We start from the raw sequence: 53,773 nt of genomic DNA, 5'->3' as shown, positions 1-53,773 counted from the left end.
GCCTTGCTCCAACCTTTGTTAACCTTAAATCTAATACTATGAAAAACACATTGCAAAGATACGGACTTCTGCGAACTTTGCAAATTATCCAAGAAAAATAGTATGTTTTATAACATTGATTAAGAATTTGAATTCTCGATTCTATTTTTATTAAGAGATTTCCTGATCTTATCTCTTGTTCCTAGTGAGTAGCTGCATACCATGCTGTTTCTTCTTTTTTTGAGGCCAGCGAGTGCGTACTGGGATCGGAGATTGTAATACCGGAGAAGGTATTGATTTTCACTTCTCCTCTGCTCATCGAATAGAAATATTCTGTATTTCTTTTGAATGGCACCGTACGATTGAGCTGTTCGTTGAATCGTGCCACTAGAGTTTCATCAGGGCATAATTTTGAAACATAGTCACCATAGTCAAAGAAGATAACCGGATAATATCCGTCCAGTCTCTGTAAAGAACTGGTTAGTGAAGGATCAAAAGTATATCGATGATTAATTTCTTTCATAATAGTTGCCAGGTTATCAAGTTCTGAGCAATCAGTGATAGCGATTGTTCCGCAGGGTGTGCTATAAGTGGAATAAAAAGAGTAAAAACCGTCACAGATACCGGCATAATCTACTTTCCCAATTAGATACTGACCTATCTCGGCGTATGGCATACCATACGCCATCACTTCACTTGTAGATCCTATCAGATAATCAGTCACATCTTTGAGAGCGTAGGCTACTTCAATGCTTGACATATAGCAGTCGTCAAAGAGTATATATTCCATTTTAAGTCCGGCATTGGATATTCCTTTGGCAAGTGTGGTTATATCAGTCTGATATTGGGCATTTAATCCTCCGAAGTAGCGTGTCATTGGTACATTTTCGTATTCCCAGTGCATTTTGGTACGAAGACCGCTACGTGATTTAGAATTTGATACGGGTATCCATCCCATGCCATGACAGCCGATAACCATCGAATAGCGTTTGGTGGGAGAGTAGCGTTGCACATCATTTAGGATGGATGTGATACCTTCTGCTGTGGTATATGCAGGATCTGTATAGTTCTTTAGAGTTTTATGCACACTCTTGCCATTCTCATAAGCGAGTTCAAAAAGAGTGGCTTTCGTTGCTGTGGTACACATGAAAATGATTATCCGTTCATCCTTCAAGATATTCTTTTCAACTACACTTTCAAGGTCGCTGATGTTCTGATAGAAATTGGATGTGAGATTATCAGACCAGGGGAGATACATGAATACCGTTTGTTCTGTAGGTACCGGAACTGGCTCTTCCTTTTCGCACGAAGTCATGCCAAAAGAAAGGAATAGTACGATGATAACTGATTTAATCAAATGGTGATATTTCCGCTCTGTCTTCATTGTTTTGTCAGGATTAAAGTTACTTCTTGATATATAACGTAAAAAGAGCACTTTTTGATTTATATATTCAGAATATAATCTGAATGTATCCTTTTCAAGTGTTACTGCAAATCTACTGAAAAATAATGTAATTCTACTATATACGAAAGTCCAATAGCTCACGTATGGACATAAAAAAAGGAGCAACGCCTTGCTCCAACCTTTGTTAACCTTAAATCTAATACTATGAAAAACACATTGCAAAGATACGGACTTCTGTGAACTTTGCAAATTATCCAAGAAAAATAGTATGTTTTATAACATTGATTAAGAATTTGAATTCTTAATTCTATTTTTATTAAGAGAAAAGTCAGTTAGGCATCTTGAAATCATTCGGCAAACAACCGGTGATCTTCTTAAACAGGCGGCTGAAATATTGCGGATTCCGGAAACCGAGTTCCTGCGCTATCTGGCTGAGTGTTTTATCTGTATTTATCAACCACTCTTTAGCTATCTCGAAACGCTTGAACTGAAGATATTCTTTGTACGATTTCCCCGTTTCATATTCCAGCAAATCATTGAAATATGCGGGAGAAAGACGAAGTACTCTGACGCACTCCTCAATAGTGGGAAGATCGGAGGACTGACTTTGTATAGTATTGAAATGATCATCCAAAAGACGGTCAAACCGTTCGATAATCTTTTTGTTAGCCTCATTGCGTGTGATGAACTGGCGTTCGTAGAAGCGTTCGCAATAATCAAGCAGTAGTTCGATGTATTTGGAAATGATCTTCTGACTATAGCAGTCGATACAGCGTTGCAATTCTTCATTTATTTTATCCAGAAGTTCTAGTATGACCTGCTTTTCACGTAATGAAACATGCAGTGCTTCTTCGGGACGATAAGAGAAGAAAGTATAGTCACGAATGTTCGCTCCAAGCACAGTGCCGCAGATCAAGTCGGGATGAAACGCCAGTATCCATCCTTTGGAAGGACATGTGTTGTCACTATCCTTCATACTGATTGACTCGCCGGGAGTCAGACAGAGAAGTGTCCCGTCCGAGAAGTCGTAGTATTGATGTCCGTATCTGTAGGCTTCACATTTGCATTCGCTCAACAGAATCGTGTAAAATCCGAATTTGAAATCCGTATGGGAGGATAAATCGGCTTTTGAAAGGTCGATGACACTGACCAGAGGGTGCAGCGTCTTACTCCCCATGCAGCAATTACATTGATGCACACTTCCTATCTTAAGTACTTTATCTCCCATGACGTAACTAATATCCTGATTAGTGGAGCTGTTTTTAGTTCTGTTGCTTATATTCGTTTGGCGTACATCCGACATTCTTTTTGAACAACCGGCTGAAATGCTGCGGATACTGGAACCCCAGTTCATACGCAATCTGGCTGACCGTCTGGCTGCCTTCTAATATCCGTTCCTTGGCAAGTTCTATGATCCGGTGCTGGATATATTCCTGTGCCGTTTTTCCTGTTTCTTTCTTGATCAGGTCTCCGAAGTAATTGGAAGAAAGGCAGACTTTGTCCGCAAAGTATTTTACAGAAGGAAGTCCTTCGGTAAGTGCAGTCTGATTCTGAAAATACTCGTCCAATAACTGTTCGAACTTCACGATGATATCTTTATTCGCCTGATTACGGGTGATGAATTGCCGTTCGTAGAAGCGCATGCAATAGTCGAGCAATAGTTCTATATTGCGGACAATGAGCTGCTTGCTGTGTTTGTCGATGGCATGTTCCAGTTCGATTTGTATTTTGTGGATACAGTCGGTCACGATTTCCCTTTCCTGTTCGGAGAGATGCAGTGCTTCATTCACTTCGTAAGAGAAGAAATTATAGTGTTTGATGTTCTGCCCTAAAGAAGTTCCCCGGATTAAATCGGGATGAAATAAAAGACCGATAGATTTTGTACGAATTGGTGTCTGCTTGCGGTTATCTATCCCGATAACCTGTCCCGGAGCCATGCAGACAACGGTTCCTTCCTGATAGTCATAATACTTCCGTCCATATCTGAGATCGCCACATTTTGCGTCTTTCAGAAACAGAGAGTAGAATCCGATATTCATACGATAGTAGTCTACCGTCTTTGTCGCTTTCGAAAAGTCGATCACGTTTACCAGCGGGTGCAAGGTCTCTAGTCCGAACAGTTGGTCATACTGGTCAATGCTTTCAATTTTTGTTATTTCTTCCATACGGCTTACAGTTTTGATCTGTCACAAAGATAAAGCTTTTAAATGTATCTTTCTCATTCCGGATTTGCAAAACAGTAATTTGGGTATAAGATTCAGTAATTTGTATACAATGCTGGCGGGCAGTAGGAGGCAAACTCACTTTTTCCAGCTAAATATCAGCGTGTCGGAAACAAAAAAACGGGATAATCAAGGGATGTGAATAGTAGAATTAATATATTTGTTCCTGCGAATTTAAAAAGACTTGTTTTATGAAAGCATTATTCATTGGAGGAACCGGTACGATTAGTACCGATGTAGTAGAATTGGCTCAACAGAGAGGGTGGGAGATAACATTGCTTAACCGGGGCTCAAAAAAACTGCCGGAAGGTGTGGGCAGTATCATTGCCGACATTCACGATGAGGAAGCTGTGGCGAAAGCTATTGCAGATGAAAGTTATGATGTCGTAGCTCAGTTCATCGCTTACACAGCAGAAGATGTAGAACGTGATATCCGTCTGTTCCGTAATAAGACGAAACAATATATTTTTATCAGCAGTGCATCCGCCTACCAAAAACCGTTGGCTGATTACCGTATTACGGAAAGTACCCCTTTAGTGAATCCTTACTGGCAATATTCACGGCATAAGATTGCCGCCGAAGAAGTGTTGATGACAGCATACCGTACCAGCGGTTTCCCGATTACGATTGTCCGTCCCAGCCATACGTATAATGGAACGAAACCTCCTGTAAGCCTGCATGGAAATAAGGGGAACTGGCAGATACTTAAACGTATCCTTGACGGGAAACCGGTTATTATCCCCGGTGACGGAAGTTCCTTGTGGACACTGACACATTCCAAAGATTTTGCCAAAGGATATGTAGGACTGATGGCTAACCCTCATGCCATCGGGAATGCCTTCCATATCACCACAGATGAGAGTATGACTTGGAATCAGATTTATCAAACCATTGCCGATGCGCTGGGGAAACCTCTGAACGCACTTCATGTGGCTTCCGATTTTCTTGCGAGACATGGCGGGAACTATGACTTTCGGGGCGAACTGTTGGGGGATAAAGCCGCAACGGTAGTCTTTGATAATTCGAAAATAAAACGCCTTGTGCCGGACTTTATCTGTACAACTTCGATGGCGGATGGTTTAAGGCAGTCAGTGCAATATATGCTTTCGCACCCCGAAACACAGACTCCTGATCCGGAGTTCGATTCATGGTGCGACCGTGTAGCCGATGCGATGGCTGCGGCAGACAGAGCTTTTGAAGCAGAATAAACGTTAGCTGAATAAGTGGCTCATCTTGTTATTGATGATTGAAATATCCTATTAGCATATCCTGATTAGCTATTAGCTAATCGGATTATGCTAATAGCTAATCAGAATATGCTAATAGCCGAAACAAGTCGATCATAATGAGTAGCGTAGTTAATAAAGACCGTTCCGTCCCTGCTGAACCTCGATCCGGATACCGAAATTACCATTGGAGGACTTCAGTTCGAATGCTCCCCGGAAATTATTCTTCTCCCAAGGCATGGCACTACGGTTGGGCACTTTCCATCCGTCTTTGTCATAGTCTCCGTATGTATTGATTTTCCATCCGTTTTTCAGTTTGAAGGTACCCATCTGCATGAACTGCGGTGAAGACGACAATCCCCAGCCATACCCATATCCGAAACCGGAGAAAGGGGAAGAAAATGCGTCGGTGAATCCCTGCGTATAGGTCGCGTCTGTATTCAGACGGAATATCTGATTATAGTCTTTACTTACATCCGGTACATCGAGACTGAATTTCGGAAGTTTGGGAGGGGCCACATTCATTAATCCCATATCGAGCAGGAAGCCACCGAATTCCTTTATATTGCTCGACGGAGCACGACGAATACTATCGGAAGGAACTTCCGACTGTGCGGATGCAAAACCGACCGATAATATCAGCGAAAGAAATAGAATCAGTTTTCTCATCTTCGTAAAGGTTGATTGATGACAAAGATAGAGATTTTTAGTCTGACTGCCTGCTTCCGTTATGTTTTCTTAGAGAAAAATCCTTTAAAAAGGAGTGTGCCACTGTCTCGTCGGGATGGTGTCACTATCCCACTAAGATAGTGTAAGTATCCTGTGGGGATAGTGACACTATACCAGTAGGATAGTGACACTATTTTAGAGCTTAGTTTGCAATGAGTTTATAGCCGATTCCCCGCACATTGACGATACGTATTTGCTCATCCTGCGACAACTTATGCCGCAGTTTCGTGATGAACACATGCAGACTCCGGGAATTGAAGAAACTGTCATCTCCCCAAAGTTCCAGCAGAACGTCCTGCGTATTGACCACCTGATTCCGGTTCTCACAAAGCCGTTTCAGTATTTCCGACTCGCGGTGGGAGAGTTCCTGTCTCACTCCGGCATGCAGCAATGTCTGCGCGACCGGATCGAACAGATAACTTCCTATCTCAAAACGGCTGGATACCTTTGTCTCCGTGAAGCTGAACGCTTTTCCCATCAGCGCCTTGATACGTATGATCAGTTCCTGCATGCCGAAAGGTTTTTTCAGATAATCGTTTGCTCCGAGTTCGAATCCTTCTACTACATCGTTGATGGCCGAACGGGCAGTCAGAAACAGTACAGGTGTCTGCTTGTCCGTCTGCCGGATGCGGCGTACCATTTCGAAGCCGTCCATTTTGGGCATCATCACATCGGCCACCAGCACGTCCGGTCGAAGTTCAAAGAAAAGATGCAATCCTTCTTCGCCGTCGGAGGCGGTATGGATGGTAAAACCGTTTTCCTCGAGCGTATCTTTGATAATCATGGCGAGTGTCAGTTCGTCTTCCACCAACAATACTGTAATGTCGTTTTTGCTCATGTTTTTGATGTTTTAGATAGTAATGGTAAATGTACTTCCTTTGCCGGATTCACTTTTGACGGTGATGGTGCCTCCATGTTTTTCGACCATGCTTTTGACATAGAAAAGTCCTAAGCCGTATCCTTTCACGTTATGAAGATTTCCGGTCGGAACGCGATAGAATTTGTCGAATATATGTTTCTGCTTGTCAAGCGGAATACCTATTCCATGATCGGAGACGGTGATAGTCACTGTTTCCCCCGTTTGGCGGCACTGAATCATAATCTCTGCTTCTTGTTTCGAATATTTCACGGCATTGTCTATCAGGTTACTGATGATATTGCTGAAATGAGTGCGGTCGGCTACTATCGTCAGTGCTTCCGGTTCTGTTTCCAGTGTTATGTGTACGGGGATATCCGCTTTTAGCTGGTGCTGCTCTATTAAAGAAGTAATCAGTTCTTTCAGACAAATCTCTTCGGGGTGCAGTCTGAACGTCTTGCGGCTTTCCATGCTCATGGAAAGAATCTGTTCGACGAGTCCGCTCAAGCGCTGTAGCTGTTCTTGGCTGATGCGCAGATATTGGTCACGTTTGCTCTTTTCTTCCGCCTGGTTGAAATTCAGCAGTGCATCGTTGGCGGCATACGCCACGGCAATCGGGGTCTTTAACTCATGCGTGATGTTGTTCGTAAAGTTGCTCTTCATTTCTTCCAGCGTCTTTTGTTTCAGCAGTGTGCGGATGAGGAACCAGAAGGAAAATCCGAGGATGAGGAAGATGACAAATGAAGTGACCAGGATGCCGGTCATTTGTTTCCATACCAGTGAGGTGATGGGTTCCATTATCAGTTGGTAGCGTTGACTGTGATGCCTGTTGAATTCGTAATCGTAGCGGATGGCTTTCGGGCTGGGGATATAGGTGCTGTCTCCTGCGATGCCCAGTGTATCTATGAATGTCTGGGATGAATCCTGAGTGGCTCCGCTGTATATATATAAGGTGTGGTGAGGTACATCTATGTTGTGTGCTTTCAGTACATCGGTCAGTAGACTGTCATATTTTTGCAGGTTGATGTCGATGTAGGTGTCCACGCCGGAGTGCATACCCTGTTGGACGCTGAGTATGAGTTCTTTCATCGAGTCCTGTCTCTTTAATAATACATCGAGTCCGCTTTCGCTGGAGGCAACGGCGCTGGCATCCGGATCATTGTCATTGACGGCCAGGGTATCTACTGCTGTTTCCGTGCGTGTATGCAGGGTGTCTTTGTAGGTACTGTCTGTATAAGAGACAGTCTGGCTTGTCACCAGCGACTTGCCGTCTGCACCATATCCGGCGGAAACGGTGACCGAACCATGTTCCACATTATCCTTTTGCAGTTCGTTGACGCGAAGCACGATTTCATTAAAGTCGCTCGTACGCATGGCGTCTTTTATATTATTGTTCATTTCCTGCTTCATCGTGCGGTAAAGCCCTGTCAGCCAATATGTCTGGTAAACAAAGATGCCTGTCAGCGAGCAGATGACAAGGATAATGATATGTTTCAACGGTAGTTTCATACGGACAAAGATAGTATGAAACTGTTATTTTTCTTCTCTTTGATAAGACTAAATAACACTAGATAAGCCGGCGATAACGTAAAGTTTCGTTTTTTCTCCCGTATTTTGCAGCATACTCAAAAATAAATGCGATATGAAACGAACTTATTTACTGCTTTTGTTACTTTTCATGTATTGGATGTACGCTTCTGCACAGCAGGTACAGACAGCGCAGGAACCTGCCGACAGCGTAAAAAATGTAGCCTATATAGACAGCCTGTATCGGGAACTTCCCGAAGTCATGATCACCGGCGAACGTCCGGTAGTAAAAGCCGAACAGGGGAAACTGGTATACGACGTTCCGAGACTGGTCGGCAGCCTGCCGGTAGACAATGCCTATGATGCGGTAAAGAACCTGCCGGGAGTTGTCTCCATGAATGATGCCCTGACGTTGGGAGGGCAACCGGTCACTGTGGTTATCAACGGAAAAGTGACCACCCTCTCTGTAGAGCAATTAAGCACCCTGCTGAAATCAATGCCCGTCAGTCGGATTGAAAAGGCGGAAGTGATGTATTCCGCTCCGGCACGTTATCAGGTGCGCGGACCGATGATCAATTTGATACTGACTTCGGGCATAGGAAAAGAACCTTCTCTTCAGGGAGAACTATATACTGCCTACAGCCAATTACACTACGAATCTCTGGCAGAGCGTGCGAGCCTTCTATACTCCGGACGCAAATTTTCTGCTGATCTTCTCTACTCTTACTCTTACAGCCGCGAACGGAGGGAGACAGACAAGGAAGCGCTTCACACGCTCGCCGACGGTTCGGTGCATCCGATGAATATGTATGATATCACTACTTCCCGCCACAACAATCACCAGATACGCCTTGGGATGGACTATGCCTTTACCGACAAGCATTTGCTGAGCTTGGTTTATACCACTGCTTTCACCGATGTCAAACCTTACGCCACAGTCACCGGTGCGCAGAACTCGGTCACCGATTCGCACTCGGAAGGACAGCTTCATAATGCCAAACTCGACTATCAGACTCCTTTCGGACTGAAAGCCGGAGCGGAATTTACCTATTATCATGCTCCCGGCAGTCAGCTGCTTTACAGCACACTGGGAGAAGAAACACTGAACTTCCTGAGCAAAGATAACCAACGGATCAACCAATGGCGTTTCTATGCCGGACAAGAACATACTTTGGGCGCAGACTGGGGATTGAATTATGGTATTGCTTATACGACCGCATTGGACAATAGTTATCAAATGTATTTCGATCCCGAAACGGAAACTTTACTGCCGGACAACAACATGCAATCCCGTCGTCGCGAGCAGACGCTGAACTTTTATGCCGGACTCAGCAAGAGCTTCGGTGAGAAACTTTCGGCGGACGTCTCTCTGGCTGCCGAGCAATATCATACGGATATGTGGAACGAATGGAGCCTGTATCCGGTTGCCAACCTGACTTATTTGCCTGCTCCGGGACATATCCTGCAATTTTCATTGAGCAGCGACAAAGAATATCCGGAATACTGGAGTATGCAGAACTCCACTTCCTACATGGGCGCTTATTCCGAGATTCAGGGAAATCCCTTCCTCAAACCGGCAACCAACTACGAAGCTAACATTAGCTATATATTAAAAGGTAAATATGTGCTGACCGCCTATTACAGCCGCACGAAAAACAAGGAAATGCAGACGCTTTACCAGTCTCCGGAACGTCTGGTCGAGATCTATAAATGCTTTAACTTCGACTTCTCGGAACAGGCGGGCTTGGTAATGGTAGTTCCCTTTAAAGTGAAGAAATGGCTGGACTCCCGCATCACGGCAATCGGCTTTCGTTACCGTCAGAAAGACAGTGATTTCTGGGATATCCCGTTCGACCGCAAACTATATACGTTTGTATTGACAATGAACAATACCTTCACTCTCTCCACCAAACCCGATTTGAAGTTTACCCTAAGCGGATTTTATCAGAACAAAGCGATACAAGGCATTTTCGACCTTCCCCGTTCGGGAAATCTGGATGCGGCCCTGCGCTATACTTTCGCAAAGGGAAAAGCACAACTGACCTTGAAATGCGACGACATATTTAATACTTCCACCATTTCGACTAATGTCCGTTTCGGACAACAGAATGTGAAGAATCACTATATGAAGACTACCCGTGCCTTCGGTATTTCCTTCAACTACAAATTCGGAGGATACAAGGAGAAAAAGCGGGAAGAGGTGGATACTTCCCGCTTTAAATAATAAGTATTATCTATTTTTTGCATACTCATCCAGTACGCGCTTGATGCTTTGTCCTATTTTTACGTAATCGGCTTCGTTCAGATTGGCGAGCGAAACACGGACACTCCATTTCGGTCCGGCAAATCCGCCGCCGTTCAGCAGGACGAGCGAAGTCTCGTTGGCAAGGCGGAAAACAACGTCGAGCGGATTGTAGGTCTTTTGCAGATAGTCTACAAATTCGTCACCGTAGAATTTCTTCGCCCATACCAGCATGTCGATTTCCGAATAATATCCGGCACGCAGCGGGTCTTCTATCAGCGTAAAGCCGGTGTTGTCCCAGAGTGCATGCAGGCGACGGTGGATGATTTCCTGCATCTTTGCCTTGTACCGGTCTTCCTTGTCGAGAAGGGAGAAGGCGGCGAACAGGCTCATCTGCATTTGCTGAGGCAGCGAGAGTCCTGCGGTATGGTTCAGCGCAATCTGCCGGCTGTCGGCCACCATGCGGTCAATAAACTTCATCTTCTCGGGATGTAAACTGAGGCTTGCATAACGCTTGTTTAAGATTGCTGTTTGCTCCTCCGACAGGCGGGCAATCATTTTGTCGTAGATGTTGTCTTCGTGTAGGGCTATCACTGCATTTCTCCATCCTGTGGCTCCGAAATACTTGGAGAAGGAGTAGACGCAGAGTGTATTATGCGGCAACTCCGCCATCAACGAACGGAAGTGAGGTATGAATGTTCCGTACACATCGTCCGTAATGATCATCAGATTCGGATTGTCATTCTTTACGATGTTGACAATACGTGCGGCAGTCTCCGGGCTCAGCGCGTAACTGGGCGGATTGCTCGGATTGGTGATGAACAACGCTTTTATCTGCGGATTCTTCAGCTTATCGATATCTTCATCTTTATATTGCCAGGTGTGCAGCCCGTCCGGTGTCATCTGATCGGCAGATATTTCGGTAACATCGAACTGATAGCGGCGTAATTCCGGAATCTCGATGTAGGGCGTGAAGACAGGAATCATCAAGGCGATGGAATCCCCTTGATTCAACAGAAAGTTTTCCTGCAATGAATCGAATACATAGCACATGGCAGCCGTTCCGCCTTCGGTAGCGAAAAGGTCGAATGTGCCTTTAGGGGGACGGCGGTCGCACATTTCCTGTGCCAGATAATCCTGTACGATCAGTTCGGTGAAGTGCAGGATACGGTCGGGGACAGGATACTGGTCGCCGATGACCGATTCCGCCCATTCATGAACCAGTCTGTCCGGATCGGCTGCGTGCTCCATCAGCATATAATTATAGGTTTCTTTCAGTAACCTGGCTCCGGATTCTTTCTCGTTCTCTTTGAGGAAAGCCTCGAAGCGGGCGGCTATTCCTTCCTGTTGTGGGATGCCTGCAATTCCTTCTTCCAGGGATTGGACACGGCGACATTCGCAAAGTCCGAATTTTCCTAACAGGAAGAATGCTTCACGCGGTTCGGTCGCAATCCAGTTCGGGTTGCCTCGTCCTGCGTTCAGCATGGTATGGGCCATTTTCTTGATACTCTCGTCAGCCATTTCGATGAGCTTGTTTTTAAGTTCGAAAGGGCTGATCGTTTCCATCTTTTTGGCAAAGTTCTTGGTGATAGCTGTGCCAGTTGTTTTCTTTTCCATAATGGTTCTTATTGTTTTGATACTTAATTTTGATTTCCTATACATTCATTATACTGACATTTACATGAGCAATACGATGGCTACTCCCCAGATAATCAGTAGTGTATTACCGACTGCATACGTCACGGTGTATCCTAACGCGGGAGTGTCGCTTCCTAGTGCGTCCTGAATAGCTCCCAGTGCGGCGGTTGTGGTACGTGCTCCGGCTGTACATCCCAGTGTGAGGGCAGGGTGGAACTTGAACAGATATCTTCCCATCAGCAGTCCGCTGAGAAGAGGGATGGCGGTTGCCAGTGCACCGACGATAAACAGGCTGAATCCTACTTCCTTGAAACCGGTCACGAAACTAGGTCCGGCAGCGATGCCGACAACAGCGATAAACATATTCAATCCCACATTATTCAATACCCACAACGAAGGTTCGGGGATACCGCCAAAGGTCGGATGTTTGCTGCGCAGCCAGCCGAATACGAGTCCTGCGATCAAGGCACCTCCACTGGTGGACAGGCTGATCGGGATACCTCCCAGGTGAATGGCAAGTGCGCCGACCAGACCACCGAGCAGGATACCCAGTCCCACGAAGATCATATCTGTCTGGTTGGTGGGGCGATCGATATAGCCCATCTGTTTGGCGGCAGTTTCTACTTCGAGTTTTGTTCCGGTCAGTTCGAGGATATCGCCGGAGTCGATCACTGTCTGAGCGAGTACCGGAACATTGATGCCTGCTCGCTTGATACTGCGGATACTGACTCCGTGCATGAATTTCAGCGCACGGATCGTGGAGACCTTTTCGCCTGCGAATGTGCGGTGGGTGACCATTACCGGAAGCGTCTCTGCCGGAAAGTCGAGCAGTTGGGCGTCGATCACTTCCGGACCGATCCAGTCTTCTTCGCCGATTGCATATTCACGGCGGCCGCTTAATACGACTTCATCGCCCGGTTGTAGAAGCATATCCGGGGTGACTTCTTCTATGACGCCCTTTTGCCGTACGCGTTCTACAAACAGCCGTTTATCGTTTTCCACCAGATAGTTCTCCAGTTCGCTGACTGTTTTTCCTTTGCCGAACCATTCGTTATCTATTTTATAAGCACGGAATACGACGGGGCGGAGGGCGGTGTAAAATCCGGGTTCATCTGCTTCGGAAGTTCCCATTTTGGCTTCCAGCTCTTTGCAGTCCGCTTTCACCTTCTCCAGTCCGCCCAGCATTTTGGGACCGAGTGAAGCCAGAATCCATGCGGAACCTGCCGTACCGAAAATATAAGTCACAGCGTATGCTACGGGGATGGCATTGATAAATGTCGCTTTCTGCGCATCGCTGATGCTTAATTGATTGATCGTGTCGCTTGCCACACCGATTACTGCGGAAATGGTCTGTGAGCCTGCCAGCAATCCGGCAGCCTCGCCTACATGGTAGCCCATGATTTTGGCAAGTATCCATGGGGCGATGAGGCTGACAATGCACATCAGGACGGCAAATCCTACTTGCGGCAATCCGTCTTTCTTCAATCCGCGAAAGAATTGCGGACCTACCTTATAGCCCACAGCGAATAAAAACAGGAGGAAAAAGACAGCTTTCATCGGGCCGTCTACACTAATGTTTAATTGTCCTACCAGTACTCCGACCAGTAGCACGCTGGTTACTGTTCCCAACGAAAATTTTCCTATTTTGAATCTGCCCAGCCAGAAGCCGGCGAATAAAGTGAGGAAAATGGCAAGTTCGGGATGATCCCTGAGTTGATTAATAATCCATTCCATATATGTTGTTCTTGTTTAGGTTATGTTCATAACAACAGTTCTTGTGCAAAAAGAGTTTAGTGGGTTAAGTACGTTATCGTCATAGTTTCTAAAAATATAAATTAATTGTGCGGAAGTCCCGGGTAAACGAGAGAGCGTCTTAAATTTCTCAGTTTCGCTTTTTTGTTATACTTTTGTCACTTCAAATAAAACTAATCATATTCTGTATGAAATCAGACATAGAAATAGCTCGCAGTGTCGAGTTGAAAAAGATCAAGCAAGTTGCCGAAAGCATCGGAATCCCTCGTGAAGAAGTCGAAAATTATGGTCGCTACATCGCGAAGATTCCCGAACAACTGATCGACGAGGAGAAAGTGAAGAAAAGTAACCTTGTCCTGGTAACTGCCATCACAGCGACAAAGGCGGGTATCGGCAAAACTACAGTATCTATCGGTCTCGCCCTGGGACTGAACAAAATCGGAAAGAAGGCGATTGTCGCTTTGCGCGAGCCGTCTCTCGGTCCTTGCTTCGGTATGAAGGGAGGAGCAGCGGGTGGGGGATATGCACAGGTGCTTCCGATGGAGAAGATCAACCTTCATTTTACGGGAGACTTTCATGCGATTACTTCCGCGCATAACATGATTTCTGCTTTGCTCGATAATTATCTTTATCAGAATCAGGCGAAAGGTTTCGGATTGAAAGAAATTCTCTGGCGTCGGGTGCTCGACGTGAACGACCGTTCGTTGCGCAGCATCGTAGTCGGACTCGGACCCAAGTCGAACGGCATCACGCAGGAGTCAGGCTTCGATATTACTCCGGCTTCGGAAATTATGGCCATTCTCTGCCTTTCCAAAGATGTGGAAGACTTGCGCCGCCGCATTGAAAATATTCTGCTTGGTTTTACATATGATGACCAGCCTTTTACGGTGAAAGATCTCGGAGTGGCGGGAGCTATCACGGTATTGCTGAAAGACGCCATCCATCCGAATCTGGTGCAGACGACCGAAGGTACCGCCGCTTTCGTACACGGCGGACCGTTTGCCAATATCGCTCATGGCTGTAACTCTATTCTTGCCACCAAACTGGCAATGTCATTCGGTGACTATGTGATTACGGAAGCCGGATTCGGCGCAGACCTCGGTGCTGAAAAGTTCTATAACATCAAATGCCGCAAAAGCGGACTCCAGCCCAAACTGACTGTGATTGTCGCTACGGCGCAAGGACTGAAGATGCACGGTGGTGTCAGTCTCGACCGCATCAAGGAACCGAACATGGAAGGACTGAAAGAAGGATTGCGCAATCTGGATAAACATATTCGTAATCTTCGCTCCTTCGGACAGACGGTAGTGGTTGCTTTCAATAAGTTTGCCACCGACACGGACGAGGAAATGGAAATGCTGCGCGAGCACTGCGAACAGTTGGGGGTAGGTTACGCCATCAATAATGCGTTCAGCGAAGGTGGTGATGGAGCGGTAGATATGGCCCGCCTCGTAGTTGATACGATAGAAAATAATCCGTCCGAACCTTTGCGTTATACGTATAAAGAAGAAGACAGCATACAGCAGAAGATTGAGAAGGTGGCTACCAACCTTTATGGAGCCAGCGTCATTACGTACAGCAGCATCGCCCGCAACCGCATCAAGCTGATTGAGAAAATGGGAATCACTCATTATCCGGTTTGCATTGCCAAGACACAATACTCTTTTTCTGCCGATCCGAAGATTTATGGTGCCGTGAATAATTTCGAGTTCCATATCAAGGATATAGTGATTAATAACGGTGCCGAAATGATTGTAGCGATTGCAGGAGAAATCCTTCGTATGCCGGGACTGCCCAAAGAACCGCAAGCGTTGCATATCGACATTGTAGATGGTGAAATTGAAGGACTGAGCTGATTTTTACTATTTCATTTAGTATATTTCTGTACTCAATCATCCAATATAAATCCCCGTCTTTCCACTTCTGATAGTTTGGGAAGACGGGGATGATTGTATATAGAGTCCAGTGTACCGGTATGTTGACCTTGTCTGATACACTGTACGATTGAAGTCGCTGCTTTCCGGAAGAGTATAGTGCGTATTTCAATTTCTCTTTTTGTAGTAAGAAAACATCTTTTCGAGCAGATAGTTTGTCTGATTCTGTTAATAAATAAAAAAGAAAAGCCTGTTTTCTTCACAGAAAGCAGGCTTATAAAATTCAAAAGAAATTCTTTATGAAATGTTGAACACAAATGCTGCTAATTCACATTACCGGCATTTGGTTACTCAAAGAAAGAAATCTTAATCAGCAAAAAGAGGATATTTCTTCATTGTCTCATTGACACGTGCACGTACTTGTGCGATCACCTCTTCATTTTCCACGTTAGACAGAACAGTTTCGATCATTTCGGCAATTTCGATCATCAGGTCTTCTTTCGCACCACGGGTTGTGATGGCAGGAGTACCCAGACGGATACCGGAAGTTTGGAAAGCAGAACGGCTGTCAAACGGAACCATGTTCTTATTCACGGTAATGTCAGCAGAAACTAATGCTTTTTCTGCTACCTTACCTGTCAGATCAGGGTATTTGCTACGCAGGTCAACCAGCATGGAGTGATTGTCCGTACCACCGGAAACGATTGTAAAACCACGGTCTATCAAAGCCTGTGCCAGTACGGCAGCATTCTTCTGAACCTGTTTTGCATATTCCTTGTATTCCGGTTGCAGGATTTCGCCGAAAGCTACGGCTTTGGCAGCGATTACGTGTTCCAACGGTCCGCCCTGTACACCTGGGAATACAGCTGAATCCAGTAATTGAGACATCATTTTGATTTCACCCTTCGGAGTTTTCTTTCCCCAAGGATTAGGGAAATCTTTTCCCATCATGATGACCCCACCACGAGGTCCGCGAAGTGTTTTATGTGTAGTCGAAGTGACGATGTGTGCATATTTAACCGGGTTCTCCAACAGTCCGGCAGCGATCAGACCCGCAGGGTGAGCCATGTCGATCATCAGGATAGCGCCTACTTTATCTGCGATTTCACGCATACGTTTGTAGTCCCATTCGCGGGAATAAGCAGAGCCGCCGCCGATAATCATTTTCGGCTTTTCGCGCAAGGCTATTTCTTCCATCTGGTCGTAGTCTACACGGCCGGTTTCCTGATTCAGATTGTATTCGCAAGGAGTGTAGATAATGCCGGAAGTGTTTACTAATGAACCGTGAGAAAGGTGTCCGCCGTGTGCGAGGTTTAATCCCATAAACTTGTCGCCCGGATTCAAAACAGCCAGAAATACGGCTGCATTGGCTTGTGCTCCTGAATGCGGTTGTACGTTTGCCCATTCGGCACCGAAGATTTCTTTCAGGCGGTCGATAGCGATTTGTTCGCTTTGGTCAACTACTTCACAACCTCCGTAGTAACGTTTGCCCGGATAACCTTCTGCGTACTTGTTAGTCAGGCAAGAACCCATTGCCTGCATTACCTGGTCACTTACAAAGTTTTCAGATGCAATCAGCTCGATACCTTTCAGCTGACGTTGGTGCTCTTTTTCGATGATGTCGAAAATTAAGTCGTCTCTTTTCATTCTTTTTATAAGTAAGATTAAATTTTTAATTCGAGATACCTATTTTAAGCGCACAAAGTTAGTGAAAATAAATAAAGAACGAAGGAACTATAAGAAAAATGTTAGTAAATGGAGGAAATTAATAGATAATGGATAATTTATCGTACGGAATGAATAGGAGGTGTCTGTTTTTGCCGGTTGCCGACTATCAAAAGTTCATCAGCCGGCTGTCGGATGTTCTTTAAAGAATGAATCCGAACGAGAAACTTAATGCGCTGTCGCGGCGGCGGAAAATGATAGGGCTGACTCCCGTGCTGCCGTCTGAATTGATATTGTCATAAACGATGGATTTGGAGATATTTCCTATCCCCTGTTCGTAGCGGAAGTCGAAAAAGATGCGGGAGATATTGACGCCGACACCGATCACGACGCTGACATTGAGCGGATACAGCTTTTCATGAATCCCTTTCTGGTCGAAGTTTGTGAAAGTGATTTCGTTCTGCTTTCCCCATAGATACCGGAGTTTTGGACCGGCAAAGATAGACATTCCGTATGGTCCTTTTTTCACTACGTTATATCCGTAGAGAATAGGGAAGTCGATACTGTGAAGTACGGACTGTACCGAAGCATAATCGGGTTCGATGGCAGGGTGTTGCGAACCAAGTTTGTCAAAGGTGATCTCGCCTTTGCTGACATTATAGGATGCTTCCGGCTGAATGAAATGCTTCTTTATATTAAAGCGCATGAAGATCGCGCCAAAATAGCCGATCTTATAATTATTTTGTACTTCGTCGATCGTTACGTCTTTGATTTTCAATTCGGATACCATAAACATGGAAGAATTAAATCCGGCTTTGATACCAAAGTTGATTTTCTTTGTGTTGGGACGTTCCACTTTATCTGCGTTACGATCTTGGGCGAAAGCTGTGCAAGCTATCGCCATCCAACCGAAAAGAATTATGTTGCGCAGTATATTCATGGCAGTACTTTTTTCTTTATTTCTTCTTTTCTACACTCCAGCCGAATTTCCCTATTTTTTCTCCCAGGTCGTAATATCCTCCGTGCACATATACCAGCGGGTTCGCTTCCGCCAGTTCGAACTTGCCGGTTTCGGGATTCAGGTTCCGGTCGTCTGCACGGACGTTTACCACATCGGCGATAAACATATCATGCGAACCGAGCGAAACAATTTCCTTCACGCGACATTCGATGCAGAGGGGAGACTCTTCGATCAGCGGTGCGCTGACTACGGTGCAGCGTCCCGGAGTGAGTTTCATCTCTTCGAATTTACGATAATTCCGTCCCGAACGTACTCCGCACCAGTCGGTGGGGAACGCCATATCTTTAGTTGTCAGATTGATGACGAACTCCATATTTTTCTTGATGATGTCGTAGGAGTGTCGTTCCGGTCGTACGGATATATAGCACATGGGCGGGTTTGTGCAAATCGTACCCGTCCATGCTACTGTTATAATATTATATTCACTTTCATCTTTTCCGCAACTCACCAATACGGCAGGCAGCGGATAGATCATCGTTCCCGGTTTCCAGTCTTGTTTCAATTTAATAAAAAATTAAGAATGAGGAATGGAGAAACTAGAGGATGGTGATTTCCTCGCGTTTCTGTTCTTTCTCGCAATAATGGCACTTCACGATGCAATTATCCTTGTCTATCACATGAAATAACGTAGGCATAGGTTCATTGTTCGTGATACATTTCGGATTGGCGCATTTTACGATGCCGTGCAGTTCGTCCGGCATTCTGACTTCTTTCTTTTCAACGACTTCATAGTCGCGGATAATGTTCAGTTTTACGTAAGGTGCTACTACCGATATGCGGTTGATTTCTTCGTCGCAGAAAAACTTGTCGGCGATTTTGATAATGCCTTTTTTCCCTAGCTTTTTGCTGTCGAGGTTGAAGCCGATGGTGATGTTACATTTCATTTGCTCCACGCCCAGTAGCTGTACGACAGTAAAGAGTTTTTCTGATGGGATATGGTCAATCACTGTCCCGTTTTTCAGGGCAGCTACTTGCAATGCTTGTTTATTTTCGCTCATAATAAAATATCGTTTTTAACGTCCTCTAATGTGATACCTAATACGTCGCAAAGGATGGCTTCACGGGCATACAGACCGTTTTGCGCCTGTTGGAAATAATATGCTTTCGGGTTGTTGTCCACGTCGTAAGCAATCTCGTTGACACGGGGCAGCGGGTGCAGAATGCGGAGGTTCGGACGGGTGTTCTCCAGCATCTTGTTGCGCAGGATATATACATTTTTCACTCGTTCGTATTCCATCAGGTCGGTGAAGCGTTCGCGTTGCACACGGGTCATGTACAGGATGTCGGCATCAGCGATAATTTCTTCGGTAAATTCGGTATGTTCAATGTATTTGATCTGATGCTCTTTGCAGTATAGCTTATATTCTTCCGGCATTTTCAGTTCATCGGGGGCGATGAAGTGGAATGTAGGATTGAAGTGACGCATAGCCATCAGTAGTGAGTGGACGGTGCGTCCGTATTTCAAGTCTCCCACCAGAAAGATGTTCAGGTTTTCCAGTGTTCCCTGAGTTTTGTAGATGGAGTAGAGGTCGAGCATCGTTTGTGACGGGTGCTGGTTGGCTCCGTCTCCTGCATTGACGATGGGTACGGGTGCTACTTCGCTGGCATATCGGGCAGCTCCTTCGAGATAGTGTCGCATGACGATGATATCCGCATAGCTGCTAACCATCATGATCGTGTCTTTGAGTGTTTCTCCTTTTGAGGAGCTGGTTGCTTTCGGATCAGTAAATCCGATGACGCGTGCGCCGAGGCGATTGGCTGCTGTTTCGAAACTCAAACGGGTACGGGTGGAAGGTTCGAAGAACAGGGTTGCTACTACCTTACCTTGCAATAACCGGCGGTTGGGGTTCATTTCAAACTGCTTCGCCATTTCGAGCATGTAGAGGATTTTTTCTTTAGAATGTTCGGCAATGGTTACTAAACTTCTGTTTTCCATTTTGTTATCTTTTATGTGGATAGAACTTGTTTTACCGGAGTGTAAAGGTACGAAGAAAATGTAAAATACAAACTTTTTTTCTCTTTTTATTCGTTTTTCGGTTGGTTTTAAAATATCAAATAAATCAAAAACTCGTTTGCTGTATGCTATATTTTATCTACCTTTGCGGCTTAATTATAAGCATCTTTTTTAAGCTAGAAGAAACATGATTCGAAAAATAATAAACGCTCTTTGGGTATTGTTGGCAGTTGCTTTAATAGCTATCGTAGTTGTTTTTGTGTCTATCTCTAAGGGCTGGATAGGCTATATGCCTCCTGTGGAAGAACTGGAAAATCCCAATTATAAATTTGCAACTGAGGTATTCTCGGAAGACGGGAAAGTACTGGGTACCTTCTCAATGGAAAAAAACAATCGTGTATACAGCAGCTATGCCGATCTTTCTCCCAACATCATTCATGCGCTGATTGCGACGGAGGATGTTCGCTTTGCCGAACATTCCGGTATTGATGCGAAGGCACTTTTCCGTGCCATCGTCAAGCGTGGATTATTGTTGCAGAAAAGTGCGGGTGGAGGTAGTACGATCTCACAACAGTTGGCAAAACAGTTGTTTACGGAAAAGGTGGCAAGCAATACTATGCAGCGTCTGTTGCAGAAACCGATCGAATGGGTGATTGCCGTAAAACTGGAACGTTACTATACGAAAGAAGAGATTCTGACAATGTATCTTAATAAGTTCGACTTCCTGAATAATGCTGTCGGTATAAAGACAGCCGCGTCTACTTATTTCGGCTGTGAACCCAAAGATTTGAAAATAGAGCAGGCAGCGATGTTGGTGGGAATGTGTCAGAATCCGTCCCGTTATAATCCGGTATCCCGAAATCCGAAAATCCGTGAGAATGCATTGGGACGTCGTAACGTCGTACTGCGTCAGATGGAAAAAGCCGGTTACATCTCGGATGCGGAATGTGATTCTTTGCAGGCACTTCCGCTGAAACTTGCATATACCCGTGTAGACCATAAAGAAGGTCTGGCAACCTATTTCCGCGAATATCTTCGTGGTGTGATGACTGCCAAGAAACCGGTTAAGAGCGAGTACCGCGGCTGGCAGATGCAGAAGTATTATGAAGATTCACTTTCATGGGAAACAAATCCGCTGTACGGCTGGTGCGCCAAAAATAAAAAGAAAGACGGCTCGAATTATAATATCTACACGGATGGTCTGAAGATTTATACCACCATCAATTCGCATATGCAGCAATACGCTGAGGATGCTATCAAAGAACATTTAGGCGACTTCTTGCAACCTCTGTTCTTTAAAGAAAAACAAGGAAGTAAGAACGCCCCGTATGCAAGGGCATTGCCGCAGGCGCGGGTGGAAGAATTGCTGACCAGAGCCATGAAACAAACCGAACGTTATAATGTAATGAAGTCAGCGGGTGCTTCTGAACAGGAGATTCGCAAAGCATTCGATACTCCTCAGGAAATGTCTGTTTTCACCTGGGCAGGTGAGAAGGATACGATTATGACTCCGATGGACTCTATTCGCTATTACAAACACTTCCTGCGTACAGGATTCATGTCGATGGACCCGATGACCGGATATGTGAAGGCGTATGTTGGAGGACCGAATTATACATATTTCCAATATGACATGGCAATGGTGGGACGCCGTCAGGTAGGTTCTACTATCAAGCCGTATCTGTATACACTGGCGATGGAGAACGGATTTTCACCTTGTGATCAGGTGCGTCATGTAGAACAAACGCTGATTACCGAAACAGGAGAGGCATGGACTCCCCGAAACGCCAATAATAAACGTTATGGTGAAATGGTGACTCTGAAATGGGGACTGGCCAATTCGGATAACTGGATTTCGGCTTACCTGATGGGTAAACTGAATCCTTATAACCTTGTAAGGCTGATTCATAGTTTTGGTGTACGAAACAAGGCGATCGACCCTGTTGTTTCACTTTGTTTGGGTCCCTGCGAAATTTCTGTCGGTGAAATGGTAAGCGCATATACAGCTTTTGCCAATAAGGGGATTCGGGTAGCTCCGTTATTCGTCACCCGCATTGAAGATAGTGACGGCAATGTGCTTTCTACGTTTGCACCGCAGATGGAAGAAGTTATCAGTGTTTCGAGCGCATACAAGATGTTGGTAATGCTTCGTTCCGTTATCAATGAAGGAACAGGCGGACGTGTTCGCCGTTACGGAATTACGGCCGATATGGGCGGTAAAACAGGTACGACCAATGATAACTCGGATAGCTGGTTTATGGGCTTTACTCCATCATTGGTGTCCGGTTGCTGGGTAGGAGGTGATGAACGTGACATCCACTTTGGTACAATGACTTATGGACAAGGGGCTGCCGCCGCATTGCCTATCTGGGCAACTTATATGAAGAAAGTCTACGATGACCCGACTTTGGGATACAGCCAGACGGAAACGTTTAAACTGCCCGAAGGTTTTGACCCTTGTGCCGGTTCGGAAACACCGGACGGAGAAGTCTTCGAAGAAACGGGACTGGACGATTTGTTTAATTAAACCTCTCATCGTGCATAAATGTATCATTTGTATCGGAAGTAACTACAACCGGAAAGAGAATCTTCTTCTGGCTCGCAGGAGACTGGTGGATTTGTTTCCTACCATCCGCTTTACGTCTGAACAGGAGACACGCCCTTTGTTTTTCAGAAGTCCGGCATTGTTCTCCAATCAGGTGGCGATGTTCTTCTCGGAAGCGGAGGAGGAAAGAGTGCGCAAGGAGCTGAAAGCTATCGAGCAGTCCGCCGGGCGTCGTCCGGAGGATAAGAAGGAAGAAAAAGTCAGTCTGGATATTGATTTGCTCTCTTTCGATGACCGGGTGTTGAAGCCGGAAGACCTGAAAAGAGAGTATGTTGTGAAAGGATTAGAAGAATTAAAATACAATCAGATATGAAATTTCTGGGAATAATACCTGCCCGCTACGCATCCACCCGTTTCCCTGCGAAACCATTGGCTATGCTGGGGGGGAAGACGGTGATACAGCGTGTATACGAACAAGTAGCGGGCATCTTGGATGATGCTTATGTGGCTACCGATGACGAACGTATTGAAGCTGCCGTAAAAGCATTCGGAGGAAAAGTAGTCATGACTTCCATTGATCATAAAAGTGGTACCGACCGCTGCTATGAGGCGTGCACAAAGATCGGGGGCGACTTTGATGTGGTAGTCAATATACAGGGGGACGAACCTTTCATCCAGCCTTCCCAGCTGAATGCTGTAAAGGCTTGTTTCGAAGACCCTACCACGCAGATTGCTACGTTGGTGAAGCCTTTCACAGCCGATGAACCGTTTGCCGTACTGGAGAATGTCAACTCCCCGAAAGTGGTGCTCAACAAGAATTGGAACGCACTTTATTTCAGCCGTTCCATCATACCTTTTCAGCGCAATGCCGATAAGGAAGACTGGCTGAAGGGACATACCTATTACAAACATATCGGTCTGTACGCTTATCGCACGGAAGTATTGAAGGAGATCACCGCTCTACCGCAATCCTCTCTGGAGTTGGCAGAATCACTCGAACAGTTGCGCTGGCTGGAGAATGGATATAAAATAAAGGTAGGCATCAGTGACGTGGAAACGATCGGTATCGACACACCGCAGGATCTGAAACATGCAGAAGAATTTTTGAAGAACAGAAGCTGATTTATGGATCGTACGATACAACCTGAAATACAAGCCCTGAAAAATTTCCATATCCTTTCTCCCGTCCGGACTACTTTGCCGAACGGTGTCCCGTTGACGGTTGTCAATGCCGGTGAACAGGAGGTGGTCCGTATGGATATTCTTTTTGCCGGAGGGCGCTGGCAACAGTCGCAGAAGTTGCAGGCGCTGTTTACAAACCGGATGCTGCGTGAAGGCACGCAGAAGTATACGGCGGCAACCATTGCAGAGAAACTGGATTATTATGGTTCATGGCTCGAACTGTCCAGTTCGTCGGAGTATGCTTATATCACTGTCTACTCGTTGAACAAGTATCTGGCAAAAACGCTGGAAGTCGTGGAATCCATGATTAAGGAACCTGTGTTTCCGGAGAAAGAACTGCATACCATCCTGGATACGAATATCCAGCAATATCTGGTCAATACTTCTAAAGTAGACTTCCTTGCACACCGTGGCCTGTTACAGGCGCTTTACGGGACACAGCATCCATGTGGGCAAATTGTAGTGGAGGAGGATTATCATGCCATTACACCGGAAGTACTCCGTGACTTCTACGGACGGCATTATCATTCGGGCAACTGTTCCATTTTCCTGTCGGGTAAGGTGACGGAAGATATCATCCGCCGGGTGACCGGTGCTTTCGGGACTCCTTTCGGACAATATCAGCTGAAAGCATCAAAACCGATATTTTCATTCGTTGCCGTTCCCGAAAAACGAATATTCATAGAGCGTGAAGACGCTTTGCAAAGTGCGGTGAAGATGGGATGTACCACCATTACCCGTCAGAATCCTGACTATCTGAAATTACGCGTACTGATGACGCTGTTCGGAGGATACTTTGGCAGCCGTCTGATGTCTAATATCCGTGAAGAGAAAGGATATACTTATGGGATTTCTGCCGGAATTATGTTCTATCCGGATAGTGGTTTGCTGGGAATCTCGACCGAAACGGATAATGAATACGTGGAACCGCTGATACAGGAAGTATATAATGAGATAGACAAACTACACCGGGAGCCTGTTCCTATGGAAGAACTGACGATGGTGCGCAACTATATGCTGGGTGAAATGTGCCGGAGCTACGAATCGCCTTTCTCGCTGGCGGATGCGTGGATTTTTATTGCTACTTCGGGGCTGGATGACCAGTATTTCTCCCGTTCTTTGCAGGCTGTAAATGAGGTGACACCTCAGGAAATACAGGAATTGGCACAGCGCTATTTGTGCAAAGAGACATTAAAAGAGGTCATTGCTGGTAAAAAGTTGTCATAATTTGCTTTCCGGTATGGCACTTTTTGGGAGAGAAGTTGTATCTTTGTCCAAACTGTAATTTTAATGAGTAACGAGTAAAACTAATGAGGAAATATCTATATACTACACTTTTTTTGACTCTTCTTGCACAGGGAGGAGTGATGGCACAAGATAATAATACCAGCAAAGGTGGGTTCTTCGGAAAGTTGAAAGACACATTCTCTACAGAAATAAAAATCGGAAATTATACTTTCAAAGATGGTAGCGTCTATACAGGAGAGATGAAAGGACGCAAACCGAACGGAAAAGGGAAAACGGTCTTTAAAAATGGGGATGTCTACGAAGGGGAATATATCAAAGGAAAACGTGAAGGCTACGGAATCTATTCTTTTCCGGATGGAGAGAAGTACGAAGGTCAGTGGTTCCAGGATCAGCAACACGGAAAAGGAATCTATTATTTTATGAATAATAACCGTTATGACGGTATGTGGTTCCAGGATTATCAGCATGGTGCCGGAACGATGTATTATCATAATGGCGACTTATACGTGGGCAACTGGGCGAACGACAAGCGTGAGGGCGAAGGTACTTATACGTGGGCGAATGGTGCTAAATACAGCGGTCACTGGAAGAATGACAAGAAGAACGGCAAAGGCACCATGAACTGGGACGATGGCTGCAAGTACGACGGTGACTGGAAAGATGATGTACGTCACGGAAAAGGCGTATTCGAATATACTAACGGAGATAAGTACGATGGTGACTGGGCAGATGACATCCAGCACGGAAAAGGTACTTATTTTTTCCATACGGGAGATCGCTACGAAGGTTCTTATCTTTTGGGAGAACGTACCGGAGAAGGCGTTTACTATCATGCCAATGGAGATAAATATGTAGGAAATTTCAAAGACGGTATGCAGGATGGAAAAGGTACCTTCACGTGGGCAAACGGTGCTGTGTATGAAGGTGACTGGAAAAACAATAAACGCGAAGGCAAAGGTATCTATAAATGGAGTAACGGGGATGTTTACGAAGGAGACTGGAAAAATAATCGTCCTCACGGTCAGGGCTCTCTGAAAACCGTTGCCGGTATGCAATATAAAGGTGGTTTCGTAGACGGACTGGAAGACGGACAAGGCGTTCAGATCGACAAAGACGGTAACCGCTTCGAAGGCTTCTTCAAACAAGGAAAGAAAGATGGCCCTTTTGTGGAAACAGATAAAGACGGAAAGGTGATCAAAAAAGGAACCTATAAAATGGGAAGACTTCTTTAAAAGAAAGAATTATAGATAAATAAGAAAGCCGGCTAAATTCAAGTTTAGCCGGCTTTCTTTATCTTATCCTTTACTCATCATTCTTCATTTAGATGATATATTGTGAACTGATGGACTCGTTATTCATTACCCGCTTGATTGTTTCTGCAAACATATCAGCGATGCTCAGTTGTTTCACTTTCGCGCATTTCTTAGCGTAAGGGATACTGTCTGTAAATACCATTTCAGTCAATCCGGATTCCTGCACACGGAAAGAAGCAGGGTCAGACATTACACAGTGGCTGGCAATAGCGCGTACGGATTTGGCTCCGGCTTCCATCATGATATTGGCAGCTTTGGTGATGGTGCCTGCTGTATCTACGATGTCATCGATCAATACTACGTTTTTGTCTTTCACATCACCGATGATTTGCATGGAAGCTACTTCATTGGCTTTTTCACGTGACTTGTTGCAGAGTACCAAAGGTACACCAAGGTATTTGGAGAAAGTGCTGGCGCGTTTTGAACCACCTACGTCCGGTGTAGCAATCACCAGGTCTTCCAGTTTCAATGACTGGATATAGGGGAGGAATACGGCTGATGCATACAGGTGATCTACGGGGATATTGAAGAATCCCTGAATCTGGTCTGCATGCAAATCCATGGTAATCAGTCGGTCGATACCTGCTACTGAAAGCAGGTCGGCTACCAATTTAGCTCCGATAGATACACGAGGTTTGTCTTTTCTGTCCTGACGTGCCCATCCGAAATAGGGGATAACAGCTACGACGCTCTTTGCAGATGCACGTTTGGCGGCGTCGATCATCAGGAGAAGTTCCATTAAGTTGTCTGAGTTAGGGAAAGTAGACTGCACAAGGAATACATGTGCGCCACGAATTGATTCTTCGTAAGAAACGGCAAACTCACCATCTGCAAAGTGGGTGATGTTCATGTTTCCCAGAGGACAATTGAGACTTGCGCAGATTTTCTCTGCAAGATATCTCGAGTTAGTTCCCGAGAATACCATAAAGGGTGCTTTTTCGCTCATTTTGTAATAGATGTTACCTATTTGTTAATTTGCCTGCAAAGGTAGGAATTTCTCTTATTATTTAGAAAGACTTATTGTAGAAAAAATAATTTTCTCTCCAACTTATCGGAAATATTTGTAGATTTGCAAGTAAGAACGAAGAACTGAGAATGAAGAATGAAGAATTATGGACGAAAAACAGAAAATGAAGAGCGAAGAATGAAAGATAGTTATCGCCTGTCTTTTTATTCTCCATTTTCCATTTTCCATTCTCCATTATATATAATAGGAGTATTGTTGCTTTCCTCCCTTTTTTCGTGTACCGACATGGTGCCCACAAAAGAAGTGAGGCTTATCGACTCGCTGAATGGAAAAGCGTATGCTTATCGTTACCGTAATCTGGACTCTTCCTACAAATACGCCTATAAAGCATATCGGCAAGTAAACCTGTATAAGTCGGGGAAAGCGGAAGCTTCCAATAATCTGGGGTTCTGTGCTTTCATGAATATGGATTTCGACCGTGCCGAGGCGTATCATAAAGAGGTATACAAACTGACTAAAAATGAGCTTGAGCTGTTGATTGCAGACATCGGACTGATGAAAATCTGCCAGCGGACAGCGCTCAACAAAGAATTTTATGATTACCGGAACAGTGCCCTCCGACGGATGAAGCGTATCCGTGAAGAGAGCGACCTCTTTGCCGACCGTCACGAAGCGCTTCGGCTGGATTACGCATTTACCGAATTTTTTCTCGTTTCCTCCATTTACTATTACTATCTCCAGCAACGGCAGGAAGCGATAACCTCTATCGATAATATTCAGGAAGACGAAGCGTTGAGCGATACCAATCAGCTTCTTTATTATCATTATCTCAAAGGATCGGCTTCTTTGGTCGCAGCGAATACTCCGGAAGAACGGAAACTCCGCGAGTTTGACGAACTTTATTTCACTTGGCGGACAGCCGTGAAGAGCAAGCATCCGTATTTTGAGGGGAATGGAATGCAGGGGCTTGCCAATCTGATGGCATCCCCGTCTAATTTTGAGTTTTTCAAGACAAGGCGTACACATGCGTTGGATCAGTTTGATTTTCCGGTAGATTCTTTGTTCCCTTTGCGTTTGGCCCAACTGGCACTGGAGAAATTTCGCGAATATAATGACTTGTATCAGATTGCCGGAGCTTATGTATCTATCGGCAAATACCTGAATGCGCACGGACGTTATCAGGAAGCTTTGGATACATTATCAAAAGCATTGAACTGCGTAAACCATCATCACATGCTTTATTATCATAATGAAGTGGATACGCTGGATAAATTATATACGTTTGCCGAGGGAGATACTACTTATACCGGAGTTCCATGGATTGGACAGGAGAAGGTGAAGACCGTTCCCGAATGGATCTCACGGATAAGGGAGCAGTTGAGCGTTTCATATGCCGGGCTGGGGATGAAGGATGCTTCTGATTATAACCGGAATATCTATCTGGATATTTTGAACTTTACCCGTCAGGATAAGGAGTTGGAAAGCCGTTATTTGTCTTTGGAAGCAGGATCGCGACAGATGACGGTCGTTCTTTTTCTGGTTATTGTCGGCTTAGTACTGGTGATCATCCTTTGGTGGTTCTTCAACAAACGTTCCAAGATCAGGAATCAGGTGGATGTGGAACGTCTGCAACGGATTCTCTCTCTTTGTCGGGATATCACTTCTTCCATACCGATGAACGTACCTCTGATTCAGCAAGGCATTGACCAGTTGTTTGGGAAAGGACGTCTGACGCTGGAAATTCCGGAAGAAGGAAAAGCTGCACTGGTACCTTCTTCCCATCGACTGAACCGGGACGAGAAGGCATTGGTGCATGTAGTGGAACCTTATATCGTATGGGCTGCTGAAAATGAACAAATGGTGGCTACGTTGAGCGACGAGCGAAATCAGCTGGAGAAACAGCGGTATATCTACGAGCAGCATATTGCAGGAAACAAACGTCAGAATCTGATAAAGAAGGCTTGTATGGCCATCGTGAACGGGATTAATCCTTATATCGACCGGATTCTGAACGAAGTACATAAGTTGACGGAAAAAGGATATATTGATGACGCCAGGATAAAGAAAGAGAAATACCAGTACATTGATGAACTGGTGACTACCATCAACGAATATAATGATATTCTGGCACTTTGGATCAAGATGAAGCAAGGTACGCTTAGTCTGAACATCGAGACATTCAGTCTGAATGAACTGTTTGATTTGCTGGGAAAAGGACGGCGTGCTTTTGAAATGAAAAAGCAAAAGCTGGAAATCGAACCGACCACCCTGATGGTAAAGGCCGATCGCGCATTGACCTTGTTTATGATTAATACACTGGCTGAAAATGCCCGTAAGTATACGCCCGAGGGGGGAACGGTTAAAGTATATGCGCATGCTACCGACGCGTATGTGGAAATCTCCGTAGAAGATAATGGGAGAGGACTTTCAGCAGAAGATATCGCGCATATTATTGGTGAAAAGGTATATGATTCGCGTGCTATCGGCATGAAAGACGCGGCAGATCCGGAAGAACTGAAAGAGAATAAGGGAAGCGGTTTTGGTTTGATGAACTGCAAGGGAATCATAGAGAAATATAAGAAAACGAATGAACTGTTCCGGGTATGCGTATTCGATATAGAAAGCGAACCGGGAAAGGGAAGCCGTTTTTATTTCCGCTTGCCTTCAGGAGTACGTAAAGTGATTGGCGTGTTGCTCTGCCTGTTGCTTCCGTTGGGAATGGCTTCTTGTCTGCATGAACCCCTTCCGTCGATATTGCAGGATAGTGACTCCATTGCGATTACTACAGATTCTACTTATGAAGATCTGCTTGATGCAGCCTCTGATTATGCCAATGCCGCTTATTTTGCCAATGTGGATGAGAACTACGAAATAGCATTGCAGTATATAGATTCGGCAATGATGTCGCTGAATGAGCATTATAAGAAATATACGCGTACCCCTAAGCCGCATCGATACATGAAACTGGTGGGAAAAGGAACCCCTGCTGAACTGTTTTGGTGGAATGAACTTTTTGATTCAGACTATCATGTGATTTTGGATATCAGAAATGAAGCGGCGGTAGCATTCCTTGCTTTGAAACAAATTGATGCCTACAGTTATAATAATTCGGCTTTTACGGATTTATATAAGGTACAGGGAGAAGACCAGACTCTGGAAGGATATTGTAGGCAGTTGGAACGATCCAACACGAATAAGACGGTTGGTATCATCCTCTGTTTCGTCTTGCTGATCGTTTCTCTGATCGGCTATTATCTCTTGTATATGAGGAAGATGTTGCAGAACCGTTTGAACCTGGAACAGGTGCTTGAGATAAATCAGAAAGTTTTTGCCGCCTCTTTGGTCAGACCTCAGACTCAGGAGAACGAGGAAGCTCTTCAGAGGGAGGAAAATACGCTTAAAGAGATTCCGCAGCGCATCGTGAATGAGGCTTTTGGCTCAGTAAATGAGTTGCTGACAATCAGCCTGATGGGCATTGCGGTTTATAATGAGACTACGCATCGGCTGGAATATGCTTCCTGTCCCGGACAGGAAATGCCGGAGATGGTGCAGCAATGTTTTGAAACGGGTGAATATCTCTCAGAACAGAATTTGCAGGCGATTCCGTTGATGGTGGAAGCCGGAGGTGAGCATCAATGTGTAGGCGTGCTTTATCTGGAACGCAGGGAAGGGACGCAACAGGAAACGGATCATCTTCTTTTTGAGCTGGTAGCACGTTATGTATCGATTGTGGTGTTCAATGCAGTGGTAAAGCTTGCCACGCAATACCGGGATATTGAGTCGGCACACGAGGAAACACGCCGTGCTTCGTGGGAAGACAGTATGCTCCATGTGCAGAACATGGTGCTCGATAACTGCCTTTCGACTATTAAGCATGAGACGATTTATTATCCAAACAAGATTAAACAGATTATCGGTCGGTTGAATACGCAGAACCTTCCGGAAAAGGATGAACGGGAAGCTGTGGAGACGATTACGGAACTGATTGAATACTATAAAGGGATCTTTACGATTCTGAGTTCATGCGCTGCCCGACAGCTGGAGGAGGTTACTTTCCGCCGGAATACGATTCCGGTACAGGAGCTTTTTGATGCTGCTGGAAAATACTTCAGGAAGGTCATGAAAAACCGGACGGAAAAGGTAGAACTAATCATAGAACCGATGGAAGCCAAAGTGATCGGCGACGTGAATCAGTTGCGTTTCCTGTTTGAGAATCTGATTGATGAAGCATTGGCGGTTCGTGAAGAAGGAGTGATACGCTTGCAGGCTCGTAAGGACAACGAATATATCCGTTTCCTCTTTACGGATACCAGGCGCGAGAAGAGTGTGACGGAGCTGAACCAGTTGTTCTATCCGAACCTGGCTCGTATGACTTCCGGCAAAAAAGGGGAGTTGAGGGGAACGGAATATCTGATATGCAAGCAGATTATTCGTGACCATGATGAATTTGCGGGGCGCAGAGGATGCCGTATCAATGCCGAACCGGCAGAAGGGGGAGGATTTACGGTTTACTTCACCATCCCGCGCAGATAAGAAAGAAGACACATAAAAGTTATTAGATAAATAAAATGGAAGAACAGAAGTTTAAAGTTATTATTGTAGAGGACGTAAAACTGGAATTGAAAGGCACAGAAGAAATTTTCCGTCATGAGATACCCAACGCAGAAGTGATCGGCACGGCAATGACAGAAAGCGAGTTCTGGCCGTTGATGGAAGCGCAGCTTCCCGATCTGGTTTTGCTGGATTTGGGACTGGGAGGTTCTACGACGATTGGCGTTGATATCTGCCGGAATATTTTCAAACGTTACAAGGGGGTTCGTGTATTGATCTTTACGGGGGAAATACTGAATGAAAAACTGTGGGTGGATGTGCTGAATGCAGGAGCGGACGGCATTATTCTTAAAACAGGAGAATTGCTGACCAAGACAGACGTACAAGCTGTAATGGACGGCAAGAAGCTGGTATTCAACTATCCGATTCTGGAGAAGATCGTAGATCGTTTCAAAAAGTCGGTAGCGAATGATGCCAAGCGTCAGGAAGCGGTAATCAACTATGATATTGATGAATATGACGAGCGTTTTCTTCGCCATCTGGCATTAGGCTACACCAAAGATATGATTGCCAACCTGAAAGGGATGCCATTCGGCGTGAAATCATTGGAGAAACGACAGAATGACCTGATCGGACGTCTCTTCCCGAATGGAGAACGGGTGGGAGTGAACGCGACCCGTCTGGCTGTCCGTGCATTGGAATTACGCATTATCGATCTGGATAATCTGGAAGCTGATGAAGAGTAAATGGCGTATGCCGCATCCCGCTACGATGTTCCTGCTGCTGACAATGGCGGTGGTCTTTCTTTCGTGGATATGTGATATCTACGGACTGAAAGTAACGCTGCCGCAATCAGGGGAGGATATTCGGGTGCAAAGCCTGCTGAGTCCTGAGGGAATCCGCTGGTGGTTGCGGAATGCTATCAAGAATTTTACCGGTTTTGCTCCGCTTGGCATGGTGATTATCGCCATGTTCGGACTGGGGGTGGCCCAACATTCCGGATTTATCGATGCGTGCATCCGTCTGGGAGTGGGAAACCGGAAAGAGAAAAGAAAAGTTATTCTGTGGGTGATTGTCCTCGGATTGCTGTCGAACGTCATTGGTGACGGCGGTTATATTATTCTGCTTCCCATTGCCGCCATGCTGTTTCAGTGGGTGGGACTTCATCCGATAGCGGGGATTGTGACGGCTTACGTTTCCGTGGCCTGCGGATATAGTGCCAATATCGTATTGAGTACGATGGACCCGCTCTTGGCGCATACCACTCAGGAAGCCGCACTCACACTGATGGGATATCAGGGAAACACGGAGCCGCTGTGCAACTACTTCTTTATGAGCGCTTCGACAGTGGTAATTACAGGGATTGTTTATTGGGTGACTCAGAAATGGCTTCTCCCGAACTTAGGAAAATATGAGGGAAGTGTGAAAGTCGAAGCCTACCGCCCTTTGTCACGGAAAGAACGTCGTGCGCTGATGGTGGCTGTTACAGTGGCAGGGATATACGTTGCCCTTATTTTGTGGCTTACTTTCTCTTCCTATGGTATCCTGCGTGGCGTTAACGGAGGTTTGATGCACTCGCCCTTCATAGCCGGTATCCTGTTTCTGCTATCTCTGGGCGCAGGCTTTACGGGGATGGCCTACGGATTCAGCTCCGGTCGTTATCGCAGCGATAATGATGTGATCGAAGGACTTACCCAGCCGATTAAACTGCTGGGTGTGTATTTCGTTATTGCTTTCTTCGCTGCCCAGATGTTTGCCTGTTTCGAGTATTCTCATCTGGACAAGTGTCTTGCGATTATGGGAGCGGACCTGCTCTCTTCTTTTGAGCCGGCTCCCTTGTCCGCACTCATCTTGTTTATCCTGTTTACGGCGTTTATCAATCTGATTATGGTATCCGCCACTTCCAAATGGGCATTTATGTCTTTCATCTTCATTCCGATGTTTGCGCAGATGGGGATTTCGCCGGACGTCACGCAGTGTGCTTTCCGTATCGGAGACAGTTCGACGAATGCCATTACTCCTTTCTTATTCTATATGCCGCTGGTGTTGACGTATATGCGGCAATATGACAAACAGATCACATACGGATCGTTGCTGAAATATACATGGAGGTACTCCTTGTGCATTCTGGCAGCATGGACGTTACTGTTTATCGTCTGGTATCTGTTGAAGATACCGATGGGACTATAATTCACGATTCAAAGTTCCGGTTTTAACAACCGGAATTTTGAGTTTCTGAATTAATCGCTATATTTGCACCCGTCCCTTAAAGAAAAAGAACGAATGAATTTACCAGAAGTCTCTGAAAAACTAATCGAACAACTGAATCACGGTAGCACCAAAGCATTTGATAAAATTTATCATACGTACTATTTATACCTGTGTGCGATAGCTGTTTACTACGTACATGACAAGAGAGTCGCCGGTGAAATAGTCAATGATGTCTTCGTTTCTTTCTGGCAGAATCGCCACCATATCACTTATCCTGCCCTTCCGTATCTTCGTCGGGCTATTCAGAATGCAAGTATCAGTTATTTGCGGTCTTCCGCTTTTAATGAGCGTATGATGACCGAGCAGATGGAGGAAATATGGGCTTTTCTTGAAAATCATATTCTTTCTTCCGACAATCCGTTACAGGCATTGGAAAGCAGCGAAATGAACGAGATCATTCTGCGGAAAGTAGAGGAGCTCCCTGCCAAATGCCGTGCTGTTTTTAAGGCAAGCCTGTATGAAGGCAAGTCGTACAGTGAGATTGCGGAAGAGCAGAATATTAATGTCGCTACCGTCAGGGTGCAGATGAAAATTGCGCTGACTAAATTGCGCGAATCCCTTGGTACTCCCTATATGATAGCTATTTTGATGTTTCTCTAAAAAAAACGGTTTTCTTTTAAACGTTTCTTTTTTTATTGCGTATCTAGTTATATACACCCATAGAAAAAGAACGGTTTATGATAGAATATTACGATAAAGAAGAACTGGAATTACAGATTAGTAATTATTTGTCGGGCAATAGCACCGATGAAGAAAAAGAAACGTTGCTTGCCTTTCTGGCTTCCAATGAAGAAGCTGCCCGGACTTTCCGGGAAATGTCTGCCGTATGGGCACTTTCTTCCGTGCCGTCGTTTGCAGAAATAGAAAATTCCAATTTAGTGCAGATAAAGGAGAGAATGACTGCTCCTGTCTCTTCGAAGCCTGTCCGGAAACTGATACCTGTCTGGCTGAAAGTGGCTGCCGCCGTTATTCTGCTGATCGGCTGCAACTATTTCTGGTATACGTATACGGAAAATCTGACGGAAGTATATACCAACGCCGATTCTCCTTACGAAATCAAGGTTCCTGCCGGATCAAGAACGAATATCGTTCTTCCTGACGGGACGGAGGTTTCTCTGAATGCAGGTTCTGTATTGCGCTATCACCGTGGTTTTGGTATCCGCGAACGTAATGTGACGTTGGATGGCGAAGGATACTTTAAAGTTGCGAAAAATGCAGAGGTTCCCTTCTTCGTGAAGACGAACGATGTGCAGGTGCAGGTAGTCGGCACGGTATTCAATGTCCGTGCTTATGATGACGATAATTATGTGATGGTGTCTCTGCTGGAAGGCAGGGTGAATTTATCGGCGTCTGCTAATTCCGTAATGAAATTATTCCCTAATGAGCAGGCACTGTATAACAAGAACACCGGACGCATGGAAAAGCTGAAGACCAATGCAAGTAAAGCCTGCGACTGGCTGGACGGCGGACTGACCTTCGAGAACGCTTCGTTCGCTGATATTGCCCATCGTCTGGAACGTAAATTCCAGGTGAAGATCAGCATAGAAAGCGAGCGTCTGAAGGCCGAACACTTCTCCGGTTCCTTCGACAGCAATCAGAATATTCATGATATATTACGCGAAATCAACGTTGAGAAACAATACACGTGGAAAGTCAGTGGTGACACCATCTTTATTACCGATAAAAGAAAGGGGGTAAGATAAAAGAAAGAAGAAAAAACATGGACACAGCCGATAGATATACCGGCAGTCCGCAGCTACGATAAATAACTATATGTTAACCTTTAATAGTGAAAAAAATGAGATTGATAATAAGAAAAACATTATTGATGTTTCTGCTTTTGTCCCTAAGTAATGTCTTGACAGGTTTTCAACTTTCAGCGCAGGAACAAAACAAGAAGTTCAGTGTCAAAGCAGATAACGTTACTTTGAAAGAAGCCATTGAAGTAGTCAGGAAGCAGGGAAATTATTCTTTTCTGATTCGCAATAACGACATTGACCTGAATAAGAAAGTCTCTGTGAACGTGGACAAGGGTACAATTAATGACGTGATGGCCCAACTGCTGACTGGTACGGGGATCAGTTATGAAGTGAACGGAAACCGGGTGGTCATATTCCATGCCGCAGTGCCTGAAAAGGAACAGGGAAAAGCGTTTGTCCTGAAAGGCAAAGTGACCGATCCTTCGGGTGAAGGAGTGATTGGTGCCAATGTGAAAGTGCTGAATTCTACGGAAGGTACGATTACGGATATGGATGGAAACTTTTCTCTGTCGGTGACTCCGAATGCACGATTATCCGTGTCTTATATCGGATATGCTACGCAGGAAGTCGTTGTCAAAAATCAGACTCCTTTGCACATTGCTCTGAAAGAAGACAGCCGTCTGATTGACGAAGTGGTGGTAGTAGGCTACGGTGTACAGAAGAAAGCGAATCTGACCGGTGCGGTAAGCAGCGTGAAGATGGATGAAGTATTGGGAGACCGTCCGGTAGTGTCGGTCAGCGATGCCTTGAAAGGCGCGATGCCCGGTTTGCAGATTACGGGTAACTCCGGTAGACCTGGAGAGGAAATGAGTTTCAATATCCGTGGTGTCAACAGTCTGGATAAGAATGGCAAACCGTTGGTTCTGGTGGATAACGTAGAAATGGATATCAATATGCTCGATCCGAATGATATTGAATCAGTAACGGTCTTGAAAGATGCTGCTTCTTCGGCTATCTACGGGGCACGTGCCGCATTTGGCGTCATTCTGATTACGACAAAGAAAGGATCGGATTCAACCAGGCTTTCTATTAATTATTCTAACAATTTCTCATTTAGCAGACCTGCCAATATGCCTCGTAAGGCAACACCGCTTCAGACGGTGCAGGCTTATAAAGACATGGGAACCATCAACTATCAGAGTGGACAGAATGTGGATACGTGGCTGGATTTATTGAAAGAATACAATGCCAATCCTTCGGCTTATCCCGATGGGTATGCAATGGTGGACGGATTGCGCTATAGTCTGGCAGAAACCAATCTGTTTGATGATATGATGGAGACCGGTTTCCAGCAGACGCACAATCTTTCTGTAGGTGGCGGCACGAAAGATATATCTTATCGTTTCTCTTTCGGTATGGTCGATGAGAATGGAGTGCTGGCCTCGGACAAGGATGCGTATAAACGTTACAATGTGTCTTCTTATATCCGTTCGGACGTATTCTCATGGATTACTCCGGAACTGGATATCAAATACACGAACTCGAAATCAGAATTGCCGGAGACTTCGGGAGGATATGGAATCTGGGGAGCAGCCGTTGCCTTCCCGTCTTATTTCCCTACCGGAACAATGAATATCGACGGAGAAGAACTACCGATTAATACTCCCCGGAATCTGATTAATCTTGCTTATCCGACGACTATCCAGAAAAACAATATCCGTATCTTCGGAAAGGTGACGATTACTCCTTTGAAGAACGTCAAACTGGTGGGTGAATATACATACAACCATCTGAGTAATGAAAAGACCAAGTTTGAAAAGAAGTTCTATTATGCCCACGGAGGTAACTTTGTGAAAGAGACTTCGACGGCAAACTCTAAGTATGAAAACTCCAACGGCATTACCGATTATAATGCCCTGAACTTCTACGGAAACTACAATAACACATGGGGCAAGCATGAAGTCACCGTGATGGGAGGTTTCAATCAGGAGAGCAGTGACTATCGCTATGCGGAAATGTCGCGTATGAACATGATTAACGAAGACCTTCCTTCTATATCGCAGGCTACAGGAGATTATTTCGCTAAAGATAAATTCGAACGCTATACAGTAAGAGGATTATTCTATCGTATCAACTACTCCTTTGCCGGCAAATATCTGATTGAAACGAACGGACGCTATGACGGCTCTTCCAAATTTCCGAAAGACAGTCGCTTCGGTTTCTTTCCTTCTGTCTCTGCCGGATGGCGTGTGAGCGAAGAAGCGTTTATGAAACCGTTGACATCCGTATTGTCTAACTTAAAATTGCGTGCTTCGTGGGGTAATATCGGCAATCAGAGTATCACTCCATACGCTTATATTCCGGGTATGGATGCCGAGCAGGCTTACTGGACCGTTTCGGGTATCAAGGTAACCACCCTTAAACCTGCCGCATTGGTCAGTAACAGTTTTACCTGGGAGAAAGTGACGACTGTCGATGTCGGTTTTGATCTGGGTTTATTGAACAACAGGCTGAATCTTGTATTCGACTGGTATCGTCGTGATACGAAAGGTATGCTCGCTCCGGGAGCGGAATTACCGGCTGTGCTGGGTGCAAGTGCTCCTTTGCAGAATACTGCCGATCTTCGTTCCAAAGGATGGGAGATCACTGTAGACTGGAATGATCAGATCGGAAAAGTGAAATACAATCTGGGCTTCAACCTTTATGATGCTAAAACCAAGATTACCAAGTATAATAACGAGACAGGTCTCTTCGGCAAGGATAAGAACGATAAAGATACTTACCGTGTAGGTATGGAACTGGGTGAGATCTGGGGGTATGTTACCGACCGCCTGTATACTGTTGATGATTTCGATGCCGATGGCAAGCTGAAAGCAGGCATTCCAAAAGTGGAAGGCTACAATCCGAATTCGGGTGATATCCTGTATAAAGATCTGGATGACAACGATATTATCAACGGAGGCACAAGTACGACAAAAGATCCGGGCGACCGTAAGATCATCGGTAATAGTACCCGTCGTTATCAGTATGGCATCCACGGTGGTGCAAGCTGGAAGGGGTTCTCTTTATCTTTCCTGTTGCAGGGAGTAGGCAAACGTGATTTGTGGATTATGAATGACTTGTTCTATCCGCATTATGACGCATGGACGACGGTATATGACACACAACTGAATTACTGGACGCCGGAACGCACAGACAGCTATTTCCCCCGTCTGTATGAGAAAGCTGCCGGAAATACAGCTGCCAATACACGTATTCAGACCCGTTATCTGCAGGATGGTTCCTACCTGAGTATCCGGAACATCACCTTATCTTATAATTTCCCGTCCAAGTGGATGACTAAGATCGGTGTCAATAATCTGGCTGTCTTCTTTAGCGGTGAGAATCTTTATACATTCGATCATTTGCCGAAAGGACTCGATCCGGAACGTTCGGTAACGGATGACTTGGGACAACGCGGTTTTACCTATCCGTATATGCGGCAGTATTCGTTTGGTATCAACCTTTCATTCTGATTGTTTCACTATTTAAAAGAGTAATTGTTATGAAGAAATATATACTGGGTACGGGCATTAGTCTCTGTTTGCTGATGTCGTCTTGTTTGAATGACTCTTTTCTGGAAGTTTATCCGAAAGGACAACAGACGGAAGCGACAGTCTTTACTACCTATGATAACTTCAAAACGTATGCATGGGGATTATATAATGTATTCTTCGGATATACGTATGATACGGGGCAGACGGACGAAATATTCCGCGGAGATTTTGAGTCGGACAATATGATCAAAGGTTTGTCCGGATATGAAGGGCAGTGGGCATACCAGAAGGCGAAGGCAACAGATGAAGTCAAGGAATGGGATTACGACTATATCCGCCGGGTAAATCTGATGCTGGACAATATCGATGGTTCGCAGATGAATGATACGGAGAAGGAGCACTGGCGCAGTGTCGGCTATTTCTTCCGTTCATATAAATACTTTCAGATGCTTTCCCGCTTTGGAGATATCCCTTGGGTGGAGAATGCGTTGAAAGAAGACAGTCCGGAACTGTACGGCAAACGGGATAGTCGCGATCTGGTGGCTTCGAATATCCTGTCCAACCTGAAATATGCGGAGACACATATCGGTGCGGACGATGGCAAAAACACCATTGGTATATCTGTGGTGCAGGCACTTATTTCCCGTTTTGCTTTGTTCGAGGGTACTTGGCGGAAATATCATGGATTGTCTGATGCCGAGACTTACTTGAAAGAATGTGTACGTGCGTCGGAAGAAGTTTTGAAGGTTTATCCGAATGTGCATCCACGGTATGACGAGCTTTTCAATTCGGAATCTTTGGATGGGGTAACGGGCATTATCTTGTATAAAGCCTATGAAACCGGTCAGTTGATGCATGGTCTGACACGTATGGTGCGTACCGGTGAATCTTATATTGAGGCGACAAAGGATGCGGTAGACAGTTATCTGTGTACGGATGGTCGTCCGGTAAGTACTACCACCAGTCGGTATGGCGGTGATAAGGAGATTTACGGACAGTTCCGCGACCGTGATTACCGGTTGTATCTGACGATATGTCCTCCCTATATGGTAAAGAAAGAAAATGGTCCGAGCACGGCCGACTGGAAATATACGGATGATGCGCAGGACAGAGAGTTTATAGATCTTCTTGCTACAATCTCCGGTGAGACTTATCATCGTTTGCCGTCTTCCAACTTCAAAGGATTCACGGTGCAGGGGCAGCCGCACTTCAAGAATCAGAATTGGGGACAGGGCTGGAATGCTTCTCAAATGGGATTCTGGGTATGGAAGTACTATAATACGCATACCGTAGCTACCAATGCCAATGGAGTGAATACGACAGATGCGCCTTTGTTCCGTGTAGGAGAGGTAATGGTGAATTATGCCGAAGCCATGTGCGAATTAGGTAAGTTTGATCAGACGGCTGCCGATAAATCCATTAATAAACTTCGTGCACGCGGTCATGTAGCGAAAATGACGGTCGAAGACATTACGGATGATTTTGATACGGCCCGTGATCCTTCCGTTCCTGCTCTTCTGTGGGAGGTACGCAGGGAGAGACGTGTGGAACTGATGGGGGAAGGATTCCGCTTGGACGACCTCCGTAGATGGAAGAAAGGAGACTATGTCAATAAACGCCCGTTGGGAGCATACGTGACGGGAGCTTCGGCTAAAAATCTGAAAGTGACCGGCGGACCGAACAATGACGAAGGGTATGTTTACTTCTTTGACGCTCCGCTCGGATGGCAGGAACATTATTACCTGTATCCGCTGCCTCTGAAGCAGCTGGCACTGAATACGAATCTGGAACAGAATCCGGTATGGACTAAATAATTTTTTGAGTAAAAACAGAGGCAAGACCTGTAATATTTTGTATATTGCAGGTCTTGAAAATTTAAACTATAAAATGAAGAACGCTATTTCGGTAAAATATACCCTTCTTTGCGGGACAGCTTGCTGTATGGCCTCTGCTGTGCAGGCGCAGCGCACTGTCTCCGATGTTTCCAGAATGAATGTTCTTTTTCTGATGGCTGACGATATGCGTCCCGAACTGGGTTGTTACGGAGTGGAGGCGGTCAAGACTCCGAATATGGATCGTCTGGCATCGAGCGGAGTCTTGTTTCAGAACGCTTATTGCAATGTTCCGGTGAGTGGCGCTTCCCGTGCCAGCCTTCTGACAGGCGTATATCCTCACTATCCCGATCGTTTTGTGAATTTCTCGGCTTATGCCAGCAAGGATTGTCCGGAGGCTATACCTCTTTCCGGATGGTTTACAAAGAATGGTTATCATACAGTTTCGGATGGCAAAGTTTTTCACCACATGAGCGATCATGCCGCATCGTGGAGCGAACCTCCCTACCGGAATCATCCGGATGGATACGATGTCTATTGGGCGGAATATAATAAATGGGAACTTTGGATGAACTCGGAATCGGGCAAGACGATCAATCCCAAGACTATGCGCGGACCGTTTTGCGAGTCAGCGGATGTTCCGGATACGGCATACGATGACGGAAAACTGGCGGAACGTGCCATTCGTGACCTGCGGCGTATGAAAGAGATGAACAAGCCGTTTTTCCTGGCTTGCGGATTTTGGAAACCTCATTTGCCGTTTAATGCCCCGAAGAAATATTGGGATTTGTATAAGCGGGAAGAGATACCTTTGGCTCCCAACCGTTTCAGACCGGAAGGCTTGCCGGAACAAGTCCGTAATTCGAGTGAAATATATGCTTATGCACGGGTGACTGATACAAGTGATGCTGATTTTCAGCGGGAAGTGAAGCATGGATATTATGCTTGCCTGAGCTATGTGGATGCACAAATCGGAAAAGTGCTGGACGCTCTGGATGAGTTAGGCCTGGCGGAGAATACGATTGTGGTACTGTTGGGAGATCACGGCTGGAATCTGGGCGAACATGATTTTGTGGGTAAACATAATCTGATGGACCGTTCTACTCATGTGCCGTTGATTATCCGTGTGCCCGGAATGAAAAAAGGAAAGACCCGGTCGATGGTTGAGTTTGTGGATTTGTATCCTACTTTGTGCGAGTTATGTCAGATTCCACAACCTGGAGAACAGTTGGATGGACAGAGCTTTGCGAAAGTATTCAGCAACCTGAAGGTTAAGACGAAGGATGAAGTCTATATTCAGTGGGAAGGGGGAGACAATGCGGTTGACCAACGTTTTAGTTATGCCGAATGGATGAAAGGGGACGTGAAGAAAGCAAGTATGCTGTTCGATCATCGGATAGATAAAGAAGAAAACAAAAATAGAGTCAATGAGAAAAAATATAAAAGTAAAGTTGAATCACTCTCTTCTTTTATCAAAGTGAAGAAATCATCATTAAAAAAATAATATGAGAACACCAATTATGTCATGCTGCCGCTTGATGGCAGTTGCTTTATTCCTGTTTTGCAGTATGCCGCTCTTTGCTCAGCGGCAGGATATTTTATTAAACGACAACTGGAAGTTCCGATTCTCGCATCAGGTGCAGAAAGGGTCGGAAATAAGAGTAGATCTGCCCCATACCTGGAATGCGCAGGATGCTTTGTCCGGAAAGATCGACTATAAACGGGGAATCGGTAATTATGAAAAGAAACTGTTCATTCGTCCCGAATGGCAAGGCAAGCGTCTTTTTCTTCGTTTCGAAGGGGCGAACAGTATAGCAGATGTATTTATCAATCGCCGTCATATCGGTGAACATCGTGGAGGATACGGAGCTTTTGTCTTTGAAATAACCGGAGAGGTGAATTATGGAAAAGAGAACTCTATATTAGTGCGGGTGAATAATGGAGAACAACTGGACGTGATGCCTTTGGTGGGTGACTTTAATTTTTATGGCGGTATTTACAGGGACGTACATCTGTTGATCACTGATGAGGCTTGTATTTCTCCTTTGAATTATGCTTCTCCGGGAGTTCGTCTGATACAGGATAGTGTCAGTCATCAATATGCGAAAGTAAGGGCGGTCGTTGATTTGGCAAATGGCAATAATGCCGGTCAGGAAGTAGAACTGGGTGTCCGTTTGCTGGATGGTCAAAAAGTGGTGGCGGAGCAGAAACAGACACTTTCTCTTGCCGGGAATGCAGCTTTGCAGCAGGAACTTACATTCGAAATAAATAATCCTCATCTGTGGAATGGCCGTCAGGACCCGTTCCTTTATCAGGCGGAGGTATCCTTGTCGAGAGGAGGGCAGTTGGTAGATTGTGTGACACAGCCTTTAGGACTTCGTTATTATCGGATTGATCCGGATAAGGGATTCTTTTTGAATGGCAAGCATCTGCCTCTTCACGGTGTTTGCCGTCATCAGGACAGGAGTGAGGTGGGTAATGCTTTACGTCCTCAGCATCATGAAGAAGATGCAGCCCTGATGCTGGAAATGGGAGTGAATGCGGTTCGTCTGGCACATTATCCGCAAGCTACCTATTTCTATGATCTGATGGATAAGAATGGCATCATTGTCTGGGCAGAAATACCTTTTATCGGTCCCGGAGGATATGATGATAAAGGATTTGTCAATCTGCCTTCTTTCCGTGCCAATGGGAAAGAACAGCTGAAGGAGCTGATCCGCCAGCATTTCAATCATCCTTCCATCTGTGTATGGGGGCTGTTCAATGAACTGCTTGAATCCGGCGATAATCCGGTGGAATATATCAAGGAATTAAATGAGCTGGCGCATCAGGAAGATACTACCCGCCCTACCACTTCGGCAAGTAATCAAATGGGTGACTTGAATTTTATAACAGATGCCATCGCATGGAATCGATACGACGGATGGTATGGAGGCACCCCGGCCGATTTAGGACGCTGGCTGGACGGTATGCATAGAGATCATCCGGAAATCCGTATTGCCATCAGTGAGTATGGTGCTGGTGCCAGCATTTATCATCAGCAGGATTCGTTGGTAAAATCCGTGCCAAACAGTTGGTGGCATCCGGAGAATTGGCAGACTTATTATCATATAGAGAACTGGAAAGCGATTTCTTCCCGTCCTTATATATGGGGTAGCTTTGTATGGAATATGTTTGATTTCGGTGCGGCTCACCGTACGGAAGGTGATCGTCCGGGAATTAATGATAAGGGGCTGGTTACCTTTGACCGGAAAGTACGTAAGGACGCGTTCTACTTTTATAAGGCTAACTGGAACAAGGAAGAACCTGTGCTTTATCTGGCCGGAAAACGTAACACCGTACGTTCCCGATGTCTGCAAACAATTACTGCATTCACTAATCAGCCCGGGGCGGAACTGTTTGTCAATGGAAAAAGCTATGGTAAGGCAATGCCGGATCAGTATGCTATTTTGGAATGGAAAAATGTGGAGTTGCAGCCGGGAGAGAATGAAATAAAAGTAGTTTCTATCAATAAAAAAGTAAAATTGATGGATAGTTTTCGCTGCAAACTATAGCATAATGCAATAGAAAGCATTACCTTTGCGGTCTATGTGTAAAGCAAAGAAGGAGTCCGTGAAGTAAATAACCTTTGGCAGTCTGTCAAGGTTATCCCTTAATTCATACTCTGGCATATTCTTGCCAGAGTTATTTTCATATTCTATATAATAAGTATAATCGCATGTCTATAAAGCGGATAATAACTATCTGCAAGATATACATGCTCAAAAAAACAATGAAATGATAAATTCAATTAATATACAAATCAGAGAGACCAATACAGATGATTTCGACAGCATAATGACTGTTGAAAAACAAGCGTTTGGCTATGACAAAGAAGCACAGTTGGTAGCCGATCTGCTGGCTGACAAAACTGCAAAACCAATGGTTTCGTTGCTCGCTTTCTACAAAGGTGAGGCTGTCGGACACATTCTCTTCACCAGAGCCTATTTTGATGGTCAGGGAGCACAACAGATGATGCACATTCTTGCACCTTTAGCTGTCAAGCCGGAATATCAACGGCAGGGTATAGGCGGAATGCTGATACGGGAAGGTATAGAGAGGTTGCAGGAAAAAGGTTCGTGCCTTGTGTTTGTATTGGGGCATAAAGAATATTATCCAAAATATGGTTTTATACCGGATGCAGCCAGGCTGGGTTATCCTGCTCCTTACCCGATACTGGAACAGTTCTCGGATTATTGGATGGTTCAGGCAATCAGTCCGAAGGGATTTGATGTGGATAAAGGAAAGATCAGGTGTTCGGATGAGTTGAACAAACCTGAACATTGGAGAGATGATGAATCGGACAGATAGTTCCCTGATAGTAGTTTGTTAAAATAGAGGAAATATATAAAGATTTAGGTAGCTTTATTAGTGCAGCCTAAATATAAGACTTATTTTTGTGTGGGGCTGTCCAAAATCGGACAGCCCCTTTTTTAGATGTATTAGTATTTTCTATTATCTTTCATCGCCTTCCTCCACCTCTTAAAAGCCCTCATAAGGCTATCTTCCTCCACTGTACCTTCCATATTATAATGTTCCACAAAAAGCTCCATCGAGCGTTTGAACATGATTCCGTTTTTGAATTTATTCTCCAGCAGAAATTCATAGAGTTCCGCCCTCATTTCCACTTCGATTTCCTTTTCTATGGTTAATGCGCTTTCCTGCCCGATATAATTATATACTTCCGGATTCTTTCCGTAGGCTGGATTAGGCAGAACAAACGTGATATTTCCTGTTTCTTTCCAGGATACTTTGGATGGATGCGGGACGGATAACTGATAGAGAAAATGATAGATGGGAGTGATGTGAGAGAGATGGATAGGAATCGGTTTTCGGAGAGAGGCTGACGAAGAAGGTGAGGGGCGACTTTCGGATTCGGGTTCTAAACTTTGTGCGTAACGTACGTACATATACCTTGCCAGATACGGCTTGATGGTAATTGTAACTGTAACCATGGGATTTTAATTCTTAATTGTAAATAAATATTATATGCATCAGACCGCTTCGGGTCATGAATTCCGTTTTGTTTGTTGAGAAAAATCCCATGGGTTACGGGGACGGAATTATGCTTTTATAAGAAATTGAAAATCAAATAGTTACAAATACCTCTTTTTGGTTTAAAACCAAAGGGCCGTTCCTTTAAAACCAACGCCCCGTTTCTTTAAAACCAAGAGGGTGTTTCTCGGTGAGAAACGGAGGTATTGGTTAAAACCGAAGTGCAAAGCTAGGACGAATATTCGTATTTTTCAAAATAAGGAAAATGCCGGTTGATATTACTGTGTAATGATATGAGAATTATCCGCTACCAATTAAAATTGCGCGTATATACGCGGGGATTGATGTTGATAAATAGTACGGTTTTTGCGGTTGAGCGTTTAACAAAGTTTATTACAAACAGGCGTTTTTCCTTTGCCTCTCTTTTTTTACGTGCCTCCCTTGCTCTCCGGAACATCTGTCCGGCCGTTACCACTCTTCCTGAATTAAATAAAATTAAGAATCTCTGCCGGACGAAGATGGAATTTTCATATTTTCGCCCTATACTTGTATATAAAATAACTAGTGATATAAGATGAAAAGTAAGAATGGATTTAGCCGGTGTGGGGAACTATACATCGGTCGTTTACAAAAAGAGGGGCGCTTTTCTACAGCGCATGTCTATAAGAATGCCCTTTTTTCTTTCAGTAACTTTTGTGGTACGCAGAACGTGTCGTTCCGTCAGGTTACCCGTGAGTGTCTGCGCCGTTACGGTCAGCATCTGAGTGATTGTGGTTTGAAACCGAATACGGTTTCTACCTATATGCGTATGTTGCGTAGTGTTTATAATCGTGGAGTGGAGTCGGGGAGAGCTCCGTATGTCCCCCGACTGTTTCATGATGTATATACCGGAGTGGACATTCGGCAGAAACGCGCGTTGCCGGTTCCGGAATTGCATAAGCTTCTGTATGAGGATCCCAAGACGGACCGTTTGCGACGTACACAGGCCATTGCCGGATTGATGTTCCAGTTCTGCGGGATGTCCTTTGCCGATCTGGCACATCTTGAGAAGTCTGCCCCGGATCAGAATATTCTCCGTTACAGCCGTATCAAGACGAAGACTCCGATGAGTGTGGAAATCCTTGATACGGCGCAGGAGATGATCAGCCAGCTCCTGAATCATCAGCCTTCACGTCCGGATTGTCCCGACTATCTGTTCGATATCCTTTCGGGTGACAAGAAGCGTAAGGATGAACGTGCTTACCGTGAATACCAGTCCGCCCTTCGCCGGTTCAATAACCATTTGAAGGGATTGGCAAAAGCTTTGCGTCTGACTTCTCCGGTGACTTCCTATACGCTCCGCCATTCATGGGCGACTACCGCCAAATATCGTGGCGTCCCTATTGAAATGATCAGCGAGTCGCTGGGACATAAGTCCATCAAGACAACCCAGATCTATTTGAAGGGATTCGGACTGAAGGAACGTACGGAAGTAAATAAGATGAATTTATCTTACGTGAAGAACTACTCAATGGAGGCGTTGTAAATATATAAAATATTAATAGTCAGTATTAAACTATGTGCATTACTTCTTAGGTAACGGATTTAAATATGACGCAAAGATAGACAAAAACACAAATAGGAAACAAATAAAATTCCATTTTTTTTCGTTTTATCCGCAAATAAGGCAAAAAAGTCTTTGAACATGAAAAAACATTATCTTCATGTCCCACTGCCGTTATACCATATTTCCACAGGAATATACCCCTTCTCGCAGGCTGCAAACTCCTTCTATCACGTATTTGTCGATGTTTTTCACTGTTCCCATTCTGTTTGTCTTTGAATGTATAGGTTTCCGTTACCTAAGAAGTAACGGACAAAAATGGGGTAAAAAAAGATGATTCTAACAAACAAGAAATCTATTAATGCTGGGCCTAGCTATGGGACAGGGGAAGGCGTAGCACACTCAAAACGCTGGTATGTCGCCTTGGTTCGTATGCATCACGAGAAGAAAGTTTCGGAGTATTTAGACAAGATGGGCATTGAAAATTTCATCCCTCTTCAACAGGAGATGCATCAATGGAGTGACCGTCGTAAACTGATCGAATCCGTCCTTCTTCCAATGATGGTCTTTGTACATGCCGACCCGAAAGAACGGGTGGAAGTTCTGAGCCTTTCTACAGTGAGCCGTTATATGGTGATGCGTGGTGAAAGCAATCCTGCCGTTATTCCTGATGAGCAGATGGCCCGTTTCCGTTTCATGCTCGACTATTCCAAGGAAGCCGTATGCATGAGCAGTTCTCCTTTAGCCCGTGGCGAGCAGGTCCGTGTGATAAAGGGACCTTTGTCGGGGCTTGTCGGCGAACTCGTCAGTGTTGACGGTAAGAGTAAGATTGCTGTCCGTCTGAATATGCTGGGATGCGCCTGTGTGGATATGCCTGCCGGGTATGTGGAATCAATAAAAGCCGTAGTTTGACAAGATAATTAGATCTGTATAATGGAGTTACAGGATAAAATCTTTCATCTTCATAATCAGGCCCATCGCCTTCTTCATATCGAATGCTCCGGCAGTTATTTGTATGCTGACGACCTGGCTCAGCTGAATAAGGATATTCATAATGAAATGAATGAGTTATATCCTCTGCATGGCAGTACTCCGGAACAGGACGCTTCCTTGTGTCTTGCTCTTCTGTTGGGCTATAGTGTGAGTCTGTATGCCAGTCTGGAGGATGACTTGAAAAGGGAACATATTCTTTCCCGTTCTCTGGAACTTCTTGAAACTCTTCCTCCCTCACCTTTGAAAGATGATTTATATACTGTTTGCAAAGAGTATATGAGTGTATAAAGTTTAAAATTAAGATATTGGGGAATAATATTTATGAAACAGACATTAGAAGGTGTTTTAAAATACCTCCGGAAGAATTATTGTAGTTATTGGATTATATTGGGAATTGATACAGCTATAGCTGTTCTTTGTACATGGATAGCCTACATCGGTATCTATAGTATGACGGGAATTTCTGTACGAACAGATGTTTTTGCGAAAATTATAGGAATTTCTTTTATTTCCAGTATACTCGGTTCATACATATTTCGTACTTATCGCAATACCATACGTTTTTCACAATTAAAGGAATTGTGGCGTCTGATGGGAAGTGCATGTTTAAAAGCCATTTGTATGGTTATTGCTATTTGGATTTTCATACCTCAAATGGGCTTGTCCAACAGTCAGAGAATGATCTTTGTATTATTCGATGGTATGCTGACCTTTATTGCAATGGCTGGATTTCGTATTCAGCTGATACTGATCTACGAGTTTCTTCTTAATCAGATGAATAAGAAAAACGAGCGTATTCTGATATATGGTAAAGATGATAAAAGTGTGGCATTGCAGGTACGTCTGATGAATAGCAGACATTTCAAAGTTGTTGGTTTTTATGTTTATGATACAAGTGCTTCGATCCTTCGTGTAGCAGGCTTTCCGGTTTATTCTTTTAAGAATGAAGGAGATTTCAAAAGACAGATGCACAAGCATTGCATCCAAAGTATTTTATTTGCACGTTATGAAGATACCCGAGAAGAGGAAGACCGTTTACTTCAATTTTGCAAAAAAAAATAAAATCAGAACACTGATAGCCCCTTCTATTAGTGAGGCTGATGAACATGGAAACTTTCATCAATGGGTACGTCCTATTAAGATAGAAGATTTGCTGGGGCGTCCGGAAATCAGTATCAATATACAGGAAGTTGCAGCAGAATTTCGGGATAAAATAATTATGGTAACGGGGGCTGCCGGGAGTATTGGTAGTGAGCTGTGCCGTCAGTTGGCGCAAATGGGCATTCGCAAATTAATAATGTTCGATTCAGCCGAAACTCCTTTGCATAATGTACGTCTTGAATTTGAAAAGAAATATTCAAATCTAGACTTTGTTCCCATCATTGGAGATGTCCGTGTGAAAGAACGTCTCCGTATGGTGTTCGAAACTTATCAGCCTCAGATAATCTTTCATGCCGCTGCCTATAAGCATGTTCCATTAATGGAGGAAAACCCTTGTGAAGCTGTACTGGTCAATGTTGTCGGCTCTCGCCAGGTTGCTGATATGGCAGTGGAATACGGAGCAGAAAAGATGATCATGGTCTCTACCGATAAGGCTGTAAATCCTACTAATGTAATGGGATGCTCGAAACGTCTGGCAGAAATCTATGTACAAAGTCTGGGCTGTGCCATCCGTGAGGGAAAAGTAAAAGGTCGTACCAAATTTATCACTACCCGCTTTGGTAACGTTTTGGGTAGTAACGGTTCTGTAATTCCCCGTTTTAAAGAACAGATTGAGAATGGTGGTCCTGTCACAGTGACTCACCCTGATATCATTCGTTTCTTTATGACTATTCCCGAAGCTTGTCGTCTGGTAATGGAAGCTGCTACGATGAGTGAAGGTAATGAGATTTTTGTTTTTGAGATGGGGACGGCTGTGAAGATTGTTGACCTGGCTACCCGTATGATCGAACTTGCCGGTTATCGTCCTGGTGAAGATATTGAGATTGAGTTTACGGGATTGCGTCCGGGTGAGAAGCTTTATGAAGAAGTATTGAGTGATAAGGAGAATACAATCCCTACAGAAAATAAGAAGATAATGATAGCGAAGGTACGTCATTATGAATATACTGATATCCTTGATACTTATGGAGAGTTCGAGAATTTATCCCGTACGGTAAAGATCATGGATACAGTGAAGCTAATGAAGAAAGTGGTACCTGAGTTTAAATCCAAGAACTCACCGAAGTTTGAGGTATTGGATAATAACTGAAAGATTGTCTAAAAGGGAAGAATAAGTTTTCGAGCGTGAGGAACAATCTATTCCCGCATAAAAAGAATCTGAAATGTTAATTTGTAAAATATAAGTAATGTTTGGTCACTGATATTTATAATAATGGAAAAGCAATTGAGTACTAACAAAGTGCAAAGAAAATAAGGAATTCAAAGTCATTTAAGATAGTTGTTTCATAAAGATTAATATAATCGTATATAGTCACATTTATGGCAAAAAAAGTAATGCTCGTTTTTGGCACTCGTCCAGAGGCTATTAAGATGTGCCCACTCGTTAATGAGCTCCAAAAGCATATGAAGGAGTTCGAAACTATCGTTTGTGTTACAGGTCAGCATAGAGAAATGCTTGATCAGGTGCTCAAGCTATTTGAAGTTACTCCTGATTACGACCTGAACATCATGAAGCAAGGTCAGGATTTAACTGATGTGACCGCTCGCGTCCTTACTGGTATGCGTGACGTGTTCAAGGAGTGTCGTCCTGATGTAGTGCTTGTCCATGGTGATACTACCACTTCTACAGCAGCTGCCCTTGCAGCATTCTATGCACAGATTCCTGTTGGCCACGTAGAGGCTGGCCTTCGTACCCACAACATCTATAGTCCTTGGCCAGAGGAAATGAATCGCCAGATCACCGGTCGTATTGCTACCTATAACTTCTCACCAACCTCAGTTTCAGAGATAAACCTTCTTGCAGAGAAAGTCCTTGGTCAAATCTTCGTAACTGGTAATACTGTTATTGATGCCCTCCACATGGTGGTTAGCAAACTGAAGAACGACAAAGTACTTGCAAAGGAACAGGACAATGTACTTGCAGTAGCAGGTTATGATGTAAGTCGTCTCTCAGATGGTAAGAAGCTCGTCCTTATTACCGGTCATCGTCGTGAGAACTTTGGTGATGGTTTCATCCATATGTGTACAGCTATAAAAGACCTTACTCAGAAGTATCCTGATGTAGATTTCGTTTACCCAATGCACCTCAATCCTAACGTGCGTAAGCCAATCCATGAAGTCTTTGGCGAGAATTTGGATAACTTTGAAAATTTGTTCTTCATTGAGCCACTTCAGTATTTGGAGTTCGTTTACCTCATGGAAAAGTCAACTATTGTTCTTACTGATTCAGGCGGAATTCAGGAAGAGGCTCCAGGACTTGGCAAACCGGTACTTGTAATGCGTAACACTACAGAGCGTCCAGAAGCGCTCGGCTCTGGAACCGTCCATTTGGTAGGTACTGATTATAAAAAGATTGTGAATGAAGTAAGTGCGCTTCTTGATGATGAAGCTACTTATGAGAAGATGAGTCATGCAGTTAACCCTTATGGTGATGGTAAGGCTTGTAAACGCATTATTGCTGCTCTCAATGGTGAGAATCCTACTCCTTATGGAAAGTAAAAAGAATAATAAGTAAAATGTCAAAATAAGTCATGGTTAACGTAATTGGCCTCGGCTACATTGGACTTCCTACAGCTCTGATGATGGCCTCGCATGGTGTTGAAGTTGTCGGCACTGATTATAACAAAGAACTCGTTGCAACTCTTAATGCAGGTAAGACGACCTTTAAGGAGGATGGTCTTGATGAACTTTTCAATGATGCAGTAAAAGCTGGCATTAAGTTTACCACTGAATATCAGAAGACTGACATGTACATCGTCAGTGTACCTACCCCTTATGACAAGTTCTCAAAGAAGGTTGACGCATGCTATGTTGTAGTAGCTATCAAGGAAGTGATGAAGATATGTCCTAAGGGAGCAACCGTTGTTGTTGAGTCAACAGTTAGCCCTGGTACTATGGACAACTTCGTACGTCCAGTAGTCGAGGAGAATGGCTTTAAGATTGGTGAAGACCTCCACCTTGTTCACGCACCTGAGCGCATTATTCCAGGTAATATGGTTTATGAGCTTCTCCACAATAATCGTACTATTGGTGCTGATTCCAAGGAAATTGGCGAGAAGGTAAAGCAGTACTATGTATCGTTCTGTCAGGGGGAAATCGTTGTTACTGACATCCGCTCTGCAGAGATGACCAAGGTTGTTGAGAATACCTTCCGTGCAGTCAACATTGCCTTTGCTAACGAGCTTGCACGCATCTGTCGTCATGATAATATGGACATTTACGAGATTATTAAGATTTGTAATATGCACCCACGTGTTAATATCCTTCAGCCAGGCCCAGGTGTAGGTGGTCACTGTATTTCTGTTGACCCATGGTTCCTTGTAGGTGATTACCCACGTCTTGCTAAGGTTATAGATGAGTCAATGAAGACAAACGACTCACAGCCTGAGTTTATCCTTAACCGTATCCATGAAATTATGAAGGAGAACAACATCGAGAATAACCGTAAGGTAGGTCTTTACGGCCTCACTTACAAGGAGAATGTCGATGACTATCGAGAGTCACCAACTCTCCAAATGCTTGAATTACAAGAGCATCATCTTGCACGTCCACTTAAGTGTTATGACCCATTCCTCGTAGGAAACAAGATTGCAGAAAATCAGTACGATGACTTCGATGAGTTTCTTGTTGATATAGATATGGTTGTTATTATGGTTAAGCATGATCACATTAAGGGAAATTGGAATAAGCTGAAGGGCAAGGTTATTCTTGACTGCTTCAATATCTGTCCTCTTGAAGGCGTTTATCATATTTAATATTACATTACTGTCCCATTAAAATCTAAAAGAGTTCTTTGAAATATTTGAA

The 53,773-nt window shown here is 44.7% G+C and carries 38 protein-coding genes and 1 pseudogene; 24 read left to right on the top strand and 15 right to left on the bottom strand.

What is annotated here, in order from left to right:
- Positions 1–181: 181 nt before the first annotated feature.
- From DW640_RS17340 to DW640_RS17330, 3 genes are all read right to left on the bottom strand, one after another.
- Positions 182–1,363: a clostripain-related cysteine peptidase gene (locus DW640_RS17340; RefSeq protein WP_117578754.1), complete on the bottom strand. Its 1,182-nt coding sequence runs from the start codon at positions 1,361–1,363 to the stop codon at positions 182–184.
- 349 nt (positions 1,364–1,712) lie between these two features.
- Positions 1,713–2,612 carry an AraC family transcriptional regulator gene (locus DW640_RS17335; RefSeq protein WP_048695520.1) on the bottom strand — a complete coding sequence of 300 codons (900 nt, stop codon included), beginning with the start codon at positions 2,610–2,612 and terminating at the stop codon, positions 1,713–1,715.
- A 34-nt stretch (positions 2,613–2,646) separates the two neighbouring features.
- Positions 2,647–3,549: an AraC family transcriptional regulator gene (locus DW640_RS17330; RefSeq protein WP_048695516.1), complete on the bottom strand. Its 903-nt coding sequence runs from the start codon at positions 3,547–3,549 to the stop codon at positions 2,647–2,649.
- 248 nt (positions 3,550–3,797) lie between these two features.
- On the opposite strand from DW640_RS17330, the gene DW640_RS17325 reads away from it, so the two are divergent.
- Entirely contained in the window at positions 3,798–4,814 is a 1,017-nt protein-coding gene (locus DW640_RS17325) for an SDR family oxidoreductase (protein ID WP_117578753.1), read from the top strand.
- A 150-nt stretch (positions 4,815–4,964) separates the two neighbouring features.
- Here DW640_RS17325 and DW640_RS17320 read toward each other — a convergent pair whose 3' ends face one another.
- The 3 genes from DW640_RS17320 to DW640_RS17310 form a co-directional block, all read right to left on the bottom strand.
- Positions 4,965–5,501 (bottom strand): hypothetical protein, encoded by a 537-nt coding sequence (locus tag DW640_RS17320; RefSeq protein WP_008761403.1) that lies wholly within the window; start codon positions 5,499–5,501, stop codon positions 4,965–4,967.
- A gap of 202 nt (positions 5,502–5,703) precedes the next feature.
- Positions 5,704–6,399, bottom strand: a complete 696-nt coding sequence (locus DW640_RS17315; protein ID WP_016267442.1) for a response regulator transcription factor — start codon at positions 6,397–6,399, stop codon at positions 5,704–5,706.
- 12 nt (positions 6,400–6,411) lie between these two features.
- Positions 6,412–7,926 (bottom strand): sensor histidine kinase KdpD, encoded by a 1,515-nt coding sequence (locus DW640_RS17310; protein WP_048695512.1) that lies wholly within the window; start codon positions 7,924–7,926, stop codon positions 6,412–6,414.
- 133 nt (positions 7,927–8,059) lie between these two features.
- Between DW640_RS17310 and DW640_RS17305 the strand changes: the two genes are divergently transcribed.
- Positions 8,060–10,168, top strand: coding sequence for an outer membrane beta-barrel family protein (locus tag DW640_RS17305; protein ID WP_117578752.1), 2,109 nt, complete (start codon positions 8,060–8,062; stop codon positions 10,166–10,168).
- A 6-nt stretch (positions 10,169–10,174) separates the two neighbouring features.
- Here DW640_RS17305 and aspD read toward each other — a convergent pair whose 3' ends face one another.
- Together aspD and aspT are read right to left on the bottom strand one after the other, a co-directional pair.
- On the bottom strand, positions 10,175–11,803 hold the full coding sequence (gene aspD, locus DW640_RS17300) for an aspartate 4-decarboxylase (RefSeq protein ID WP_199610408.1): 1,629 nt from the start codon (positions 11,801–11,803) through the stop codon (positions 10,175–10,177).
- A 60-nt stretch (positions 11,804–11,863) separates the two neighbouring features.
- Entirely contained in the window at positions 11,864–13,558 is a 1,695-nt protein-coding gene (gene aspT, locus DW640_RS17295) for an aspartate-alanine antiporter (protein ID WP_011107422.1), read from the bottom strand.
- Between the two features lie 206 nt (positions 13,559–13,764).
- Between aspT and DW640_RS17290 the strand changes: the two genes are divergently transcribed.
- The gene (locus tag DW640_RS17290; protein WP_008761411.1) at positions 13,765–15,432 is read left to right on the top strand and encodes a formate--tetrahydrofolate ligase; all 1,668 of its coding nucleotides are present in this window, start codon (positions 13,765–13,767) and stop codon (positions 15,430–15,432) included.
- Positions 15,433–15,816: 384 nt separating this feature from the next.
- Here the strand turns inward: DW640_RS17290 and glyA are convergent, their stop codons facing one another.
- The 5 genes from glyA to pyrB all read right to left on the bottom strand — a co-directional run bounded on the left by glyA (position 15,817) and on the right by pyrB (position 20,072).
- The gene (gene glyA, locus DW640_RS17285) at positions 15,817–17,097 is read right to left on the bottom strand and encodes a serine hydroxymethyltransferase (RefSeq protein ID WP_090615272.1); all 1,281 of its coding nucleotides are present in this window, start codon (positions 17,095–17,097) and stop codon (positions 15,817–15,819) included.
- Between the two features lie 220 nt (positions 17,098–17,317).
- Positions 17,318–18,055: a porin family protein gene (locus tag DW640_RS17280; RefSeq protein ID WP_008761413.1), complete on the bottom strand. Its 738-nt coding sequence runs from the start codon at positions 18,053–18,055 to the stop codon at positions 17,318–17,320.
- Between the two features lie 16 nt (positions 18,056–18,071).
- Positions 18,072–18,638: a flavin reductase family protein gene (locus tag DW640_RS17275; protein WP_008761414.1), complete on the bottom strand. Its 567-nt coding sequence runs from the start codon at positions 18,636–18,638 to the stop codon at positions 18,072–18,074.
- A 34-nt stretch (positions 18,639–18,672) separates the two neighbouring features.
- A complete protein-coding gene (pyrI, locus tag DW640_RS17270) occupies positions 18,673–19,134 on the bottom strand; it encodes an aspartate carbamoyltransferase regulatory subunit (RefSeq protein WP_008761415.1) in 462 nt (153 codons plus the stop codon).
- Positions 19,131–20,072 carry an aspartate carbamoyltransferase gene (pyrB, locus tag DW640_RS17265; RefSeq protein ID WP_008761416.1) on the bottom strand — a complete coding sequence of 314 codons (942 nt, stop codon included), beginning with the start codon at positions 20,070–20,072 and terminating at the stop codon, positions 19,131–19,133. Before pyrB ends, pyrI begins: the two co-directional genes overlap by 4 nt.
- A gap of 205 nt (positions 20,073–20,277) precedes the next feature.
- Between pyrB and DW640_RS17260 the strand changes: the two genes are divergently transcribed.
- From DW640_RS17260 to DW640_RS17240, 5 genes are all read left to right on the top strand, one after another.
- Positions 20,278–22,617, top strand: coding sequence for a transglycosylase domain-containing protein (locus DW640_RS17260; protein ID WP_011107425.1), 2,340 nt, complete (start codon positions 20,278–20,280; stop codon positions 22,615–22,617).
- Positions 22,618–22,627: 10 nt separating this feature from the next.
- Positions 22,628–23,008 (top strand): 2-amino-4-hydroxy-6-hydroxymethyldihydropteridine diphosphokinase, encoded by a 381-nt coding sequence (locus DW640_RS17255; protein WP_008761418.1) that lies wholly within the window; start codon positions 22,628–22,630, stop codon positions 23,006–23,008.
- Positions 23,005–23,757 carry a 3-deoxy-manno-octulosonate cytidylyltransferase gene (gene kdsB / locus DW640_RS17250; protein ID WP_008761419.1) on the top strand — a complete coding sequence of 251 codons (753 nt, stop codon included), beginning with the start codon at positions 23,005–23,007 and terminating at the stop codon, positions 23,755–23,757. Before DW640_RS17255 ends, kdsB begins: the two co-directional genes overlap by 4 nt.
- 3 nt (positions 23,758–23,760) lie before the next feature.
- Complete coding sequence (locus DW640_RS17245; protein WP_008761420.1) at positions 23,761–25,044, top strand: pitrilysin family protein; 1,284 nt, start codon at positions 23,761–23,763, stop codon at positions 25,042–25,044.
- Between the two features lie 83 nt (positions 25,045–25,127).
- Entirely contained in the window at positions 25,128–26,297 is a 1,170-nt protein-coding gene (locus DW640_RS17240) for a phosphatidylinositol-4-phosphate 5-kinase (RefSeq protein ID WP_008765612.1), read from the top strand.
- Positions 26,298–26,385: 88 nt separating this feature from the next.
- Here the strand turns inward: DW640_RS17240 and DW640_RS17235 are convergent, their stop codons facing one another.
- Positions 26,386–27,324 (bottom strand): ribose-phosphate pyrophosphokinase, encoded by a 939-nt coding sequence (locus DW640_RS17235; RefSeq protein ID WP_008761422.1) that lies wholly within the window; start codon positions 27,322–27,324, stop codon positions 26,386–26,388.
- Positions 27,325–27,630: 306 nt separating this feature from the next.
- On the opposite strand from DW640_RS17235, the gene DW640_RS17230 reads away from it, so the two are divergent.
- The 10 genes from DW640_RS17230 (at position 27,631) to DW640_RS17185 (ending at position 45,585) form a co-directional block, all read left to right on the top strand.
- Entirely contained in the window at positions 27,631–31,878 is a 4,248-nt protein-coding gene (locus DW640_RS17230) for a DUF5113 domain-containing protein (protein ID WP_117578761.1), read from the top strand.
- A gap of 35 nt (positions 31,879–31,913) precedes the next feature.
- The gene (locus DW640_RS17225; RefSeq protein WP_008761423.1) at positions 31,914–32,642 is read left to right on the top strand and encodes a DUF5932 domain-containing protein; all 729 of its coding nucleotides are present in this window, start codon (positions 31,914–31,916) and stop codon (positions 32,640–32,642) included.
- Positions 32,632–34,086, top strand: coding sequence for an AbgT family transporter (locus DW640_RS17220; RefSeq protein ID WP_008765615.1), 1,455 nt, complete (start codon positions 32,632–32,634; stop codon positions 34,084–34,086). Before DW640_RS17225 ends, DW640_RS17220 begins: the two co-directional genes overlap by 11 nt.
- 93 nt (positions 34,087–34,179) lie before the next feature.
- Positions 34,180–34,767, top strand: a complete 588-nt coding sequence (locus DW640_RS17215; RefSeq protein ID WP_055218065.1) for an RNA polymerase sigma-70 factor — start codon at positions 34,180–34,182, stop codon at positions 34,765–34,767.
- Between the two features lie 77 nt (positions 34,768–34,844).
- The gene (locus tag DW640_RS17210) at positions 34,845–35,870 is read left to right on the top strand and encodes a FecR domain-containing protein (protein WP_117578750.1); all 1,026 of its coding nucleotides are present in this window, start codon (positions 34,845–34,847) and stop codon (positions 35,868–35,870) included.
- Positions 35,871–35,995: 125 nt separating this feature from the next.
- Entirely contained in the window at positions 35,996–39,382 is a 3,387-nt protein-coding gene (locus DW640_RS17205; RefSeq protein WP_187323692.1) for a TonB-dependent receptor, read from the top strand.
- A 29-nt stretch (positions 39,383–39,411) separates the two neighbouring features.
- Entirely contained in the window at positions 39,412–41,217 is a 1,806-nt protein-coding gene (locus DW640_RS17200) for a RagB/SusD family nutrient uptake outer membrane protein (RefSeq protein ID WP_117578748.1), read from the top strand.
- Between the two features lie 73 nt (positions 41,218–41,290).
- Entirely contained in the window at positions 41,291–42,739 is a 1,449-nt protein-coding gene (locus tag DW640_RS17195) for a sulfatase (RefSeq protein WP_182427104.1), read from the top strand.
- 16 nt (positions 42,740–42,755) lie between these two features.
- A complete protein-coding gene (locus tag DW640_RS17190) occupies positions 42,756–44,789 on the top strand; it encodes a glycoside hydrolase family 2 TIM barrel-domain containing protein (protein ID WP_370448837.1) in 2,034 nt (677 codons plus the stop codon).
- Between the two features lie 223 nt (positions 44,790–45,012).
- Complete coding sequence (locus DW640_RS17185; protein ID WP_117578746.1) at positions 45,013–45,585, top strand: GNAT family N-acetyltransferase; 573 nt, start codon at positions 45,013–45,015, stop codon at positions 45,583–45,585.
- A 131-nt stretch (positions 45,586–45,716) separates the two neighbouring features.
- Here DW640_RS17185 and DW640_RS23800 read toward each other — a convergent pair whose 3' ends face one another.
- A complete protein-coding gene (locus DW640_RS23800; RefSeq protein ID WP_008761433.1) occupies positions 45,717–46,229 on the bottom strand; it encodes a hypothetical protein in 513 nt (170 codons plus the stop codon).
- Between the two features lie 614 nt (positions 46,230–46,843).
- On the opposite strand from DW640_RS23800, the gene DW640_RS17175 reads away from it, so the two are divergent.
- The 6 genes and pseudogenes from DW640_RS17175 (at position 46,844) to DW640_RS17145 (ending at position 53,721) form a co-directional block, all read left to right on the top strand.
- Positions 46,844–47,794, top strand: a complete 951-nt coding sequence (locus tag DW640_RS17175; protein ID WP_117578745.1) for a tyrosine-type DNA invertase cluster 3b — start codon at positions 46,844–46,846, stop codon at positions 47,792–47,794.
- Positions 47,795–48,145: 351 nt separating this feature from the next.
- Positions 48,146–48,724, top strand: a complete 579-nt coding sequence (locus tag DW640_RS17165; RefSeq protein ID WP_008761435.1) for a UpxY family transcription antiterminator — start codon at positions 48,146–48,148, stop codon at positions 48,722–48,724.
- A 21-nt stretch (positions 48,725–48,745) separates the two neighbouring features.
- On the top strand, positions 48,746–49,093 hold the full coding sequence (locus tag DW640_RS17160; RefSeq protein WP_016267464.1) for a UpxZ family transcription anti-terminator antagonist: 348 nt from the start codon (positions 48,746–48,748) through the stop codon (positions 49,091–49,093).
- A gap of 33 nt (positions 49,094–49,126) precedes the next feature.
- Positions 49,127–51,056 (top strand): annotated as a pseudogene (locus tag DW640_RS17155) (polysaccharide biosynthesis protein).
- Between the two features lie 230 nt (positions 51,057–51,286).
- Positions 51,287–52,465, top strand: a complete 1,179-nt coding sequence (gene wecB / locus DW640_RS17150; RefSeq protein WP_008761437.1) for a non-hydrolyzing UDP-N-acetylglucosamine 2-epimerase — start codon at positions 51,287–51,289, stop codon at positions 52,463–52,465.
- A 32-nt stretch (positions 52,466–52,497) separates the two neighbouring features.
- Positions 52,498–53,721, top strand: coding sequence for a nucleotide sugar dehydrogenase (locus DW640_RS17145; protein WP_048692405.1), 1,224 nt, complete (start codon positions 52,498–52,500; stop codon positions 53,719–53,721).
- Positions 53,722–53,773: the final 52 nt, after the last annotated feature.

This window comes from Bacteroides sp. AM23-12 (assembly GCF_003434395.1).
Taxonomy (GTDB): Bacteria; Bacteroidota; Bacteroidia; order Bacteroidales; family Bacteroidaceae; genus Bacteroides; species Bacteroides thetaiotaomicron.
The sequence above is the reverse complement of the archived record's forward strand: the minus strand, read 5'-3'. Positions and strand labels throughout refer to the sequence as shown.

Coding starts and splice junctions, on each gene's coding strand:
- DW640_RS17340 (WP_117578754.1), bottom strand. CDS start 1,363: ATGAAGACAGAGCGGAAATATCACCATTTGATTAAATCAGTTATCATC.
- DW640_RS17335 (WP_048695520.1), bottom strand. CDS start 2,612: ATGGGAGATAAAGTACTTAAGATAGGAAGTGTGCATCAATGTAATTGC.
- DW640_RS17330 (WP_048695516.1), bottom strand. CDS start 3,549: ATGGAAGAAATAACAAAAATTGAAAGCATTGACCAGTATGACCAACTG.
- DW640_RS17325 (WP_117578753.1), top strand. CDS start 3,798: ATGAAAGCATTATTCATTGGAGGAACCGGTACGATTAGTACCGATGTA.
- DW640_RS17320 (WP_008761403.1), bottom strand. CDS start 5,501: ATGAGAAAACTGATTCTATTTCTTTCGCTGATATTATCGGTCGGTTTT.
- DW640_RS17315 (WP_016267442.1), bottom strand. CDS start 6,399: ATGAGCAAAAACGACATTACAGTATTGTTGGTGGAAGACGAACTGACA.
- DW640_RS17310 (WP_048695512.1), bottom strand. CDS start 7,926: ATGAAACTACCGTTGAAACATATCATTATCCTTGTCATCTGCTCGCTG.
- DW640_RS17305 (WP_117578752.1), top strand. CDS start 8,060: ATGAAACGAACTTATTTACTGCTTTTGTTACTTTTCATGTATTGGATG.
- aspD (WP_199610408.1), bottom strand. CDS start 11,803: ATGGAAAAGAAAACAACTGGCACAGCTATCACCAAGAACTTTGCCAAA.
- aspT (WP_011107422.1), bottom strand. CDS start 13,558: ATGGAATGGATTATTAATCAACTCAGGGATCATCCCGAACTTGCCATT.
- DW640_RS17290 (WP_008761411.1), top strand. CDS start 13,765: ATGAAATCAGACATAGAAATAGCTCGCAGTGTCGAGTTGAAAAAGATC.
- glyA (WP_090615272.1), bottom strand. CDS start 17,097: ATGAAAAGAGACGACTTAATTTTCGACATCATCGAAAAAGAGCACCAA.
- DW640_RS17280 (WP_008761413.1), bottom strand. CDS start 18,055: ATGAATATACTGCGCAACATAATTCTTTTCGGTTGGATGGCGATAGCT.
- pyrI (WP_008761415.1), bottom strand. CDS start 19,134: ATGAGCGAAAATAAACAAGCATTGCAAGTAGCTGCCCTGAAAAACGGG.
- pyrB (WP_008761416.1), bottom strand. CDS start 20,072: ATGGAAAACAGAAGTTTAGTAACCATTGCCGAACATTCTAAAGAAAAA.
- DW640_RS17260 (WP_011107425.1), top strand. CDS start 20,278: ATGATTCGAAAAATAATAAACGCTCTTTGGGTATTGTTGGCAGTTGCT.
- kdsB (WP_008761419.1), top strand. CDS start 23,005: ATGAAATTTCTGGGAATAATACCTGCCCGCTACGCATCCACCCGTTTC.
- DW640_RS17245 (WP_008761420.1), top strand. CDS start 23,761: ATGGATCGTACGATACAACCTGAAATACAAGCCCTGAAAAATTTCCAT.
- DW640_RS17240 (WP_008765612.1), top strand. CDS start 25,128: ATGAGGAAATATCTATATACTACACTTTTTTTGACTCTTCTTGCACAG.
- DW640_RS17235 (WP_008761422.1), bottom strand. CDS start 27,324: ATGAGCGAAAAAGCACCCTTTATGGTATTCTCGGGAACTAACTCGAGA.
- DW640_RS17230 (WP_117578761.1), top strand. CDS start 27,631: ATGGTGCCCACAAAAGAAGTGAGGCTTATCGACTCGCTGAATGGAAAA.
- DW640_RS17225 (WP_008761423.1), top strand. CDS start 31,914: ATGGAAGAACAGAAGTTTAAAGTTATTATTGTAGAGGACGTAAAACTG.
- DW640_RS17220 (WP_008765615.1), top strand. CDS start 32,632: ATGAAGAGTAAATGGCGTATGCCGCATCCCGCTACGATGTTCCTGCTG.
- DW640_RS17215 (WP_055218065.1), top strand. CDS start 34,180: ATGAATTTACCAGAAGTCTCTGAAAAACTAATCGAACAACTGAATCAC.
- DW640_RS17210 (WP_117578750.1), top strand. CDS start 34,845: ATGATAGAATATTACGATAAAGAAGAACTGGAATTACAGATTAGTAAT.
- DW640_RS17205 (WP_187323692.1), top strand. CDS start 35,996: ATGTTTCTGCTTTTGTCCCTAAGTAATGTCTTGACAGGTTTTCAACTT.
- DW640_RS17200 (WP_117578748.1), top strand. CDS start 39,412: ATGAAGAAATATATACTGGGTACGGGCATTAGTCTCTGTTTGCTGATG.
- DW640_RS17195 (WP_182427104.1), top strand. CDS start 41,291: ATGAAGAACGCTATTTCGGTAAAATATACCCTTCTTTGCGGGACAGCT.
- DW640_RS17190 (WP_370448837.1), top strand. CDS start 42,756: ATGTCATGCTGCCGCTTGATGGCAGTTGCTTTATTCCTGTTTTGCAGT.
- DW640_RS17185 (WP_117578746.1), top strand. CDS start 45,013: ATGATAAATTCAATTAATATACAAATCAGAGAGACCAATACAGATGAT.
- DW640_RS23800 (WP_008761433.1), bottom strand. CDS start 46,229: ATGGTTACAGTTACAATTACCATCAAGCCGTATCTGGCAAGGTATATG.
- DW640_RS17175 (WP_117578745.1), top strand. CDS start 46,844: ATGAAAAGTAAGAATGGATTTAGCCGGTGTGGGGAACTATACATCGGT.
- DW640_RS17165 (WP_008761435.1), top strand. CDS start 48,146: ATGATTCTAACAAACAAGAAATCTATTAATGCTGGGCCTAGCTATGGG.
- DW640_RS17160 (WP_016267464.1), top strand. CDS start 48,746: ATGGAGTTACAGGATAAAATCTTTCATCTTCATAATCAGGCCCATCGC.
- wecB (WP_008761437.1), top strand. CDS start 51,287: ATGGCAAAAAAAGTAATGCTCGTTTTTGGCACTCGTCCAGAGGCTATT.
- DW640_RS17145 (WP_048692405.1), top strand. CDS start 52,498: ATGGTTAACGTAATTGGCCTCGGCTACATTGGACTTCCTACAGCTCTG.